Origin of the sequence: Streptomyces sp. NPDC005898, from assembly GCF_040629635.1 — a bacterium.
In the GTDB taxonomy this organism is placed as follows: Bacteria; Actinomycetota; Actinomycetes; order Streptomycetales; family Streptomycetaceae; genus Streptomyces.
This window is the reverse complement of record NZ_JBEXWC010000006.1, coordinates 173015-229785: the sequence shown is the minus strand read 5'-3', so window position 1 is coordinate 229785 and position 56771 is coordinate 173015. Positions and strand designations below refer to the sequence as shown.

At 73.9% G+C, this 56771-nt stretch carries 48 protein-coding genes and 1 pseudogene (2 of these 49 running past the window's edge); 31 read left to right on the top strand and 18 right to left on the bottom strand.

The window, feature by feature from the left end; translation table 11 throughout:
- Positions 1-77, bottom strand: the 5' portion of a protein-coding gene (locus ABZ385_RS11405; protein ID WP_358911049.1) for a PDZ domain-containing protein. It extends 412 nt beyond the left edge of the window; only the first 77 of its 489 coding nucleotides appear in the window; the start codon lies at positions 75-77; its stop codon lies off the left edge, out of view.
- A gap of 280 nt (positions 78-357) precedes the next feature.
- Entirely contained in the window at positions 358-2523 is a 2166-nt protein-coding gene (gene cyc2 / locus ABZ385_RS11400; RefSeq protein WP_358911048.1) for a germacradienol/geosmin synthase Cyc2, read from the bottom strand.
- 370 nt (positions 2524-2893) lie between these two features.
- Here cyc2 and ABZ385_RS11395 point away from each other — a divergent pair.
- The 9 genes and pseudogenes from ABZ385_RS11395 to ABZ385_RS11355 all read left to right on the top strand — a co-directional run.
- A pseudogene (locus ABZ385_RS11395) lies at positions 2894-3658 on the top strand (alpha/beta hydrolase); the annotation flags it as partial.
- A 389-nt stretch (positions 3659-4047) separates the two neighbouring features.
- The gene (locus ABZ385_RS11390; RefSeq protein ID WP_358911047.1) at positions 4048-5319 is read left to right on the top strand and encodes a cytochrome P450; all 1272 of its coding nucleotides are present in this window, start codon (positions 4048-4050) and stop codon (positions 5317-5319) included.
- Positions 5320-5397: 78 nt separating this feature from the next.
- Positions 5398-6690 carry a DUF1266 domain-containing protein gene (locus ABZ385_RS11385; protein WP_358911045.1) on the top strand — a complete coding sequence of 431 codons (1293 nt, stop codon included), beginning with the start codon at positions 5398-5400 and terminating at the stop codon, positions 6688-6690.
- A gap of 196 nt (positions 6691-6886) precedes the next feature.
- A complete protein-coding gene (locus ABZ385_RS11380) occupies positions 6887-7927 on the top strand; it encodes a LacI family DNA-binding transcriptional regulator (RefSeq protein WP_358587195.1) in 1041 nt (346 codons plus the stop codon).
- Positions 7924-9507, top strand: a complete 1584-nt coding sequence (locus ABZ385_RS11375) for a sugar ABC transporter ATP-binding protein (RefSeq protein WP_358911043.1) — start codon at positions 7924-7926, stop codon at positions 9505-9507. Before ABZ385_RS11380 ends, ABZ385_RS11375 begins: the two co-directional genes overlap by 4 nt.
- Positions 9497-11443, top strand: coding sequence for a substrate-binding domain-containing protein (locus ABZ385_RS11370; protein WP_358911041.1), 1947 nt, complete (start codon positions 9497-9499; stop codon positions 11441-11443). Before ABZ385_RS11375 ends, ABZ385_RS11370 begins: the two co-directional genes overlap by 11 nt.
- A 53-nt stretch (positions 11444-11496) precedes the next feature.
- Positions 11497-12456: a ribokinase gene (locus ABZ385_RS11365; RefSeq protein ID WP_358587203.1), complete on the top strand. Its 960-nt coding sequence runs from the start codon at positions 11497-11499 to the stop codon at positions 12454-12456.
- Positions 12453-12842 carry a D-ribose pyranase gene (rbsD, locus tag ABZ385_RS11360; RefSeq protein ID WP_358587205.1) on the top strand — a complete coding sequence of 130 codons (390 nt, stop codon included), beginning with the start codon at positions 12453-12455 and terminating at the stop codon, positions 12840-12842. Before ABZ385_RS11365 ends, rbsD begins: the two co-directional genes overlap by 4 nt.
- Before the next feature lie 210 nt (positions 12843-13052).
- Positions 13053-14357 (top strand): M28 family metallopeptidase, encoded by a 1305-nt coding sequence (locus ABZ385_RS11355; RefSeq protein ID WP_358587207.1) that lies wholly within the window; start codon positions 13053-13055, stop codon positions 14355-14357.
- 55 nt (positions 14358-14412) lie between these two features.
- On the opposite strand, the gene msrB is transcribed toward ABZ385_RS11355, so the two are convergent.
- The 4 genes from msrB to ABZ385_RS11335 all read right to left on the bottom strand — a co-directional run bounded on the left by msrB (position 14413) and on the right by ABZ385_RS11335 (position 17813).
- Positions 14413-14820 (bottom strand): peptide-methionine (R)-S-oxide reductase MsrB, encoded by a 408-nt coding sequence (gene msrB / locus ABZ385_RS11350; RefSeq protein ID WP_358587209.1) that lies wholly within the window; start codon positions 14818-14820, stop codon positions 14413-14415.
- A 21-nt stretch (positions 14821-14841) separates the two neighbouring features.
- A complete protein-coding gene (gene murC / locus ABZ385_RS11345) occupies positions 14842-16245 on the bottom strand; it encodes a UDP-N-acetylmuramate--L-alanine ligase (RefSeq protein WP_358699698.1) in 1404 nt (467 codons plus the stop codon).
- Positions 16246-16397: 152 nt separating this feature from the next.
- Complete coding sequence (locus ABZ385_RS11340; RefSeq protein ID WP_358699697.1) at positions 16398-16871, bottom strand: indole-3-glycerol phosphate synthase; 474 nt, start codon at positions 16869-16871, stop codon at positions 16398-16400.
- A gap of 132 nt (positions 16872-17003) precedes the next feature.
- Entirely contained in the window at positions 17004-17813 is an 810-nt protein-coding gene (locus tag ABZ385_RS11335; protein ID WP_358911040.1) for a pyrimidine reductase family protein, read from the bottom strand.
- Positions 17814-17849: 36 nt separating this feature from the next.
- Here ABZ385_RS11335 and zapE point away from each other — a divergent pair, with 36 nt between their 5' ends.
- Both zapE and ABZ385_RS11325 read left to right on the top strand, forming a co-directional pair.
- Positions 17850-18938 carry a cell division protein ZapE gene (gene zapE, locus ABZ385_RS11330; protein WP_358587217.1) on the top strand — a complete coding sequence of 363 codons (1089 nt, stop codon included), beginning with the start codon at positions 17850-17852 and terminating at the stop codon, positions 18936-18938.
- 61 nt (positions 18939-18999) lie between these two features.
- On the top strand, positions 19000-20361 hold the full coding sequence (locus ABZ385_RS11325; protein ID WP_358911038.1) for an alkaline phosphatase PhoX: 1362 nt from the start codon (positions 19000-19002) through the stop codon (positions 20359-20361).
- An 18-nt stretch (positions 20362-20379) separates the two neighbouring features.
- Here the strand turns inward: ABZ385_RS11325 and sph are convergent, their stop codons facing one another.
- On the bottom strand, positions 20380-21366 hold the full coding sequence (gene sph / locus ABZ385_RS11320; RefSeq protein ID WP_358698921.1) for a sphingomyelin phosphodiesterase: 987 nt from the start codon (positions 21364-21366) through the stop codon (positions 20380-20382).
- 355 nt (positions 21367-21721) lie between these two features.
- On the opposite strand from sph, the gene ABZ385_RS11315 reads away from it, so the two are divergent.
- Positions 21722-22486, top strand: coding sequence for a class I SAM-dependent methyltransferase (locus ABZ385_RS11315; RefSeq protein ID WP_358911036.1), 765 nt, complete (start codon positions 21722-21724; stop codon positions 22484-22486).
- On the opposite strand, the gene ABZ385_RS11310 is transcribed toward ABZ385_RS11315, so the two are convergent.
- From ABZ385_RS11310 to ABZ385_RS11285, 6 genes are all read right to left on the bottom strand, one after another.
- Positions 22483-23532 (bottom strand): cytochrome P450, encoded by a 1050-nt coding sequence (locus ABZ385_RS11310; protein WP_358911035.1) that lies wholly within the window; start codon positions 23530-23532, stop codon positions 22483-22485. The two genes, ABZ385_RS11315 and ABZ385_RS11310, sit on opposite strands and share 4 nt — an antisense overlap.
- Before the next feature lie 86 nt (positions 23533-23618).
- Entirely contained in the window at positions 23619-23693 is a 75-nt protein-coding gene (locus ABZ385_RS11305) for a tryptorubin family RiPP precursor (protein ID WP_358911156.1), read from the bottom strand.
- Positions 23694-23831: 138 nt separating this feature from the next.
- Positions 23832-25334 (bottom strand): ATP-binding cassette domain-containing protein, encoded by a 1503-nt coding sequence (locus tag ABZ385_RS11300; protein WP_358911154.1) that lies wholly within the window; start codon positions 25332-25334, stop codon positions 23832-23834.
- Positions 25335-25425: 91 nt separating this feature from the next.
- A complete protein-coding gene (locus ABZ385_RS11295) occupies positions 25426-26277 on the bottom strand; it encodes an ABC transporter permease subunit (RefSeq protein ID WP_358586665.1) in 852 nt (283 codons plus the stop codon).
- A complete protein-coding gene (locus ABZ385_RS11290; RefSeq protein ID WP_358586667.1) occupies positions 26274-27284 on the bottom strand; it encodes an ABC transporter permease in 1011 nt (336 codons plus the stop codon). Before ABZ385_RS11290 ends, ABZ385_RS11295 begins: the two co-directional genes overlap by 4 nt.
- On the bottom strand, positions 27269-28816 hold the full coding sequence (locus ABZ385_RS11285) for an ABC transporter substrate-binding protein (protein ID WP_358586669.1): 1548 nt from the start codon (positions 28814-28816) through the stop codon (positions 27269-27271). Before ABZ385_RS11285 ends, ABZ385_RS11290 begins: the two co-directional genes overlap by 16 nt.
- A gap of 319 nt (positions 28817-29135) precedes the next feature.
- Between ABZ385_RS11285 and ABZ385_RS11280 the strand changes: the two genes are divergently transcribed.
- Genes ABZ385_RS11280 through ABZ385_RS11260 form a run of 5 tightly spaced genes read left to right on the top strand, consistent with a single transcriptional unit; the run spans position 29136 to position 35257 of the window.
- Positions 29136-30164, top strand: coding sequence for a TauD/TfdA family dioxygenase (locus ABZ385_RS11280; protein ID WP_358911033.1), 1029 nt, complete (start codon positions 29136-29138; stop codon positions 30162-30164).
- A 34-nt stretch (positions 30165-30198) separates the two neighbouring features.
- A complete protein-coding gene (locus tag ABZ385_RS11275; protein WP_358911031.1) occupies positions 30199-31254 on the top strand; it encodes an ornithine cyclodeaminase family protein in 1056 nt (351 codons plus the stop codon).
- Positions 31245-32708, top strand: coding sequence for a Y4yA family PLP-dependent enzyme (locus ABZ385_RS11270; protein WP_358911029.1), 1464 nt, complete (start codon positions 31245-31247; stop codon positions 32706-32708). The genes ABZ385_RS11275 and ABZ385_RS11270 overlap by 10 nt, the downstream gene beginning before the upstream one ends.
- A gap of 42 nt (positions 32709-32750) precedes the next feature.
- Positions 32751-33782: a cysteine synthase family protein gene (locus ABZ385_RS11265; RefSeq protein ID WP_358911027.1), complete on the top strand. Its 1032-nt coding sequence runs from the start codon at positions 32751-32753 to the stop codon at positions 33780-33782.
- Between the two features lie 5 nt (positions 33783-33787).
- Positions 33788-35257 carry an MATE family efflux transporter gene (locus tag ABZ385_RS11260; protein WP_358911152.1) on the top strand — a complete coding sequence of 490 codons (1470 nt, stop codon included), beginning with the start codon at positions 33788-33790 and terminating at the stop codon, positions 35255-35257.
- A 123-nt stretch (positions 35258-35380) separates the two neighbouring features.
- Here ABZ385_RS11260 and ABZ385_RS11255 read toward each other — a convergent pair whose 3' ends face one another.
- Positions 35381-36094, bottom strand: coding sequence for a helix-turn-helix domain-containing protein (locus ABZ385_RS11255; RefSeq protein WP_358911025.1), 714 nt, complete (start codon positions 36092-36094; stop codon positions 35381-35383).
- A 250-nt stretch (positions 36095-36344) separates the two neighbouring features.
- Here ABZ385_RS11255 and ABZ385_RS11250 point away from each other — a divergent pair, with 250 nt between their 5' ends.
- The 4 genes from ABZ385_RS11250 to ABZ385_RS11235 all read left to right on the top strand — a co-directional run bounded on the left by ABZ385_RS11250 (position 36345) and on the right by ABZ385_RS11235 (position 42362).
- Entirely contained in the window at positions 36345-37808 is a 1464-nt protein-coding gene (locus ABZ385_RS11250; protein ID WP_358586680.1) for an MFS transporter, read from the top strand.
- Positions 37805-39592, top strand: a complete 1788-nt coding sequence (locus ABZ385_RS11245; RefSeq protein ID WP_358911024.1) for an ABC transporter ATP-binding protein — start codon at positions 37805-37807, stop codon at positions 39590-39592. The genes ABZ385_RS11250 and ABZ385_RS11245 overlap by 4 nt, the downstream gene beginning before the upstream one ends.
- Positions 39589-41322 carry an ABC transporter ATP-binding protein gene (locus ABZ385_RS11240; protein WP_358911022.1) on the top strand — a complete coding sequence of 578 codons (1734 nt, stop codon included), beginning with the start codon at positions 39589-39591 and terminating at the stop codon, positions 41320-41322. Before ABZ385_RS11245 ends, ABZ385_RS11240 begins: the two co-directional genes overlap by 4 nt.
- Before the next feature lie 140 nt (positions 41323-41462).
- Positions 41463-42362 (top strand): polysaccharide deacetylase family protein, encoded by a 900-nt coding sequence (locus ABZ385_RS11235; RefSeq protein WP_358586686.1) that lies wholly within the window; start codon positions 41463-41465, stop codon positions 42360-42362.
- A 16-nt stretch (positions 42363-42378) separates the two neighbouring features.
- Here ABZ385_RS11235 and ABZ385_RS11230 read toward each other — a convergent pair whose 3' ends face one another.
- Positions 42379-43047, bottom strand: a complete 669-nt coding sequence (locus ABZ385_RS11230) for an ABC transporter (RefSeq protein ID WP_358586688.1) — start codon at positions 43045-43047, stop codon at positions 42379-42381.
- Positions 43044-44108 (bottom strand): ATP-binding cassette domain-containing protein, encoded by a 1065-nt coding sequence (locus tag ABZ385_RS11225; RefSeq protein WP_358911020.1) that lies wholly within the window; start codon positions 44106-44108, stop codon positions 43044-43046. Before ABZ385_RS11225 ends, ABZ385_RS11230 begins: the two co-directional genes overlap by 4 nt.
- 100 nt (positions 44109-44208) lie before the next feature.
- Between ABZ385_RS11225 and ABZ385_RS11220 the strand changes: the two genes are divergently transcribed.
- The 6 genes from ABZ385_RS11220 to ABZ385_RS11195 all read left to right on the top strand — a co-directional run bounded on the left by ABZ385_RS11220 (position 44209) and on the right by ABZ385_RS11195 (position 50973).
- Positions 44209-44991 carry an aminoacyl-tRNA hydrolase gene (locus tag ABZ385_RS11220; protein ID WP_358911018.1) on the top strand — a complete coding sequence of 261 codons (783 nt, stop codon included), beginning with the start codon at positions 44209-44211 and terminating at the stop codon, positions 44989-44991.
- Positions 44992-45091: 100 nt separating this feature from the next.
- Positions 45092-45859: a DUF4142 domain-containing protein gene (locus ABZ385_RS11215; RefSeq protein WP_358586693.1), complete on the top strand. Its 768-nt coding sequence runs from the start codon at positions 45092-45094 to the stop codon at positions 45857-45859.
- 92 nt (positions 45860-45951) lie between these two features.
- Complete coding sequence (locus ABZ385_RS11210) at positions 45952-47247, top strand: DUF692 domain-containing protein (RefSeq protein ID WP_358911016.1); 1296 nt, start codon at positions 45952-45954, stop codon at positions 47245-47247.
- A gap of 5 nt (positions 47248-47252) precedes the next feature.
- The gene (locus tag ABZ385_RS11205) at positions 47253-48341 is read left to right on the top strand and encodes a TIGR04222 domain-containing membrane protein (RefSeq protein WP_358911015.1); all 1089 of its coding nucleotides are present in this window, start codon (positions 47253-47255) and stop codon (positions 48339-48341) included.
- A 146-nt stretch (positions 48342-48487) separates the two neighbouring features.
- Positions 48488-49261, top strand: a complete 774-nt coding sequence (locus ABZ385_RS11200) for a TIGR04222 domain-containing membrane protein (RefSeq protein ID WP_358911013.1) — start codon at positions 48488-48490, stop codon at positions 49259-49261.
- A gap of 110 nt (positions 49262-49371) precedes the next feature.
- Complete coding sequence (locus ABZ385_RS11195) at positions 49372-50973, top strand: alpha/beta hydrolase (RefSeq protein WP_358911012.1); 1602 nt, start codon at positions 49372-49374, stop codon at positions 50971-50973.
- 23 nt (positions 50974-50996) lie between these two features.
- On the opposite strand, the gene hemQ is transcribed toward ABZ385_RS11195, so the two are convergent.
- Both hemQ and hemG read right to left on the bottom strand, forming a co-directional pair.
- Complete coding sequence (gene hemQ / locus ABZ385_RS11190; protein WP_358911010.1) at positions 50997-51716, bottom strand: hydrogen peroxide-dependent heme synthase; 720 nt, start codon at positions 51714-51716, stop codon at positions 50997-50999.
- Positions 51717-51720: 4 nt separating this feature from the next.
- Positions 51721-53184 (bottom strand): protoporphyrinogen oxidase, encoded by a 1464-nt coding sequence (hemG, locus tag ABZ385_RS11185; RefSeq protein WP_358583696.1) that lies wholly within the window; start codon positions 53182-53184, stop codon positions 51721-51723.
- 123 nt (positions 53185-53307) lie between these two features.
- Between hemG and ABZ385_RS11180 the strand changes: the two genes are divergently transcribed.
- From ABZ385_RS11180 to ABZ385_RS11165, 4 genes are all read left to right on the top strand, one after another.
- Positions 53308-54240: a DUF4349 domain-containing protein gene (locus ABZ385_RS11180; RefSeq protein ID WP_358911008.1), complete on the top strand. Its 933-nt coding sequence runs from the start codon at positions 53308-53310 to the stop codon at positions 54238-54240.
- A 52-nt stretch (positions 54241-54292) separates the two neighbouring features.
- On the top strand, positions 54293-55678 hold the full coding sequence (locus ABZ385_RS11175; RefSeq protein ID WP_358583694.1) for an FAD-dependent oxidoreductase: 1386 nt from the start codon (positions 54293-54295) through the stop codon (positions 55676-55678).
- Between the two features lie 570 nt (positions 55679-56248).
- Positions 56249-56377, top strand: coding sequence for a hypothetical protein (locus ABZ385_RS11170; protein WP_358583692.1), 129 nt, complete (start codon positions 56249-56251; stop codon positions 56375-56377).
- A gap of 4 nt (positions 56378-56381) precedes the next feature.
- Positions 56382-56771 carry the 5' end (the start) of an NAD(P)-dependent oxidoreductase gene (locus ABZ385_RS11165; RefSeq protein ID WP_358911006.1) on the top strand. 537 nt of this gene lie beyond the right edge of the window, so only the first 390 of its 927 coding nucleotides appear in the window; the start codon lies at positions 56382-56384; the stop codon falls past the right edge of the window.

The following is a 56771-nucleotide window of genomic DNA, read 5'->3' as shown; positions in this document are numbered from 1 at the left end:
CCGGCACCGACCGCGCCGATGCCGATCCCCGCGAGCACCAGGAGCACCGCGAGGAGCAGGCCGGACAGCACGGCCACCGGCCGCCTCCCGCGGCGAACGACGGCATGCGGCCGGTGACCCGGCCCGACGTGCTCGGCGGGGTCGGGCCACGGGCTGTGGCCGGGGTGGTCGCCGGGGGTCCGGCGGGGGTGGTCACCGCTGCTCGGGCCGGAACCTCGGCCCGGCATCGGCTTGGGACGCAACGCGGTCTGGTCCATGGCTCGCCTCCGGCTCCTGCCTACCCGGCGCGACCCGTCGGCGATGCCTCACGAACGGGTGACGTCACCCCCGCTCACGCCGGGCCGACCGGCCGGGCCGTCAGCGCGACCCGGCGATCGAGGGGACCCGGGGCGCGCGATCGGGCAGGAAGCCGTGCGCCCTGCGGGCCAGGTCCTGCGCGCCGTAGCGACGGCAGCCGGCGTGCCAGTTGAGGATGCCCGCCAGCCAGTTCTGCAGCTCCGTGACATAGCCGTCCATGACGGCGCGCCCTTCCGCCGTGAGCCCGAAGTCCTCGTACAGGACGGGGAACTCGTGCGCGGCGACGTGCTGGAACTGGCGCATGCGCTGCCTCATCAGGTCGTGGATGACCTTCAGCCCGGTCGGGTAGTCGCAGCCGAAGAAGTTCTGCACGACCAGGATTCCGTTGTGCACCTCGCCCTCGTACTCGATCTCCTTCTGGTACGAGAAGACGTCGTTGAGGAGCATCGCGTAGTCCATCGCCGCGTTCTCCAACGACCGCACGGGGCCGCTGCGGTAGACCTCTGGCGGCACGGCGGGGCCGTGGCCCATCCGGCACAGGCTCATGGTCAGCTCGGAGCCGAAGGTGGCGCGGCGCATCTCCAGGTAGTCGACCGGGTCGGGGATGCGGTTCTGCAGCTGGTTGGCCAGTTCCCACAGCCAGCTCTCCGTCATGACCACCACGGTCTGGCGCGTGGTGCGCCGCTGCTCCGGGCTCATGTCCTTGGTGGTGCGGGCCCACAGGTCGGCGAGGCCGCGCTCCATGGCGTTGACGGGGACGGTGGTCGGCCCGCCCTCCACCGGCATGCACCCGGCGAGGCGCTCCGTGCAGATCCTGGCCGCGGCGAGGTCGCGGCGGTGGCCGAAGACCAGGGGGTAGTAGTCGTCGCCGTAGGTGCCCCAGGCCAGCCACTGCGAGCTGAGGTCGAGGGCCTCCGCGCTGCCGTCCGGACCGATTCCGGCCGCGCAGAGCGGGAGGTCGTACGCGTCGAGCTTGTCCTCGTCCCAGACGCCCTCCGCCAGGATGCCCATCGCGTGCGACCAGGCGGTGAGCCGGGGGCGCGCGCCGGCCAGGTGCGGGTTGAGCCGCAGCGGGAAGGGCATGTCGAAGTCGGGCAGGATCGAGGGGCCCACCTTCTGGAACGGGATGTGGGTGTAGGAGCGCAGCCGCTGCGCCCCGGCGGCCGCGAGCAGTGCGCCCATGTCGGCGGCGGAGGTGCCGAGGCCGGTGGGCCCGGCGAGCGGCGAGGTGCTCAGCGCGCCCTCGTTCATGTACCGGCTGGAGCGCAGGTGCCATTCGTGGCCGCCCGACTGCCAGTCCTGGAGCCCCCGGGTGTAGGCGGCGACCGCCGCGACCTCGGCGGGGGTGAGCCCCTTCTCCAGGGCGAGGGCGGGCACTTCGGTGAGCGCCGTGTGCTCGAACTGGTGCAGGCGCGAGGTCAGGACGTCGTTGACGATGTCGGCGGCCCGCTGGGTCGTGCAGTCGAAGAAGGTCTCCAGGACGAGCACGCCGTTGCTCAGCTCGCCCTCGTCCTGGACCTCGCGCTGGTACGAGAACAGGTCGTTGCGCAGGTGGACGGCGTCCGAGAAGGTCTCCATGAGCACGCGCAGCGGCCTGGAGCCGGCGACGGCGGCGGGGACCTCGGCCGTCGCGTACTCGACGAGGCCCGCCGACCAGGGAGCGCCGCCGACCTTGCGGCGCATCTCGATGTACTCGACGGGGTTGGCGATCCGCCCCTCGTTGATGTTGGACAGCTCCCACAGGGACTCGTTCAGAAGGTGTTCGGTGGACTCGGCGAAACGGCGGCGCCAGTCCGCCGACATCGCGGGCACGGTGCGCGCCCACAGGTCGGCGAGGCCCGCCTCGACCGGGTTCCGCGGCTCGGGCAGGGGTGTCGCGAGGTCCATCGGCATGAAGAGGGGGAGCCGGTCCAGGTGAGCCTTTCCGGCGGCGCGGTCCTGGCTGCGTTTGTACATGTCCAGGAAGTGGTCGTCGAAGAAGAAGACCCACACGTACCAGTCGGTGATCAGCGACAGCGCGGGGCCGTCGCAGTCGGGGTGGGTGTACGCGCACAACAGGCCGTAGTCGTGCGCGTCGAGGTCGCTCTGCTCCCAGATGCCGGAGCCCTCCAACATGCCCATGTCGCGCGCCCACTTCGCGGAGTGCGCGCGCGCCTCCTCCAGGTGGGGATTGAGCCGTGCGGGATACGGCATGTAGAAGTGCGGCAGTTCGAACGGCTGCGTCATGGCCCGGCCCTACCCCTGGTCCGGCTCCGCCATCCGGGTGGGGGCACATGATCGCACCATCGCGTGAATCGGGGGCGCGCCGGAGCGCGCAGGGGGCGCACGGGGCTGGAAGGCCCCGTGGAGGCGTACGAGGGGTACGAGGGGTACGAGGCGTAACGCCGCGGGGGCCGCGGGGGACGCGGACGCGCCGGTCACCCGCCCCGGTGTCGGACCTCGTGGCGCCAGGCTGTGCGCACCGGGTCACGTGGCTCCGGGCCCGGAGCGCGCGCGGTCGCGTGGCGCCCTTGCGTGGGCGGGGGGTTGGGGTCACCGTGGTCGCGGGCCGACGCCGTCCGGCGCCGGCCGGCGCGTGCCGGCGATCGGAGTCGATGTGGCCTCCTTCCTGCTCCCCCACACCCTGCTCGGCGACGGGCCGCACAAGGTGATCGCGGTCCACGGCTGGTTCGCGGACCGGTCCGCGTACGACCCGGTGCTCGCGGATCTCGACGGCGGGGCGTTCCAGTACGCGCTGGTGGATCTGCGCGGGTACGGCGAGGCCCGGAGCGCGGTCGGCTCGTACACCACGGGTGAGGCCGCCGACGACGTGCTCGAACTGGCCGACCGGCTCGGGTGGGAGCGGTTCTCGCTGGTCGGCCACTCGATGGGCGGCAGCGTCGCCCAGCGGGTCCTGGCCGCCGCCGGGCACCGGGTACGGCGCCTCGTCGGCGTGTCTCCCGTACCCGCGTCGGGCCTGCGGATGCCGCCGGAGCAGTGGGAGTTGTTCGCCTCCGCGGCGCACACGCCGCAGAGCCGGCGCGCCATCATGGACTTCACCACGGGCGGCGTACGCCCCGGCGCCTGGCTGGACCGCATGGTGGACCGCTCCCTCGCGGTCAGCGACGCCAAGGCGTTCCGGGCGTGGCTGGACTCCTGGGCGGGCGACGACTTCCACGCCGAGGTGGCGGGCTCGCCCGTGCCCGCGCTCGCCGTGACCGGCGCGCTCGACCCGGCGCTCTCGGCGGACCTCATGCGGGACACGTGGCTGCGGGCGTACCCCCAGGGGGAAGTGACCGAACTGCCGGGAGCCGGACACTACGCGATGGACGAGGTACCCCTGGAACTGATCCGCACGGTGGAGGACTTCCTACGGGCGGACGCGGACGCGGACACTGGCGCGGGCGCCGAGGGAGGTACGGACGTGGACGCGAGCGCCGGTGGAAGTACGGACGCGGGCGCAAGCGGAGGCACGGGCGCGGACACCGGCGCCGATGGAGGCGCGGGCGCAGGCGGGGGCACGGGCGCGGACACGGACGCAGGCGGGGGCATGGACGCGGGCGCGGGCGCGGGCGGAGGCACGGACGCGGGCGCCGGTGGAAGTACGGACGCCGGCGCCGATGGGAGTACGGACGCGAGCGCAGGCGGAGGCACGTACGCGGATGCCGGCACCCTGGGGGGTGCGGACCCGGGCGCCGGTAAGAGTACGGACGCCGGCGCCGATGGAGGTACGGTCGCGGACCCGCGCCCGGAGCGCGGGGCTTCCGGCGTATGAGTGGTCGCAGCGCCCCCGCCCCGCCCGTCCCCGACGTCTTCGACCCCCGGCTGTACGCGGACGGGGTCCCCCACGACCGCTACCGCGTGCTGCGCGACCACCACCCCGTGGCCTGGCAGGAGGAGCCCGGGGTGCTGGGCTGGCCCGCGGGGCCCGGCTTCTGGGCGGTCACCCGGCACGCCGACGTCGTCCGCGTCCTGAAGGACCCGGCCACCTTCTCCTCGCACCTGGGCGCGACCCAGATCCGCGACCCCGCGCCCGACGACCTGCCTTTCATCCGCCGCATGATGCTCAATCAGGACCCGCCGGACCACGGCAGGCTGCGCCGGCTGGTCAGCCGGGCGTTCACGCCGAAGCGGGTGGCGCGCTTCGAGGCGGGGGCGCGCGAGCGGGCCCGTACGTCGCTCGCGGCCGCCCTGGACCGGGCCCGCGCGGGCGACGGCACCTTCGACGTCGTCACCGAGGTCACCGACGACTACGCCCTGCTCAACCTCGCCGACCTGCTGGGCGTCCCGCCCGAGGACCGCGGCCTCCTGCTGCACTGGACGCGGCGCGTCATCGGCTACCAGGATCCGGACGAGGCCGCCCCGACGGCGACCGGACCCGACGGCGCGCCAGTCGACCCGCGTTCGCCCGCGATGCTGGGCGACATGTTCGACTACGCGCGCACCCTCGCCGCGTACAAGCGCGAGCACCCCGGCGACGACGTCCTCACCACCCTCGCCACCGACCCCGAACTCGACGGTCCCGAACTGGAGATGTTCTTCTTCCTGCTCACCGTCGCGGGCAACGACACCGTGCGCAGCGCAGCGCCGGGCGGGCTGCTCGCGCTGGCCGGCAGCCCCGGTGAGTACGCGCGGCTGCGCGAGGGCACGGCCCCGATCGCCGCGGCCGTGGACGAACTGCTGCGCAGCCAACCGCCGGTGCTCAGCTTCCGACGCACCGCCACCCGCGACACGGTGCTCGCGGGGACGCCGCTCGCGGCCGGGGACAAAGTCGTCGTCTTCCACGCCTCCGCGCACCACGACGAGCGCGTCTTCACCGATCCGCACCGCCTGGACCTGTCCCGCGCGCCCAACCCCCATGTGGCGTTCGGCGAGGGACCGCACGTCTGCCTCGGCGCGCACTTCGCCCGCCTGCAACTGCGCGTGTTCCACGAGGAGGTGGCCCGCACCCTGCCCCAACTGCGCCTCGCCGCGCCGCCGCGGCGGCTCGTCTCGCACTTCATCAACGGCCTGAAGTCGCTGCGCCTGGAGCTGCCCGCGTAAGGTGCAAGATCCATTCGCGTGTCCCACGACGGACCCGGGACGCGCACCCCCGACAGACCCGGAAGCGGAGAGCCAAGGATGCACGCGGCGGCCGAGGCCGAGGACGAGTTCCACGACGAGATCTTCCCCTTCGTGCCCGCGCCGGAGGACGGCAGCCGCTGGCAGGCCCCCGCCGACCTGGAAGAGCAGCTGTACGAGCTGTGCGAGGCCGACGACGCGTACGCCTACCTGCGGGCCGTCGCGGTGGCGGGCCTGTACCGGCCGGTGGCGCTGCACGGGAAGGACGCCGGGGCGGACGCGAGCCCGCTGCTCACCGTCGACCTGCCGGACGGCCGCAAGGCGGCGCAGGTGTACACCTCGGGGCTGCTGCCGCGCCCGCACCCCGCGGTGGTCTACGAGTTCGTGACGCTCGGCGCGCTCGCCGAGGGCTGCCCCGACGACGTGGACATCCTGGTGGTCAACGCGGCGACGCCGTGCGAGCAGTACTACCTGACCACCGACGAGGAGCGGCAGGTCTGGGCCGACCTGCACGAGCGCCACCACCGGGACGGCGGCCTCGGCGACCGCGTCGAGACCCGCCGCACCGGGGCGCCCCCGCCCGGCCCGCTGCTGCACGGCCTCGCCTGCGGCGCGCACCTGTGCTTCGCCAACGGCGACCCCTGGAACACCCTCGACTGGCACGGCGCGGGCCACCACAACGAGGTGGGGCGCCTCGCGGAGTCCTGGGGCGTGCACGGCCGCGAGCAGTGGCTGGCCACCCAGGAGCGGTTGCTCACCCGCGAAGTCAGCCCCTGGTACTGGGACTTCGTCCTCGGCGCCCGTCTCGCGGTGCTGGCCGAGGTGGGGCCGCGGCTCGACCCCGAGCGGTGGCGGGAGTGCGTCGAGGTGACGCTGCGCAACCGCGTCGTGGAGACCGGCGGCCCCGACACCCCGCACCGGCCGGGCGACGACCCGGAGCTGGACGACTTCGTCACCGCCATGCGCGGCCTGGTCGGCAAGATCCTGCGCTACGAGGCCCGCTTCCGCGCCGACGGACTGCTGGCCCCCGACGGTTTCGTGCGCTCCGTGGCGGCCTGGGACCTCGGCCGCGCCTCCAAGATGGCCCGCTGGGGGCGGGGCGCCCGCTACGCGACCGGGGCGGAGCTGCGCGCCGCCGTCGAGCGGACCTCGCACGCCGCGCGGGCCGCGTACTCCTCGTGGGAGGAGTTCTCGGCGGGGTACGTCCTGGGCCGCTGCCTCCACTTCGACGAGGAGTCGTTCGGCTCCTGGTACACGGATGTGCTGCACGCCCACCGCGCCCTGACGACGGACCCGGACAGCCCGTGGCTGACGGTGCCGTTCGAGCCGGCCGAGGGGTCGAGCCGGAAGTGAACCCGCCCTCGGCCCGCCCTGGCGACGGGCCGAGCACGCGGTTCTCCTGACGCGCGCCGGGCACCGGGACGGCCCCCGAGCCCGCCTCGCGCCCTTGGTCACGATCAGGTCTCACTGCCCTGCGCCTCTTGCCACACCCCCGTGTAATCGATTCCAATCCTCCATGTAATCGATTCCACAAGGAGGTGGACCGACGATGGCTTCCAGCTCGGTGAGCATCAAGGACGTCGCGGCCGAGGCCGGGGTGTCCGTCGCCACCGTGTCGCGGGTGCTCAACAGCCACCCCTCGGTCAGCCCCGGGTCCCGCGCCCGCGTGGTCGCCGCCGTGGAGGCGCTCGGCTACCGGCCCAACGCCGTCGCCCGGTCGCTGCGCACCGACCAGACCCGCACCCTCGGCCTGGTCATCAGCGACGTGCTCAACCCGTACTTCACCGAGCTGGCCCGCTCCGTGGAGGAGGCGGCCCGCGCGCTCGGCTACAGCGTGATCATCGGCAACGCCGACGAGCGGCCCGAGCTCCAGGACCACCACGTGCGGACCCTGGTGGACCGGCGGATCGACGGGCTCCTGGTCTCCCCCACCGACGGTGGCTCCCCGCTGATGCTGGACGCGGTGCGCGCCGGCACCCCGATGGTGTTCGTGGACCGCTGGATCCCCGGCGTGGACGTCCCCGTCGTCCGCTCCGACGGGCGGCAGGCCGTCCGGGACCTGGTCGCCCATCTGCACGGCCTCGGTCACCGCAGGCTCGCCATCATCGCGGGCCCGGCCGCCACCACCACCGGCAGCGAGCGCGTGGAGGCCTTCCGCGAGGCGCTGCGCGAGCACGGCATCGCCCTGCCCGAGACCTACATCGGCCAGGGCGACTTCCAGGCCGACAGCGGGCGCCGGGCCACCGAGCGCTTCCTGGCGCTGCCCGAGCCACCCGAGGTCGTCTTCGCCGCCGACAACCTGATGGCGCTCGGCGCCCTCGACGCGATCCGCGCGCACGGCCTGCGCGTCCCGCACGACATCGGGCTCGCGGCCTTCGACGACATCCCCTGGTTCGTGCACACCGACCCGCCGGTCACCGCCATCGCCCAGCCGACCGCCGAGCTGGGCCGGGCCGCCGTGCACGCGCTGATCGACCGGATCGAGGGCAGGACCCCGAGGTCCGTGACCCTGCCCGCCCGCCTCGTCGTGCGCCGCTCCTGCGGTGCGGGCGCCGCCGAGGACACCTCCGTACGAAGGAGCAACCCGTGAGCGACCAGGACGAGTTGCTGCGCATCGAAGGCATCCGCAAGACGTTCCCCGGCGTCGTCGCGCTCGACCGCGTCGACTTCGATCTGCGGCGCGCGGAGGTGCACGTCCTGCTCGGCGAGAACGGCGCGGGCAAGAGCACCCTCATCAAGATGCTCTCCGGCGCCTACCGCCCCGACAGCGGCCGCATCGTCGTGGACGGCGAGGAGGTACGCATCCACGGCGCGCAGGACGCCGAACGGCTCGGCATCGCCACCATCCACCAGGAGTTCAACCTGGTCCCGGATCTCACCGTCGCCGAGAACATCTTCCTGGGCCGCCAGCCGCGCCGCTTCGGCATGATCGACCGCAAGAGGATGGAGGCCGACGCCGAGGAGCTGCTGCGGCGGGTCGGCGTGCGGGTCTCGCCCCGCGCCAAGGTGCGCGAACTGGGCATCGCCCGGCTCCAGATGGTCGAGATCGCCAAGGCGCTGAGCCTGGACGCGCGCGTGCTCATCATGGACGAGCCGACCGCCGTGCTCACCTCCGAGGAGGTCGACAAGCTCTTCTCCATCGTGCGCGCCCTGCGCGCGGACGGCGTCGGCATCGTCTTCATCACCCACCACCTGGAGGAGATCGCCGCGCTCGGCGACCGCGTCACCGTCCTGCGGGACGGCCGCAGCGTCGAGCAGGTGCCCGCCTCCACCCCGCAGGAGGAACTCGTCCGGCTCATGGTCGGGCGCAGCATCGAGCAGCAGTACCCGCGGCAACGGCCCGACGTCGGACCGCCGTTGCTGTCGGTGGCCGGGCTCACCCGGGACGGCGTCTTCCACGACGTCGGCTTCGAGGTGCGGGCCGGTGAGGTCGTCGGACTCGCGGGGCTCGTGGGCGCGGGGCGCACCGAGGTGGCGCGCGCGGTCTTCGGCGCCGACCCGTACGACGCGGGGCGCGTCGAGGTGGGGGGCGAGCGGCTGCCCCGCCATGACGTGAACGCCGCGATGGGCGCGGGCATCGGGCTCGTACCGGAGGACCGCAAGGGTCAGGGCCTGGTCCTGGACGCCTCCGTGCGGGAGAACCTCGGCCTGGTCACGCTGCGGTCGGCGACCCGGGCCGGGCTGGTGGACCTCAAGGGCCAGGCGCGGGACGCCGCCCGGATCGCCGAGCAGCTGAAGGTGCGCATGGCCGGGCTCGGCCAGCACGTGCGGACGCTGTCCGGCGGCAACCAGCAGAAGGTCGTCATCGGCAAGTGGCTGCTGGCGGACGTCAAGGTGCTGATCCTCGACGAGCCGACGCGCGGCATCGACGTCGGCGCGAAGGTGGAGATCTACCAGCTGATCAACGAGCTGACGGCCTCCGGGCACGCGGTCCTGATGATCTCCAGTGACCTGCCCGAGGTGCTCGGCATGAGCGACCGGGTCCTGGTCATGGCGCAGGGCCGGATCGCCGGCGAGCTGAGCGCCGCCGAGGCGACCCAGGACGCGGTGATGGCCCTCGCCGTCACCGCCGCGTCCCCCATGGACGTACAGAAGGAACCCGTGGACGTACGGAACGAATCCGTGGACGTACGGAACGAAGAAGAAGCGGAGGGCTCCCGTGGCCACTGAAACCCTGAAGCGCGACGCGGGTGGCGCACCGGCGCTCCGCCGCGTCCTGCTCGACAACGGCGCGCTGAGCGCCCTGATCGTGCTGGTCGTGGCGATGTCGCTGCTCTCCGGCGACTTCCTCACCACCCAGAACCTGCTCAATGTCGGTGTCCAGGCCGCCGTGACGGCCATCCTCGCGTTCGGCGTCACGTTCGTGATCGTCTCGGCGGGTATCGACCTGTCGGTCGGCTCGGTCGCCGCGCTGTCGGCCACCGTCCTCGCCTGGACGGCCTCGTCGCAGGGGCTGCCGGTCTGGCTCGCGGTCGTCCTCGCCGTCGCCACGGGCGTCGCGTGCGGCTTCGTCAACGGCGCGCTCGTCTCGTACGGGAAGCTGCCGCCGTTCATCGCGACGCTCGCGATGCTGTCGGTGGCCCGCGGCCTGTCCCTGGTGATCTCGCAGGGCAGCCCGATCCCGTTCCCCGAGTCGGTCTCGCACCTGGGTGACACGGTGGGCGGCCGGCTGCCGGTCCCCGTCGTCGTGATGGTCGTGATGGGCCTGCTGACGGCCCTGGTCCTCGGACGCACGTTCATCGGCCGCTCCATGTACGCGATCGGCGGCAACGAGGAGGCGGCGCGCCTGTCCGGGCTGCGCGTCAAGCGCCAGAAGCTCGTCATCTACGCCCTCTCCGGTCTCTTCGCGGCCGTCGCCGGCATCGTGCTCGCCTCCCGCCTCGTCTCCGCGCAGCCGCAGGCCGCGCAGGGCTACGAACTCGACGCCATCGCGGCGGTCGTCATCGGCGGTGCGAGCCTCGCGGGCGGTGTCGGCAAGGCGTCCGGCACGCTCATCGGCGCGCTGATCCTCGCGGTGCTGCGCAACGGCCTCAACCTCCTGTCGGTGTCGGCCTTCTGGCAGCAGGTCGTGATCGGCGTCGTCATCGCGCTGGCGGTCCTGCTCGACACGCTGCGCAGGCGGGCCGGGGCGACTCCGGGTGCCTCATCGGGCGCGAGCGGAGGGATACGGGGCAAGGGGCCGCAGGCGGCCAAGTACGCGGTGGCCGCCGTGGTCGTGGCGGCCGTGGTCGGCGCGGTGTCCTTCTTCGACTCCGGCTCCTCGGGCACGTCGACGAAGCTCGGCATGTCGCTGTCCACCCTCAACAACCCCTTCTTCGTGCAGATGAAGGAGGGCGCGCAGGCCGAGGCCGAGAAGGCGGGCGTCGACCTGACCGTCACCGACGCGCAGAACGACGCCTCCCAGCAGAGCAACCAGCTGCAGAACTTCACCGGCGAGGGCGTGCAGGCCGTCATCGTCAACCCGGTGGACTCCGACGCGGCGGGCCCCGCCGTGCGCGCCGCCAACAAGCAGGACATCCCGGTGGTCGCCGCCGACCGCGGCGTCAACAAGGCGACGACGGCCACGCTCGTGGCCTCCGACAACGTGGCGGGCGGCAGGCTCGCCGCGAAGACCCTCGCCGCGAAGCTCGGCGGCAAGGGCAAGGTCGTCGTCCTCCAGGGCACGCCGGGCACCTCCGCGAGCCGCGAGCGCGGCCAGGGCTTCGCCGAGGGCATCAAGGCCTACCCCGGCATCGACGTCGTCGCCAGGCAGCCCGCGGACTTCGACCGCACCAAGGGCCTGGACGTCATGACGAACCTCCTCCAGTCCCACAAGGGCGTGACCGGCGTCTTCGCCGAGAACGACGAGATGGCGCTCGGCGCGGTCAAGGCGCTCGGCGACAAGGCGGGCCGGACGGTACCGGTGGTCGGCTTCGACGGCACCCCCGACGGCCTGAAGGCGGTCGAGGCGGGCACGCTGTACGCGTCGGTCGCGCAGCAGCCCAGGGAGCTGGGCAGGATCGCCGTGGAGAACGCCGTCCGGGCGGCGCGCGGCAAGAAGGTCCGGGAGACGGTGAAGGTGCCGGTGAAGGTCGTCACGTCGAAGAACGTGCAGGATTTCTCCTGAGCGCTCCGCAACAGCGCCGCGCAGCATCACCGTACGAAAGCAGGAAGCAGCACATGAACGACGACAACGCCGGCCGCACGGGCGGCGCGGACCACGAACTGCTGGTCGTGGGCTCCGCCAACGCCGACCTGGTGGTCGGTGTGGAGCGCCGTCCGGCGCCCGGCGAGACGGTCCTCGGCTCGGACCTCGCCGTCCACCCGGGCGGCAAGGGCGGCAACCAGGCGGTGGCCGCCGCCCGGCTCGGCGCCCGTACGGCCCTGCTCGCCCGGGTCGGTGACGACGCCCACGGCAGGCTCCTGCTGGACGCGCAGCGCGCGGCCGGGGTGGACACCGCCGGGGTGCTGGTGGGCGGCGCGCCCACCGGTGTCGCGCTGATCACGGTCGACCCCTCGGGCGACAACAGCATCGTGGTCTCGCCCGGCGCCAACGCGCGTCTGACGCCCGAGGACATCCGCGCGGCGGGCGGCCTGCTCGCGGCGGCCCGGGTGGTCTCCACCCAGCTGGAGATCCCCCTGGAGACGGTCGCCGAGGTCGTCCGCACGCTGCGGCCCGGCGCCCGGTTCGTCCTGAACCCCTCGCCGCCGGCCCCGCTGCCCGCCGAAGTCCTCGCCGCCTGCGACCCGTTGGTGGTCAACGAGCACGAGGCGCGGGTGATCCTCGGCGAGGACGCCGGACAGACCCCGGAGGACTGGGCGCGCGGGCTGCTCGCGCTCGGACCCCGGTCGGTCGTGATCACGCTGGGTTCGGCGGGCGCGCTCACCGCGGACGGCTCGGACGTCGTACGCGTGCCGAGCCCGAAGGTCGACGCGGTGGACACCACGGGGGCCGGTGACGCCTTCACCGCCGCGCTCGGCTGGCGTCTCGGCCTCGGCGAGGACCTGGCGACGGCGGCCGGTTACGCGGTGCGGGTGGGCTCCGCGGCGGTCACCCGCAAGGGCGCGCAGGACTCCTACCCGACGGCCGCGGAGCTGGCGGAACGGGCGCCGGACACCTCGGAGGGCTCGTCGCGGTGAAGAAGTCCGGCATCCTCAACCGCGCCCTCTGCGGCGCCCTGGCCGAGCTGGGCCACGGCCACACGGTCCTGGTCTGCGACGCGGGCATGCCGATCCCGCGCGGGCCGCGCGTGGTGGACCTGGCCTTCCGCGCCGGGGTGCCCGCCTTCGCGCAGGTCCTCGACGGCCTGCTCGCCGAGCTGGTGGTGGCGGGCGGGACGGCCGCGCGGGAGGTCCAGGAGGCGAATCCGGAGACGGCGCGGCTGCTGCGGGAGCGCGTCCCGGCGCTCGGTCTGGTGCCGCACGAGGAGCTGAAACGGCTGTCGGCCGAGGCCCACTTGGTGGTCCGCACCGGGGAGGCCCGGCCGTACGCGAATGTGCTGCTGCGCTGCGGGGTCTTCTTCTGAGGCCCTGACCTCCTTGCCCCCCTCGGCGGCCACTTGTCCGTTATCTGAACGTCGCTTCCCGATTTCTGACCGGTTTCCCCCCTTGACGGAAAGTCGACCCACCCGGAACATCAGGCAACGCACAGCTCCAAAGGCGCCCCGCGGCACCCGCGTCGCAGGGCGCCTCGTACGTTCCGTCCCCACTTCTGTTCGGAATCCGGAGCCCCACCCATGACATTCCTCAGACGGGCGGCCGCCTGCGCCGCCACCCTGGCCGTCGGCGGCCTGCTCGCCACCGCCGCGCCCACGGCCCTCGCGGCCCCCGCCCCGACGCTCGCGGCGCCCGACATACCGCTCGCCAACGTCAAGGCGCACCTCGCCCAGTTCCAGTCCATAGCCACGGCCAACGGCGGCAACCGCGCCCACGGCCGCCCCGGCTACAAGGCCTCCATCGACTACGTGAAGGGCAAGCTGGACGCGGCCGGATTCACCACCACCGTCCAGCAGTTCACGTCCAGCGGCGCCACCGGGTACAACCTCGTCGCGGACTGGCCGGGCGGCGACCCCGACAAGGTCCTGATGGCGGGCGCGCACCTCGACAGCGTCTCCGCGGGCCCCGGCGTCAACGACAACGGCTCGGGCTCGGCCGGCATACTGGAGACGGCGCTCGCCGTCTCCCGCGCGCAGCTGAAGCCGACGAAACACCTGCGGTTCGCCTGGTGGGGCGCCGAGGAGCTGGGCATGGTCGGCTCCCGCTACTACGTGAACAACCTCCCGACGGCGGAGCGTTCCAAGGTCAGCGGCTATCTGAACTTCGACATGATCGCCTCGCCGAACCCCGGCTACTTCGTCTACGACGACGACCCGACCATCGAGAAGACCTTCAAGGACTACTACGCGGGTCTGAACATCTCCACCGAGATCGAGACCGAGGGCGACGGCCGCTCCGACCACGCCCCGTTCAAGAACGTCGGCATCCCGGTCGGCGGCCTGTTCAGCGGGGCCGAGCGCGCCAAGTCCAGCGCCCAGGCCCAGAAATGGGGCGGCACGGCCGGCCAGGCCTTCGACCGCTGCTACCACTCGTCCTGCGACACGACGGCGAACATCAACGACACGGCCCTGGACCGCAACAGCGACGCCATCGCCCACGCCGTCTGGCAGCTCGGCACGGACACCCCCGTCCCGCCCGGTGACAGCTACGAGAACACCGCGGACGTCGCCATCCCGGACAACGGCGCGGCGGTGACCTCGACGGTGAACGTGGCCGGCCGCACCGGCAACGCCCCGGCCACCCTCAAGGTCGACGTCGACATCCGCCACACCTGGCGCGGCGACGTGGTCGTCGACCTGCTGGCCCCCGACGGCACGGCGTACCGCCTGAAGAACTCCAGCAGCAGCGACTCGGCGGACAACGTCATCGCGACGTACACGGTCGACGCGTCCAGCGAGAGCGCCAACGGCGCCTGGAAGCTGCGGGTGCAGGACGTGGCGGCGCAGGACACGGGTTACATCAACAGCTGGAAGCTGACCTTCTGAGGTCGGTGCCCCGCGGGACGCGCCTCGCCCGCGGGGCCGCCCCCACCCCCGCCGATCAGCCCTCGTCCGGCGTGAGCCGCAGCGAGATGCTGTTGATGCAGTACCGCTGGTCGGTGGGCGTGGGATAGCCCTCGCCCTCGAAGACGTGCCCGAGGTGCGAGCCGCAGCGCGCGCACCGCACCTCGGTCCGCACCATGCCGTGCGAGGTGTCCTGGATCAGCTCGACCGCGTCGGTGTCCTTCGGGTCGAAGAAGCTCGGCCACCCGCAGTGCGACTCGAACTTCTCCGCCGAGGTGAACAGCTCCGCGCCGCACGCGCGGCAGGAGTAGACGCCCTTGGTCCTGGTGTCCGTGTACTCGCCGACGAAGGCGGGTTCCGTGCCGGCCTGGCGCAGCACCGCGTACTCCGAAGGGGTCAGCTCCGCGCGCCACTGCTCGTCCGGCTTCTCGACGTCGTACGACATGGGTGAGGTCCCCTTCGCTTCTTACTTGGACAGCTCGGCCAGGATGTGCGGGCCGAGGTCGGTGACATCGCCCGCGCCCATGGTGAGAACGAGATCGCCGGGCCTCGCCATTCCCGCGACCGCCGCGACCGCCGCCGCCTTGTCCGGGGCGGCCGTGACCTCGGCGCCCGCCGCGCGGGCCGCATCGATGATCAGGGCGCTGGTGACGCCGGGGATCGGGTCCTCGCGGGCCGGGTAGATGTCCAGGACCACGGAGGAGTCGGCGAGGGCGAGGGCCTGGCCCATCTCGGTGCCCAGCTCCTGGGTGCGCGAGAAGAGATGCGGCTGGAAGAGCACGAGGATGCGGGAGTCGCCGGCGGCGGAGCGCATGGCCTCCAGGTCGGCCGTCATCTCGGTGGGGTGGTGCGCGTAGGAGTCGATGACCTGGACGCCCGCGGCCTCGCCCTTGAGCTGGAGGCGGCGCTTGACGCCGGTGTAGGAGCCGAGCGCGGAGGCGAGGTTGTGCGCCGGGATGCCGAGGGCGATGCCCGCGGCGAGGGCGGCGACGGCGTTGTTCGCGTAGTGGCGGCCGGGCACGGACACCTGGAAGGTCAGGAACTTGCCGTTCAGGACGACCGTGACCTCGCTGGCGAGCCCGCGCGCGGTGATCTTGTGGATGCGCAGGTCGGCGGTCTCGGACTCGCCGTACGTGACGATCTTCGGCCCGCCGAGGTCCCGCACGCGCTTCGTCAGCTCGACGGCGCCGTGCTGGTCCGCGGAGATGACGAGGGTGCCGCCGGGCACGACCTTGCCCGCGAAGATCTCGAACGACTCGTAGATCTCGTCCATCGAGGCGTAATTGGCGTGGTGGTCCAGCTCCACGTTGAGGACGATGGCGACCTCGGGCGCGTACTTGTGGAAGCTGCGGTCGCTCTCGTCGGCCTCGGCGACGAAGATGTCGCCCTCGCCGTGCAGCGCGTTCGACCCCGGCACGTCCAGGTCGCCGCCGATCGCGTACGACGGGTCGAGGCCGAGGGTGGCGAGCGTGACGGCGAGCATCGACGTCGTCGTGGTCTTGCCGTGCGTGCCCGCCACCGCGATCGGGCGCAGGCCGTTCATCAGGGAGGCGAGGGCGTCCGAGCGGTGCACGACGGGGATGCCCAGCTCGGCGGCGCGGGCCAGCTCGGGGTTGTCGGCGCGGATCGCGGAGGAGACGACGACGCAGCTCGCGTCGTCCGCGAGGTGCGCGGCGGCGTGCCCGATGTGGACCGTGGCGCCCAGCGCGCGCAGCGCCTCGGCCGTGGCGGACTCCCGGGCGTCACTGCCCGCGACCTTGGCGCCGCGCTGCGCGAGGATCTTGGCGATGCCCGACATGCCGGCGCCGCCGATGCCGATGAAGTGCGGTCGGTCCATGTCGGCCATGGACTGGGGCAGGCCGGGTGCCATGCGTGTGTCTCCCCTGGTGGTGCGACGAGAGTCGCGTTCGTACGACGGTGAACGGCCCCCAGCCTATTGCCTGCGTGGGCGGCCGCATCGCGCGCCGCCGGGGGCGGACCGATGACCCGCGGACCGGACGACCCGCCCGCCCGGCGGAGCGCTCAGGCCTCGCTGTGCGAGAACAGCTTCAGCACCGGCACGCCCACCTTGTGGCGCGCCCGCGAGGCCCAGTCCCGGTGGAAGAACTCCTCCACGTAGTGGGGGTCGGTCAGCACGATCACCTCGTCGGCCGCCACCTCGTCCACGAGGGCCTTCAGCGCGTCCAGCGGGTGATCCTCGATCAGCCGCCCCCGCGCCTCGCAGCCCGCGGCCCGCAGCGCCGTCAGGGAGACGTTCAATGCCTGCTCGCCGGGGCCGGCCGCGTCCGCGCCCTCGGGGGTCTCGCCCTCGCGCGCCGCCTCGTCGAGCTCGCCGAGGGCGACGTCGTCGATGGCCCGCAGCAGGCGGTCCGCCTGGTCGCCGCGGGGCTGGAGCAGCACATGGAAGGTGACCGGCTCGTCCCCGTGCAAGGTGGTGACGAACTCCACGTCGGCGGACGTCAGGGCCTTCTCGATCATCAATACGCTTGTGAACACGACAGGCGCCCTTCTCCTCCGTTGGCCGTCCTGAGGCCCGTGCGGAAACCATCCTGCCCCGTGGCCGCACGGGATCTGCGAGATCCAGTGTGCCCGGCGCGAGCCAAACGGAACGGCTGATTCCGCTGATTGTCAGCTACGACGGTATCGGGTGAAGAGGAACCCGTCCTCCTCCAGTACGGACGCCAGTACGAATTGATCGGGTTCGGCCAGTACGGGCCCGCCCGCGATCCGCTGCGCGTCCCCCGCCGTGAGCATCGGCGAGATGGTCAGGCACAGCTCGTCCAGCACCTCGGCCGCCACGAACTGCCCGAGCAGCCGCGGGCCGCCCTCGGTGAGCAACCGGGTGAGTCCCCGCTCGGCCAGGGCGGGCGCCACGCGCGCGGGGTCCACCGTCGCCCCCTCCCCCGCGACCAGCACGACGGCGCCCGCCCGCTCGGCGGCGGCGACCTTGTCGGCGGGCGCGGCCGCCCCCGTCAGCACGAGGGTCGGCGTCAGCGGCTCCGTGAAGAGCGGGAGCGAGAAATCCAGGTCGAGGCCGGCGCTGACGACCGCGACGGCGGGCGCGGCGGTCTGTCCGGCGGCGGCCCGGCGGGCGGCGAAGGCCTCCCGCGCGCGGGCCGGGCGGTACCCCTCCAGGCGAACCGTTTCCGCACCGACGATCACGGCGTCGGCGAGAGCGCGCAGGGTGCCGAAGATCCGCATGTCGGTGGGGTTGGAGATCGGCCGGGAGCGGCCCTCGTGCTGGGCGGCGCCGTCGAGCGTGGAGACCATGTTGGCGCGCAGCCAGGTGGCCGCCCCGGTGGAGGCCCCGGCGGGGTAGGCGTAGGCGTCGGCCAGCTCGTCCAGGCTCCACTCCCGCGGGTCCGTGGTGTCCGGATCCGCCGACTGGTCGGCCGGGCGGTCGGCTGTCTGGTCGGTCACAGGGAACAGGCGTCGCATGTCCGCAGTCTCGCATGCCCCTTAAGCTGGGGAACCGTGCCCTCCTCCACCGCCGCCCACGGGCCCGATCCCCTGGCCGAAGTGACTCCGCTGTCCCTGTGCGCCCGCCGGCCCCACGTCCCCGCCGACCGGCTGGTCGCCGAGATGGTGCCGCCGCCGCGCTTCGACGCGGTCCGCTTCGACACCTACATCCCGGACCCGAACCAGCCCAGCCAGAGCGAGGCGGTCCGCGTCCTGAGCGGCTTCGCGGCCGGCCTCGGCGGCGCGCACGCCTCCGGCGCCGGCAAGAAGCGGTGGTTCCAGCGGAAGGCCGCGGCCCCCACCGGGCCCCGCGGCGTCTACCTCGACGGGGGCTACGGCGTCGGCAAGACCCACCTCCTGGCCTCCCTGTGGCACGCCACGCCCGCCGCGCCCGAGCAGAAGGCGTTCGGCACGTTCGTGGAGCTGACGAACCTGGTCGGCGCGCTCGGCTTCCAGCAGACGGTGCGCACCCTCAGCGAGCACCGGCTGCTCTGCATCGACGAGTTCGAGCTGGACGACCCGGGGGACACGGTGCTGGTGTCCTCGCTGCTCGCCAAGCTCGTCGAGCAGGGCGTGGCGCTGGCCGCGACGTCGAACACGCTGCCGGGCAAGCTCGGCGAGGGCCGGTTCGCCGCCACCGACTTCATGCGCGAGATCCAGGGCCTGTCCGCGCACTTCAAGGCGCTGCGCATCGACGGCGAGGACTACCGCCACCGGGGTCTGCCGCAGGCTCCCGCCCCGTACTCGCAGGAGCAGGTCACCAAGGCGGCGTACGCCACCGAGGGCGCCTCGCTCGACGACTTCCCGCACCTGCTCGCCCACCTGGCCGAGGTCCACCCGAGCCGGTACGGCGCGCTGACCGACCAGGTCAGCGCCGTGTGCCTGACGGACGTCACGCCGGTGCCCGACCAGTCGACCGCGCTGCGGCTCGTGGTGCTGGCCGACCGGCTGTACGACCGGGAGGTGCCGGTGCTCGCCTCCGGTGTGCCCTTCGACCGGCTCTTCAGCGAGGAGATGCTGAACGGCGGCTACCGGAAGAAGTACTTCCGGGCGATCTCGCGGCTCACGGCACTCGCCCGCGACGCCAAGGGTCTCGTGCACTAGTCGGAGCGCGTGGTAGACACATCCGGTCACATTCCTGTCCGCCAGCAGGAGGTTGCCCGTCATGTCTGCCACTCGACGTCAGGTTCTCGCCCGTTCCGGGGCGGTGGGCGCCACCATCGCCTTCACCGGCGCTCTCTCGGAACTCTTCGCGGGCACCGCCGCCGCGCACGGGAAGGCCGGTTACGGCCCCCTCGTCCCCGACCCCAAGGGTCTGCTCGATCTGCCGAAAGGTTTCCGCTACCGGGTGCTCTCCCGCGAGGGCGACCGGCTCCGCTCCGGTGAGGGCACGGTGCCCGGCAACCACGACGGCATGGCCGCCTTCCGGGGCGAGCGCGGGGGCGTCCGCCTCGTGCGCAACCACGAGAACCGCGTCACCGCCAAGACCACCGTGCCCACGGTCGAGGGGCTCACCTACGACCCGGCGGCCAAGGGCGGCTGTACGACGCTCTCCCTCGACGCCAGGAACGGCGTCCTGGACGAACGGGTGGGGATCGCCGGGACCGCCGTCAACTGCGCGGGCGGCCCGACCCCGTGGGGCACCTGGCTGACCTGCGAGGAGACCGAGGACAGGGCCGGCACGAACGGCTACACCAAGGACCACGGCTTCATCTTCGAGGTCGACCCGGTGGACCCGCGCCGCACCGGCGCGGTGCCACTCACCGCGATGGGCCGCTTCCAGCACGAGGCGATCGCCGTGGACCCCGGGCGCGGCATCGTCTACGAGACCGAGGACGCCTTCCTCAAGCCCTTCGGCCTCTTCTACCGCTTCCTGCCGGACAGGCCCAAGGGCGGCCGGGGCTCGCTGCGCGCGGGCGGCAGGCTCCAGGCGATGCGCGTGCCGGGCGCGCCGGACCTGTCCTCGATCCAGGAGGCGGGCGCGAGCTTCGACGGCGTGGAGTGGGTGGACGTCCCCGACCCGCTGGCCGCGCAGACGCCCATCCGCCTCCAGGACTTCGGCCCGAAGGGCATCACGCACGCCCAGAAGCTGGAGGGCTGCTACTGGGGCGGCTCCTGCGTCTACTTCGTCTCGTCCTTCGCGCGCAGGACGGACGGCTCGGCGGGCGACCACTTCGGGCAGATCTGGCGCTACGACCCCGCCCGGCGCCGCCTCACCCTGGTGATCGTCTTCGGCCCGGGCACGGACGTCCAGCTGCCCGGCGACTCCCCCGACAACATCTGCCTCGCGCCGACCGGCGGCCTGATGGTGTGCGAGGACGGCGACGGCGCCCAGCACGTCTACGGCGTCACCCGGCGCGGCGAGGTCTACGCGATGGCCCGCAACCGCCAGACGATCGGCGCCCCGGACAAGCCCGAGTGGGGGGAGTTCGCGGGCGTCACGTTCTCCCCCGACCACGACACGATGTACGTCAACTGCTACACGCCCGGCACGACGTTCGCCGTGACGGGCCCGTGGCACGGGTGAGATGACAACACGTCAGGTCTAGTACGCCGTCACGGGGTAGTGGTCCGACAGGTTCGTGTACGTGTACTGCTTGCCCCAGCTGGAGACCGTCCAGGGCGCGCTCTGCTCCTTGATCACATTGTTGTGCCAGGTGGCGGGGCGCGCGTGGCCCTTGCGGTGCAGGACGAAGTCGAGGTCCTCGCGGGGGTCGTCCGGGTAGCGCTCGGCGGCGATCGAGTTGTCCCGGGTGTCGAAGGAGTACGGGTGGCCGGTGCGGCCGTCGGCGGGGGCGAGGCCCGCGTCGGCGAGCATGGAGGCGTACTCGGGGCTGTGCGAGTCGACGTTGAAGTCGCCCGCGACGAGCACCTGTTCGCCGGCCGGGATGTGCTTGGCGTCGAGGAAGGCGTCCATCTCCTTGAACTGCTCGGCGCGGGTGGCGGCGGCCTCGCCGCTGCCGCAGCCCGGGTCGGTGGACTGGGTGTGGGTGCCGACCACGTGCGCCCGGGTGCCGTTCACGTCCAGCACGGCGTAGACGAAGCCCTTGTTGGAGTAGGAGTCGGAGCCGCAGGCGTCCTTGTAGACGTACTGCTCCTTGCGCAGGATCGGCCACTTGCTCAGGACCGTCACGCCGCCGTCCTCGGGCGCCACCGAGGAGTACGCGCCGCCGGTGGCGTCCCAGCCGCTCCTGCCTCGGCCCATCACCGGCGTCTGGTGCGGGTAGCGGCCCTTGGCGTTCGCCATCAGCGCGTCGGAGGCGGAGTTGTCGAACGCCTCCTGGAGCACGACGACGTCCTGCCCGCCGAAGAAGCCGGCCGCCGGTATGGCCTTGGCCCGGTGGTCCTGGCCCCAGTTCGGGTAGAGCGTCTTGCTGAACAGGAACGTGTTGTACGTGAGCACCTTGAGCGAGGGCGTGGCGGCGGACGCGTCGGCGGCGCTCGCGCCGGGGGCGACGGCGGCGAGCGTGGCGGCGGCGAGCGCGGCGGTGATCGCCGCCGCGTGGGACCTGCGCAGCGCGGAGTGCGGCACTGAATCTCCTGTAGGCGGGGGGCTGTTGCTGCTGTTCCGGCCGGGCCGGAAGCGGCCGTGGGCACGGCGCCCGCACATCCAACCAGCTGGGATTACTTCTGGGGATACTTCGCGTGAACACACTGTTCGACTCCCTCGCGAAAGTCGCCCCGGCGGCGCCGCGCACGGCCCCGTGCGGCCACCTGACGGCGGTCCGGACGCCTCTTCGGCGCGGGGTCGGGGCATCGTGCCCGGCGGGTCGCCAAAGGCCCCTCGGGCGCCCGCCGACGGCCTCCGAAGGCTCCGGCGAACAGGGCCTGACCTGGGCTTTCATCGGCCGCGCGGCCTACCATCACCCCCTCGGGAAGGGGACTTGATGGACCGCGACATCCGCACGATCGACGACGTGATGAACCTGTTGGACGGCCTGTTCGCGCCGGCGGCCGACCGCTGGACGAGCGGTGGGAGCGGCTGGTGGGACGACTTCTACGCCGACCGCGCCAGGCCCGTGCCGTTCTTCGCGGCCAAGCCGGACGAGAGCCTCGCCTCGTACGTGGAACGGGGTCTGATCACACCGGGCCGCGCGCTCGACCTCGGCTGCGGACCGGGCCGCAACGCCCTGTATCTGGCCGCGCTGGGCTTCGAGGTGGACGCCGTCGACCTCTCCCCCGCCGCCCTCGCCTGGGCCAAGGACCGCGCCCGCGAGGCGGGGGCCGAGGTCTGCTTCCACCAGGGCGACGCGTTCGCCCTGACGCGGGCCGAGTTGACCGGACCGTACGACCTGGTGCACGACTCGGGCTGCTTCCACCATCTGCCGCCGCACCGCCGCGTCGGCTACCTCGACCTCCTGGACCGCGTCCTGGCCCCCGGCGGCCACTTCTCCCTCACCTGCTTCGCCGCCGGCGACGACGGCATGGGGTCGCGACTGCCCGACGCGGACTTCTACCGGCAGGGCGCCCTGCACGGCGGCCTGGCCTACGAGGACGGCTCCCTGCGGCGGATCTTCGGCCATCTGACGGAGGTCGAGCTGCGCCGCATGCGCGACGAGCCCGAGAGCTCCGCGCACTTCGGCGAGCCGTTCCTCTGGACGGCCCTCTTCCGCCGGGACACCCCGGCTCGGGCGGCCGTCCCGGCTCGCTAGGCCGGTCGTACCAGTCGCACCTTGTCGACGCCGAGCAGCCCCGCGAGCGGGACCTTGGCGGTGGTCTGCCGCGGATCGACCGTCAGGCCCTCGGAGCGCAGCATGTCCAGCAGCATCCCGGCGAGCGGCATCACCATGTGCCGGCCCCAGCAGCGCTCGGAGGCGTGGCCGAAGGGCAGGTAGCCGGGGTGGTCGTCGGGGTCGAGGCCGGCCCAGCGCTCGGGGCGGAACGCGTCGGGGTCGTCCCACAGGGCCGGGTCGCGGTGGCTGAGCAGCGGCAGCACCAGGACGTCGTCGCCGGCGCCGATGCGGGCGTCGAGGGCGGGGTACTCCGGGGACGCGTTGCGCAGGACGTTCCAGGAAGGGGGCAGCAGGCGCATGGCCTCGTACAGGATGTGCTCGTTCGGGACGTCGTCCGCGAAGGGCGCGCCGAGCCAGTAGGCACTGGCGACGAGCGTGGAGACGGTGAAGCAGACGGGCGCCGCCGCCCGCCGGTACATGCCCATGGCGTACCGCCGGTCGCTGTAGCTTCCGGCGTCGGCGGTCAGGCCCGCGATCTCGGTCACGGGCGCGCCCGGCCGCGGCCCGCCGGGCAGCGCGGCGCCGACGGCGATGACCGTCCACGTCAGCTTGGGCGTCAGCTCCAGGGTGCGGTCCATGAGGATGCGCAGCCGGTAGGGGTCGGCGCCGAGGATCAGGTCGCGCAGGTACACGTGGCCGACGTGCGGCCACTCGCCGGTGAGGTCGGCGCCGCCCGGCACGGGCGCCCGCAGGGCCGCGCGGACGTCGCGGCCGATGGCCCGCATCACGTGGGAGGCCTCGGTGCGGTGGATGGAGCGGCCGTGCAGGGGCTTGAACGTGGGGCGCTCGTGCTCGGTGGCCGGCCGGGCGGCGAGGATCCGGTCGGTCAGCTCGGGCCCGGCGACGCCCATGGTGTCGGCGTCCAGGCGGAACACGTCCGCACCGCGGTGGTCGCGCAGCAGGGCCTGCAGGCGCGGCGCGAAGACGGTGGTCCGGGTGGACCGGTCGGTACCGGAGAGGGGCATCGGTGGTCTCCAAGGGCGGGAGGCCCGTGCCCGGCGGCCGCTCGGGCGCGCCGGGCACGGGGCACTCACGGGGACGATTCGCCGGTCTAGTACCAGTGGTACCAGGCGTACGCCTTCAGGCTCTTCTCGCCGGTGATCCTCTTCTTGAGCGAACGGACCATCTTCATGGACGTGCCTCCGGTCGTTTCCGTTGGTGCGTGACGGACTGGACGAGCGGAGCGTGCAGGGAGGCGATCAACAGGCGATCAACAGCGCGGGGGCCGCGTGAGCGGTACGTGAGCGCGCCGCGGGCCCGGGGGTCACCGGGGCAGCGGTGTCCCCGGCGCCCCCAGGATCTTCTCGGTGGCGCCGGACTCCACGGCGCGGCCCTCCGCGAGGACGAGCAGCGCGTCCGTGCGGCTCGCCACCAGCCGCAGGTCGTGGCTGATGAGCACCAGGGCCAGGCCGCGGCTCTCCCGCAGCTCTTCGAGGAGGTCCATCACCGCGCCCGCGGTCCTGTCGTCCAGGGCCGAGGTGACCTCGTCGCAGACCAGGACCTCGGGGTCGGCCGCCAACGCCCTTGCTATGGACGCGCGTTGCCGCTGGCCGCCCGACAGCTCGTGGGGGTAGCGGTCGGCGAAGTGCGCGGGCAGGCCGACGCTCTCCAGGAGTTCCAGGACGCGCCCGGGGGCCTCGGCGCGCGTGGCCCGCTCGTGCAGGCGCAGCGGGCGGCCGAGGGTGTCGCCCACGGTGCGGCTCGGGTTGAGGGTGCCGAGCGGGTCCTGCGGCACGAGCTGGAGCGCGCGGCGCTGGGCGCGGGTGCGGCCGTGGGCGGCGGGGTGCAGGCGTACGCCGTCGAGGGCGACCGTGCCCTCGGTGGGCCGGTGCAGCCCGACCACGGCACGCACCAGCGTGGTCTTGCCGGACCCGGACGCGCCGACGATGCCCGTGCTGGAGCCGGCGGTGACGCTCAGGTCGACGCCGTGCAGCACGGGCACGCAACGGCCCCGCCGGGTGAACGAGGCGCGCAGTCCGGCGACGGCGAGCTTGGGGGCGCCGTCCGGCGCGGGCCGGGTCTCGCGCGTACGGGGGCGGGGCGCGGGCAGCGGGACCGGCGGGGCCCCTTCGGCGGACAGGTCGACCACGTCGTCCGCCAGCCGCGAGACGAGGTCCGCGTCGTGGCAGGAGAGGGCGACGGCGAGGCGGTGATGGGCCGCCAGGTGCCGCAGCAGCTCGGCGATCTCGTCCCGCACGCGTGGGTCGAGGCCGGCGGTGGGCTCGTCCAGGAGGAGGACGGCGGGGCGGCGGGCCAGCGCCCTGGCGAGGGCCACGCGGCGCTGCTGGCCGCCGGACAGCTCGCCCGTGCGGCGGTTCTCCAGGCCCTCGCCGAGGGGCAGGCGCACCTCTTCCAGTTGGGCGCGCAGCGCTTCGGGCCCCCGGTCGACGGCGACCTCGGCGATGAGGCGGCGCACCTTCATGCGGGGGTTGAGTCCGGAGCCCGGGTCCTGGCCGAGGTAGGCGAGGCGGTGGCGGCGCAGGGCGCGCAGGTCGGCCGGGCCGAGCGCCAGGGGGTCCTGGCCGAGCACCTCGACGGTGCCGGTGGTGCGCCGGGCGCCGGGCGGCAGGACCCCGGCGACGGCCCGCAGGAGGGTGGTCTTGCCGGACCCCGAGGGGCCGACGAGCGCCGTGACGCGGCCGGGCCGCACCTCCATCCCGCCGCCCGCCAGGAGGAGACGGCCGTCGTCGGCGGCGACGGTCAGCCCCTGGACGCGTACGGCCACGCCGGAGGCGGGTACGTGGCCCCCGGGGTACCAGTCGGGCATGTGGTTCACGAGGCGACCCCCCGGGTCATCGCGGTCTCTTGCGTCACCGGCGCGCTGTTCCGTCCCATGGCGTGCACGGCGCGCTTCCGTCTCACAGCGCGGTCACCGCTTCGCGCCCGGCGCGCGGCACGAGCGCCGACGCCGCGAGGTTGACGCTCATGGCGAGCAGGCCGATGGCGAGGGAGGGCGCGAGCACCGCCCACGGGTTCAGGACGATGCCGCCGGAGTTCTCGCGGATCATGAGCGCCCAGTCGGCGGCGGGCGGCTGCGGGCCCACCTGGAGGAAGCCGGCGGTCGCCACGACGTAGACGGCGGCGACGAAGCGCAGCCCGAAGAGGGCGAGCAGGGTGGCGCGCAGGTTGGGCAGGACCTCGCGCACGACGAGGTGCCACAGGCGTTCGCCGCCGACCGCCGCGGCCTCGACGTACCCGGAGGCGGCGACCGGCGCGGCGGCGCCCGCGACCAGGCGTACGGCGTAGGGCACGCCCATCACCACGGCGGCGGCGATGACGGCGAACCGTCCGCCGCCCGGCCAGGACAGGGCGATGAGCAGGATGCCGAGGACGGCGGGCAGCAGCATGAGCACGTCGGCGCAGCGTTCGACGATCCGTCCGACGGTGGGGCGCAGCGCGCCGAGCGCGCCGAGGAGTGCGGCGGCGCCGGTCACCAGGAAGGCCACCAGCAGGGAGGTGGCGATGAGTTCGCGACCGCCGGCGAGCAGCCGGCTCAGGACGTCGCGGCCGAGCTGGTCGCCGCCGAGCGCCGCCTTGCCGCCCGGTTCGGCGTAGGGGGCGGTGACGGGGCTGTCGATGGCGTACGGCGCGAGCCAGGGCCCGGCGAGGGCGAGGGCGACGAGCAGCAGGGCGGGCAGGACGCGCAGGACCGTCCCACGGCGCGGGAGGCGGCGTACGGCACGCTTCGGCAGGGGGTGGGGCGCGGTCATGCACGGCCTCCCGAGGCCCAGGAACGCACGAGGTCGGCGAGGAGCAGTACGCCGGTGATGACGACGCCGGTGACGGCGACGACGCCGGCGACGAGCGGGCCGTCGCGGTCGGTGACGGCTCCGGCGAGGACCGAGCCGATGCCCGGGTAGTTGAAGATGGTCTCCACCACGACGGCGCCGCCGAGCAGCATGCCGGTGGAGGTGGCGATGCCCGCCGCGACGGTGGGCAGGGCGCCGGGCAGCAGGTGGTGGGTGAAGACGCGGTGGCGCGGCAGTCCGTCGATGACGGCGCTCTGGACGTGCGGGGCCTTGGCCTCGTCGGCGAGGGCGGCGCGCACGATGCGGACGTTCCAGCCGATCTGCGGGATGGCCAGGGCGAGGACGGGCAGGATCAGCATCCGCCAGGAGGCGGGCGAGCCGTCGGCGTCGGTGAGGGTGACGGCGGGCAGCAGGTCGGTCCAGAGCGCGAAGACGAGGACGAGCGCGACGGCCACCACGAACTCGGGCAGCGCGAGGATGCCGGTGGCGCTCGCGGAGATGGCCCGGTCGGTGGCGCCGCCCGGCTTGAGCGCCGCCCAGCAGCCGAGGGCGAGCGAGACGACGAGGGTGACCAGGAGCGCGAGGCCGCCCAGGAGCAGCGTGTTGGGCAGCGGCTTGGCGAGGATGTCGGCGATCGGCTCGCCGCGCGCGGAGGTGCCGAAGTCACCGGTGGGCAGCCCGGTCATCCACTCCCAGAAGCGGGTGAGGACGGGCCGGTCGAGGCCGAGGAGTGCGCGGCGGCGGGCGAGGTCGGCGGCGCTCTCGCCGCGCTCGGAGGTGGCGTTGGCGGCGTCGCCCGGCAGGAGTTCGACGGCGACGAAGACGGTGGCGAGCAGGACGGCGAGCAGCAGCGCCCGGCGTGCGAGCAGTCCGGCGAGGCGCAGGGTCCCGGCGAGCACGGGGCCGGCGGGCCGGGGGCGAAGGCCCGCGACCCGCTCGCTCACCGTGCCGCTCAGCGGGCCAGCCATGCCCGCTCGAGCTGGACGCGTCCGTAGCCGGGCAGCTTGGGCAGGCCGTGCACGGGGGCGGCGGCCAGGTCGATGCCCTCGGCGACGCCCCACAGCAGGTAGCCGGAGTCCTCGTGCTGGATGCGCTGGAGCTTTTCGAGGGCCTTGGCGCGCGTGCCCGCGTCCTTGGCGCCGATGGACTCGCGGTAGGCGGCGTCGAATGCCGCGTTCTTCCACGCGGCCTCGTTCTGGCCCGACTTGGACTCCATGGTCTTGCTGGCGAAGAAGATCACCGAGTCGTTGGTGCCCCAGTAGGTGGTGTAGAGGTCGGCCTTGAGCCACGTCTTGTCGTAGAAGGTGGCGGACTCCTGCTTGACCACCTGGATCTTGACGCCCGCCTCGCGCACCTGGCTCGCGAAGAGCGTCGCGGACTCGGCGAGGCCGGCGATGTCCTCGGTCGTCACCAGCTTGTACGTCTTGGAGGTGTCGAAGTCCGCTTCCTTCAGCAGGGACTTGGCCTTGGCGAGGTCGCGTCCGCGCTGCGGGATGCCCGAGTCGTACGCGGGGTCGCCGGTGCCCATGATGTCGTTGCCGACGGTGCCGTAGCCGGACAGCACCTGCTTGACCATGGCCTTGCGGTCGACGGCCAGGCGCAGCGCCTCGCGGACCTTGGGGTCGGCGAAGGGGCCGTCTGCCGTGCGCATGACGATCGGCATCGCCATGTCGTCGGGGCGGCGCACGACCTGGACGTCGCCGCGCTTCTCGGCGGTGCGGGCGGCGACGGCGCCGACGTTGGAGGCGAGGTCGATCTGGCCGGCGAGGAGCGCGTTGGACATGGCCTGGGGGGACTCGAAGATCTTGACCTCGATGGCGTCGAGCAGGACGTCGCCGCCGTGCCAGTGCTCGTTGCGCACGAGGCGCGCGTTGCCCGAGCGGAACCAGTCGAGCTTGAAGGGGCCGGTGCCGGGGGCCTTGCCCAGGTCCTTCTTCTCGGTGCCCTTCTTCAGGACGAAGGTGGTCAGGCGGGTGAGCGAGGGCAGTTCGGCGTTGGCGTAGTCGGAGACGAGGACGACGGTGTCCTTGCCCTCGGCCTTGATGTTCTCGGCCTTGATGCCGGGCAGCCGGGAGGCGCCGGAGGGGGTGGCGCGCAGCCGCTTGAGCGACCAGACGACGTCGTCGGCGGTGACGGGGGAGCCGTCGTGGAACGTGGCCCCCTCCGCGATCTTGAAGCGCCAGGTCTTCAGGTCGGCGGAGGGCTTCCAACTGGCGGCCAGGCGCGGCGCGGTGTTGTCCTTGGCGCCGGGTGCGGTGAGGGTGTCGTACACCAGGGCGATGATGAGGTAGTCGCTCTCGTTGGCCTGGGTGCCGTGCGGGTCCCGGGTGATGGCCGAGGCCCGGCCGAGGGCGCCGACGCGCAGCGTGCCGCCCTTGCGGGGCTTGCCGTCGCCGCCCGCCTCGGACGAGGTGTCACCGTCCCCGGAGCACGCGGTGAGCAGCGTCGCCGTACCCAATGCTCCGCCGGCCCACAGCACTTGGCGCCTGGTGATGTCCACGTACGTCCTCGTTCCAGTTCAGAGCGGTATGTCGATGCGCAGGGCGGGACACCGGCCGAATCAAAGGTCGATTCGCAGGTCGAAGCCGATACGATCGGATAATCTTAGGGTTGCCTATCCTAATGGCACCCGCGTGCGCAACCCGGCGCACGCTGCCAAGTGCACCCCCGGACTCGTCACTTGCCGGACGGAAGGCGACCGTTCCACTTCCCAGTCTAAGGTTTGCCTTACCTAAGTTTACTGCTAGCGTTCGGCCCGTCACCGGTGATCGCCCGCCCGGATTCCTCCACCAACTCGACGGAAACGGACTTATCTCGCGATGAGCACGGCAGCAGACGCACCAGTCCGCCAGCTGGACCCCCACTCCGTGGACGAGCTCCGCACCGCGGCCCGGAAGATTCTCGACGAATTCGGCACATCCGCGACATCTCCCCGCCTCCTGGAGCGAGTTGAGCAGTCCGTGGCCGGATTCGGCGACACTCTGCGTCACCACTGCCGGCCCGTCGACACCGATGACGGCCTCTTCGTCCTGCGCGGCCTCGACGTCGACGACGCCGAGATCGGCCCGACCCCGCCCGGCTGGGCCCACGCCGGTGACCGCGGCGCACTCCACGACATCGTGCTGCTGCTGCTCGCCGGCGTGATGGGCGACCCCATCGCCTGGCAGGGCCAGCAGGACGGCCGGTTCGTGCACAACATCGTGCCCTCGCCCGGCCACGAGTCCGAACAGACCGGCGCCAGCAGCACCGTGCTCCTCAGCCCGCACACCGAGGACGCCTTCCACCCCGGCCGCGCCCACCTGCTGATGCTGGGCTGCATGCGCAACCACGACCGCATCGCGACCACCGCGGCCGGCATTCGCAAGGTCCGGCTCAGCGAGAAGGACGTGGAGCTGCTCTCCCGGCCCGTCCTGCCGATCCTGCCCGACGACGCCTACGCCGAGGCCCAGGGCTACGCCGACGCCGCTCCCCCGCCGGTGCCCACCCTGTTCGCCGCCGAGGACGGGCTCACACTCCGCTTCGACCCCGCGTACACGCCGATGGACGACGCCGACGAGGAGTACCGGGCCGCGTACCGGCGCCTGGCGGACGAACTGGCCCGGGTCTCCGTGGCGGTGAGCCTGGAGCCGGGCGAGGTCCTCGTCGTCGACAACGACCTGGTCGTGCACGGCAGGGTGCCCTTCAAGGCCCGCTACGACGGCACCGACCGCTGGCTCAAGCGGGCCTCGGTGCGGGTGCCCGGACGGCGCCGGCGCCCCTCGGCCGAGGCCGACGAGCACGGTTACGGTCAGGCGGCGTTGGAGGCGTTCGGCCGCGGCCCGGTCGCGCTCGCAGCGCACGCCGGCTGAACGCGCCCCCCACGCACCGGAAGGAAAAGACACCATGACCGGCACCACCTCCCCCGGCCCCGGCGCCTCGGCCGGCCCCGAAAGCCCCGCCGGAAGCCGAATATCCGGCGACGACCAGCACCTGCGCATCCTGTCGACCAGCGACCTCGCCGGCCTCGACATCTCCCTGGCCGACGTGATCTCCACCGTCGAGGGCGCCTACCGCACCCTGCACGCCGGGGAGTCGGACAACCCGCGCAAGCTGACCGTCAAGCCCAAGGACGGGCACTCCGTCTCCTACGCGATGCTCGGCCGTGACGGCTCCCGCGACGTCGTCGCCATCAAGACCTCGTACAAGCACGGCCTCGACAAGGGCCGCGAGGAGCAGCACTACTACACCTCGCTCACGATCTACGACGACGTGACCGGGCTGCCGGTGGCGATGATGGACTGCGCCCGCATCGGCTCGCTGCGCACCCCGGCCGTCTCCGCGCTGCTCGCCCGCGAACTGGCCGCGCCCGGCGCCCGCAGCGCGCTCGTCGTCGGAACGGGCACGCAGGGGCGGCTCGCGCTGCCGTTCCTGCTGACCGCCCTGCCGGGTCTGGAGCGGCTGATGCTCTCCGGCACGCACCCCGAGGGCATCCGGGCGGTACGCGACGAGCTGCGCCGGCACTTCCCCGACCGCGAGGTGGAACTGGTCGAGGACCTGCGCACCGCCGCCGGGGACGCCGACGTCGTCGTCGCCACCGCGGGCGGCCACACCCCCGCGGCGATCGAGGCCGACTGGCTGAAGCCGGGCGCCCTGTCCGTCCTGGTCGGCCACGGCCTCGCGCCCTCGACCCTGCACCGGGCCGACCGCGTCATCGCCACCAGCGAGGCGCAGATGAACGTCACCGGCACGGACATGGCCGACGCCGAGGGCAAACTGCCCCCGGTGGACGCGGAGTTCCCCCCGGTGATCGCGGGCGCGGCGGCGGGCCGGACGGGCGCCGCGGAGCGGATCTTCGCGTACAACAGCGGCCTCGTCGTCACGGACATCGCCCTGGGCCACCGCTTCGCCCAGCTCGCGCTGGAGCAGGGTCTGGGCCACGAGGTGGCGCTGTGGCGCTGAGCGGGACCGACGGGGCGAACGCGGCGGCCTGCTCCGCGCGCCTGCCCGCGCTGCCCGACCCCGGCACCGACGCCGTGCTGGCCAGTGGCCTAGCGCGGGAACTCTCCTACGCCTTCGGGGGCCCCTTCCACTTCCTGCTCCCCGACGCCTTCGACGCCAACCTCCGCACCATGCGGGAGGCGTTGGCGGAGGCGGGGGTCGCCGGGTTCGTGTACTACGCGAAGAAGGCCAACAAGGCCGCCGTGTGGGTCGAGCGGTGCGCGGCCCTCGGCGCGGGCGTCGACGTCGCCTCCCTCGGCGAGCTGCGCGAGGCGCTCGGCCACGGCGTGCCCGGGGAGCACCTGATGGTGACGGGTCCCGCCAAGGGGCACGACCTGCTGCGCCTCGCGGTGCGCCAGGGCGCGCTGATCGCCGTGGACGCCCTGGACGAACTCGACGCGGTGCTGGGCCTGGTGAGCGGCGGCGGCGCCGAGCGGGTGGCGCGCCCCGCGCGGGTGCTGCTGCGCGCCCTGCCCCCCGGCCAGCCGCACAGCCGCTTCGGTCTCGACGAGGCCGAGCTGGCGACCGCCATGGAGCGCTGCGCGCGGGCCGGCGAGGCCGCCCTGCGCATGGAGGGCTTCAGCTTCCACCTCTCCGGATACGACATCGCGGCCCGCGCCGAGCTGGCCGCCTCGCTCGCGGAACTCTGCCTGAAGGCACGGGCGTCGGGCCTGCGGGCCGATCGCGTCAGTGTGGGCGGCGGGCTGCCGATCAGCTACGTCGGCGCCGATGACTGGCAGGCCTTCCTCGCCGCCCGGCACGACGGGCACTTCCACGCGGGCAAGTCCTTCGCGGACGGCGACTTCTACCCGTACCACTCGCCCCTCGCGGGCGCGGACGCGCTGCGGGCGCTACTGGCCCATCGGACGGACGAGCGCCGACTCGCGGACGTACTGCGCGACTTGGACGTACGACTGCTGCTCGAACCGGGTCGGGCGCTGCTCGACCGGGCGGGCGGGACGGTGTTTTGCGTGCAGGGCGTCAAGGAGCGGCCGGGCTACCGGCTGCTGACCGTGGACGGGACCAGCCTGAGCCTGTCGGAGCAGTGGTTCGCCAGCGAGTACCTGCCGGACCCGGTGCTGGTACCGGGCCTCGGCGACGGGCTCGCGGGGCCGGCGTGCGCCGCGGGGGCGGAAGTCGGCGTGGCGGAGGTGGCTACCGGCGGCGCGGACGAGACGTACCCCGCCAGCGTCGGCGCCGCGACCTGCCTGGAGTCGGACATGCTCACCTGGCGCAAGGTCCCCTTCCCGCGGCGGCCCCGCGTCGGCGACCTGCTGGTCTACCCCAACACGGCGGGCTACCAGATGGACTCCAACGAATCCCCCTTCCACGACCTGCCGCTGCCGCCCAAGGTCGTGGTCGACCGCACCGAACTGCCGCGCCCGCGCTGGCGGTTGGACCGCCACTTCACCTGACACCGCCCCCGCCCCCGCCCCCCTCTCTACAGGAGCACATCGATGCCCGGAGCCCTGCAGCGCCCCGCCGTGGTCTCCCACGTGTCCGACCTCATCGGCCGCACGCCCCTTCTGGAGCTCGCCGGCACCGAGACCGGCAGCAGGCTGCTGCTGAAGCTGGAGATGTTCAACCCCACCGGCACCGCGAAGATCCGCATGGCCCGGCAGATGATCCTCGACGCCGAGGAGCGCGGCGAACTGCGCCCCGGCGGACGGATCATCGAGTCCACGTCCGGCAACACCGGCCTCGGCCTCGCGGTGGTGGCCGCCGAGCGCGGCTACACCTTCACGGCCGTCGTGGACCACCACGCCTGCACGGACAAGCTGCGCGCGATGAAGGCCCTCGGCACCGAGCTGGTCTACGTCGACGAGGGCGGCGACAGCGAGGAGCTGGCGACGGCCGCGCGCGAGGAGCTGGCGGAGGAGATGGCGCGCGGCAAGGACAACACCATCTTCACCGAGCAGCACAACAACCCGAGCAACGGCGTCGGCTACTTCCCCGTGGCCCACGAACTGCACGAGGCGCTCGACGGCCGGATCGACGTGCTGATCGGGGCGGTCGGCACGGGCGGCGCCCTGTGCGGCACGACGCGTGAACTGCGCAAGCTCATACCGGGGTTCGCCACCGTCGGCGTCGAACCCAAGGGGTCGATCGCGTTCGGCGGGCCCGCCCACGACTACTACCAGTCGGGCACGGGCACGCCCGAGGGAGCCGAGATCGGGGCGCTCGTCGACTTCGACCTGATCGACGAGGGTGTCAAGGTCGGTGACGTCGAGGCGTTCGCGACCTGCCGCGCCGTGGCCCGCACCGGGCTGCTGATCGGCGGCTCGGCGGGCGGCGTGGTGCACGAGGCGCTGACCCGCCTCGCCACCCTTCCCCCGGGCAGCACTATGGTCGCCCTGATCAACGACGGCGGCGAGAAGTACCTGGACACCGTCTTCGACGACGCCTGGATGACCGCCCGCAACCTCCTCGATCCCGACGCGGAACGCGAGATCGACGAGCTCCTCACCAAGCTCCGCAGGAACCGATGACCTCGATGCCCCCCAAGCCCGACTCCCCCGCCGCCGAGGCGCCCGGACGGGACGCGCCGCCCTCGGCGCTCGCCACGCTGCTCGGCGACGGCCGGGCGCTCGCCACGCTCGCCGTTCCGCTCATCCTCACCCAGCTCGCGCAGGTCGCCCTGACCACCACCGACACGGTGATGATGGGCCTGCTGGGCACGCAGGAGCTGGCCGCGGGCGGTCTCGCCATCGTCATCTTCAACCAGCTGCGCACGATGGGCGTCGGCCTGGTCACCTCGGTCGGCAACCAGATCGCGGCAGCGGCCGCCCGCGCCGAGAAAGCCCACGGCGACGAGCAGGGCGCCGAGAAGGCGGACGCCGGCCGGGCGGGCGGTCACGAGGAGGTGCGCGGCATCGTCCGCGCGAGCATGGCCGTCGCCACGCTCGCCGGTGTCGTCGGCGCCGTCCTCATGGTCCTCATCGGCCAGTGCCTGACCTGGCTCGGCCAGGACGCCGCCGTCGTCGACCGCACCCAGACCATGCTGCTGGCGCTCGCGCCCGGCCTGCTGCCGTGCCTGTGGTTCCAGGCGATCCGCCAGTTCACCGTCGGCATGCGCCGCCCGCAGGCGCTGCTGCGCATCACGGTCGCCTCGATCGCCGTCAACGCGGCGCTCAACTGGGTGCTCATCCACGGCACATGGGGTCTGCCGAAGCTCGGTCTGACCGGCATCGGCGTGGCCACCTCCACCGTCTACCTGCTCTCCTTCCTCGCGCTGTACGCCTCCGCGAAGCGGGACGCCACCCTCGCGCCGCTGCTCACGCTGAACGCCGCCAAGGCCGATCCCGCCGCCGTGAAGCGGCTCATCGGGCTCGGGGTGCCGATCGCGGCGACGTACGGCTCGGAGGCGGGCTTCTTCTCCGTCACGGCGCTGATGGCCGGCGCCTTCGGGCCCGCGGCGCTGGCCGCGCACACGGCCGTGAACCAGCTCGTCTACATCGTCTTCCAGGTCGCCGTCGGCCTCTCGCACGCCGCCTCCATCAACGTCAGCAGGGAGTTGGCGCTCGGCCGCACCGACGACGCGCGGCGCATCAAGAACACGGCGCTCGCGTGCGCGGCGGCGGTGATGGCGGTCGTCGGCACCGCCTACCTCACCGTGCCGCGCCTGGTCCTGGCCCCCTTCATGGACTCCGGCTCGGACCGGGCGCTGACCATCGCCACGCACCTGCTGATCGTCACGGCGTTCCTGCAGTTCTTCGACTGCGCGCAGAACATCGGCGTCGGCCTGCTGCGCGGCCTGGACGACACCAAGAGCGGTTTTCGCATCACGGTCATCGGCTACTGGGCCGTCGGCCTGCCCGCGGCCTGGCTCCTCTCACACCCCCTGGGCCTGGAAACGGTCGGCATCTGGCTGGGCCTCCTCACGGGCCTCGCCACGACGGCGGTCCTGCTGCTGCGCCGCTACGGGGCATCACTGGCGGCACGGGAGAAGGCCGCGTCCATCTGACCCACGCCCCGTGAGAGGGCGGCGCCCCGGGTCTGCCTCGGCACCCCCGGACGCGGGCGGCTGGCCGCGGTTACGCCCGTGGGGTCGCTCGGGGCGCCTCGATGACCGGCCCCGCCGCCCGCCTCACCCGGCATGCCCGTCCCCGGCAGCCCCTCCCTCGCCAAGCCCTCTCCCGGTGAACCGGGCCAACAGGCCGTCCACGAAGTCGCGTACGCCCTCGGGGTAGATGTCCCGCGCCGCCAGCTCGCCCCACCGGTCGCCCACGGCCGCCAGGTGGGGGACCTGCGTGGCGTCGAAGGACTCGCGGAAGGTGAGGGGTCCGGCGTCGGGGCGGCGGCGGGCGGTGTTGGCGCGGACCAGGACCTCGCCGACGGTGTAGTACCAGACGTCCCGGAAGACGTCGACGGACTGGGCGGGCGTGCAGCCGCAGTCGACGGCCCCCGAGAGGATCGCCTCGACCATCCACAGCGCCGATTCGTCCAGGAGCCCGACGAACCCGTCGGCCGTGAGGATCTCCGCCGCCCACGGCCACGCCGCGAGGGCGTCGCGCATCGCCGTGGCGGACGCGATGACGCGCTCGCGCGGATCGTCCGGCAGCCGCACGCGCCCGAGCTGCGCCAGGTGCTGATCGAGCATCAGGACCAGCAACTCGTCCTTGTTCCTGATGTGGTGGTAGAGGGTCGTCGCCCCCACACCCAGCTCGGCGGCCAGGCGACGGATCGTCAGCTTCTCCCAGCCGTCCACGTCGATGAGCCGCCGGGCGGCCTCCAGGATCTGCGGGCGGGAGGTCACGGGCGGCCGGCCGGTCCGGCCGTGCGGTGCGGGCGTTCGGGACATCGTCCCATCATGCCGCGCCCCCTCCCCCACCGCGCGACCGGGCGCCAGTGGCGCGCGACGAGCGCGGGCAAGCAGCGGGAGGAGCGCCGGCGAGCAGCGGAGGGCCGGCGGCCAACCCCCGTACGAACAAAACCGTTTCGAGATTTCGCGTGCGCTCCCGCCACCCCCGATGCTACTTTCGGAACATGTTCGGAAAGTTGCTCGGCGCTTCGGCGTCCGCTCACCCCACCCCTCAGGAACGGAGTCCGCGATGACGGAGAGAACCGACGCGCGGCCAGGGCTCACGCTCGCCGCGGTGGCCGTGGTCCAGTTCATGGTGTCGCTGGACCTCGCGGTCGTGAACGTGGCCCTGCCCCGCGTCGCCGACGGCCTCGGCTTCGACGCGGCGGGCCTGACCTGGGTGATCCACGCCTACGCCCTCACCTTCGGCGGCCTGCTCCTGCTGGGCGGCAAGGCCGCCGACCGCTACGGCCGCAAGCGGGTCCTGCTGGCCGGCCTCGCCCTGTTCGGCGCCGCCTCGCTCCTCGGCGGCCTCGCCCAGGAGCCCGGCCACCTCGTCGCCGCGCGGGCCGCGCAGGGCATCGGGGCGGCCGCGCTGGCCCCGGCCGCGCTGGCGCTGCTGGCCGAGACGTTCCCCGCCGGCCGGGCCCGCGTCCGCGCCTTCGGCGTGTGGAGCGCGACCAACGCCGCGGGCGGCGCCTTCGGGGTCCTGATCGGCGGCATCCTCACCGAGTACGCCGGCTGGCGCTGGGTGATGTTCGTGAACGTACCGATGGTCGCGGTCGTCCTGCTCCTGGCCCGGCGCGGCATCGCCTCCGGGCGCCCGGCCGCTCCCGCCGGCCGCCCGGACGTGCTCGGCGGCGTCCTCGCGACGGCGGGCATGACCCTGCTGGTCTTCGGCGTCGTGCGCACCGACCGGCACGCCTGGACCTCGGCGGCCACCCTGTCCACCCTGGCGGCGGCCGTCGCGCTGCTCGCCGCGTTCCTGTACGTGGAGCGGACCACCACCCGCGAACCCCTGGTGCGGCTCGGCCTGTTCGCCAACCGCTTCGTCGCCGGCGCGAACGCCTTCAACCTGCTGGCCGGGGCGGCCATGACGGCGGCCTTCTACTTCATGTCCCTCTACGTCCAGCACGCCCTCGGCAAGGGACCGGCCGCGGCCGGCCTGATGTTCCTGCCGCTGTCCCTCGCGGTGGTCGCCGGCTCCGTGTTCGCGGTGAAGCTGGGGTACCGGCTCACGCCGCTCACCCTCCTGATCGGCGGCGGGCTGCTGACGGCGGCCGGGCTCGCCTGGTTCGGGCAGATCGACGCGGGCGGCTCGTTCACCGGTGACGTGCTCGGACCGTCGCTCGTCATCGGGGTCGGCTTCGGGCTCTGCCTCGGCCCGATCGTCGCCACCGCCACCACCGGCGTCGCCCCCCACGAGACGGGCACCGCCTCCGGCCTGCTCAACAGCTCACGCCAGATCGGCGCCTCGCTCGGGCTCGCCGCCCTCGGCACCGCCGCGAACCACCGCACCGGCCGGAGCACCACCCCCGAGGCCCTCACCGACGGCTACGCGCTCGGCCTGACCCTCGGCGCCGGGCTCGTGGTGAGCGCCGTCCTCATCGCCGTGGCCGTGCTGCCCCGCGGCGGCGCGCCGGCCCGGACGGAACACGACGACCACCACGAGGACAGCTCCTCCACCACCCCCCTGACGGCGGGTGGCCGATGACCGGGCTGCTGCGCCCCTACGCCTGGGGTTTCGCCGCGGTGGTGCTCCTCCAGGTCATCGGCGCGCTCGCCGGCCTCGCACCGCTGCTGGCCGTCGTCGAACTCGGGCGCACGCTGCTGGACTCCGGCCCGGCGGACCGCGACCACGTGTGGCGCGTCGTCCTCACGGGCGCGGCCGGTCTCTTCGTACGCCTGCTGCTCACCGCCGCCTCGACCGGCCTCGGCCATGTCCTGGACGGGCGCGTCCAACTGACGCTCCGTCGGCAACTGGCCGCCCAGCTCGGGCGGGTGCCGATCGGCTGGTTCTCCCGGCGCCGGACCGGCGAGCTGGCGAAGGTGGTCGGGGAGGACGTGAGCGCCGTGCACCCGTTCATCGCCCACGCCCCCGGCGAGCTGGTCTCCGCGTTCGTGGTGCCGGCGGCGTCCCTGGTCTACCTGTTCGCGGTCGACTGGCGGCTCACGCTGATCACGCTGGCGCCGGTGGTGCTGGCGATGGCGCTGGTGCCGCTGATGATGACGCCCGCCCGGCTGCGCGAGCAGGAGGAGTTCGACGCGGGCATGGGACGGATCTCCTCCTCCGTCGTCGAGTTCGTGCAGGGCATCGCGGTCGTCAAGACCTTCGGCGGGTCCGGGCGCGCCCACCGCGCCTTCCTGACCGCCGCGGACGACTTCGTGGCCACCTTCCGGCGGTGGGTGCACGGCATCTCCCCCATCGCCGCGGGCATGCAGCTCGCGCTGTCACCGCCGTTCGTCCTGCTCGTCGTGCTGACCGGCGGCACGGCGCTGATCACCGGCGGCGGTCTGGACCCCGCCGACCTGCTGCCCTTCGTCCTGCTCGGCCTCGGGCTGACCGCCCCCGTGGCGGCCCTCGGGCACGGCTTCGACGACCTCCAGGCGGCCCGGCGGGCGGTCGGCCGCATCCGGGACGTCCTCGACGTCCCGCCGCTGCCCGAACCCGCGCGCCCGCGCACGCCCCAGGGGCACCGCGTCGAACTGCGCGACGTCCGGTTCGGGTACGAGCCCGGCCACGAGGTGCTGCGCGGCATCGACCTGGTGCTGGAGCCGGGCACGGTCACCGCGGTCGTGGGGCCCTCGGGGAGCGGCAAGTCCACGCTGGTCCAGCTGTTGCCGCGGTTCTTCGACCCGTCCCACGGCTCGGTCGTCCTCGGCGGCGTCGACCTGCGTGAGCTGAGCGGCGGGGAGCTGTACCGGAGGGTGTCCTTCGTCTTCCAGGACGTACGGCTGCTGCGCACGTCGATCGCGGACAACATCGCCCTCGCGGTGCCGCACGCCGGCCGTGACGAGGTGGAGCGCGCCGCCCGCTCGGCGCACATCCATGAGCGGATCCGCCGACTGCCGCGCGGCTACGACTCGGTGGTGGGCGAGGACGCGGGCCTGTCGGGAGGAGAGGCCCAGCGGATCGCGCTCGCCCGCGCGCTGCTCGCCGACACGCCCGTCCTGGTGCTCGACGAGGCGACCGCCTTCGCCGACCCGCAGACCGAACAGGCGGTGCGCCGCGCCCTCGCGAAGCCGGCCGGCGGGCGGACCGTCCTGGTCATCGCCCACCGCCTGGAGACCATCGCCGACGCGAACCGCGTCGTCGTCCTGGAGAACGGAACGATCGCCGAGCAGGGTCGGCCCGACGAACTCCTCGCGCAGGACGGGCCGTTCGCCGCGTTCTGGCGGGCCCACCGGGCGGCGGCGGCCGATGAGGGCGAGGCCTCCGGCCGCACTCCGCACGACGCCGCCTTCGCCCGGACACCCCAAGGAGACGAGCCCCGATGATTTCCCTGCTGCTGCGTGTGCTCGGCCGCGCGTACGCGCGGCCGTTGCGCCGCACGGTCGCCCTGATGACCGCCACCGCCGTGGCCGAAGGGCTGTCCTACACCCTGCTCGTCCCCGTGCTGCGGGCCCTGTTCGGCCACTCCCCCGCCGACGCCTGGCCGTGGCTGGCGGCGTTCGGCGCGGCGGTCGCGCTCTACGCGGTGCTGCGCTACCTCAGCGATCTGTCGGGCTTCAGGGTGGGCAGCGCCCTGCTGAGCGGCATGTACCACCGGCTCGGCGGCCAGCTGGCCCGGCTGCCCGTCGGCTGGTACACGGGCGGGCGGCTCGGTGAGCTGTCCGTCCTGGCCGGCCGGGGCGTCCTGCAGGCGATGAGCGTGATCGCGCATCTGCTGGCGCCGTTCGTCTCCGCCACGGTGACCCCCGTGACGATCGTCGCCGTGATGCTCGTACAGGACTGGCGGCTGGGACTGGCCGCGCTGGCCGCCGTGCCGGTCGTGGCGGCGGTACAGATCCGCACGGGACGCTCGATGTCCGCGGGTGACGCCGAGCGCGCCCGGCGGGACGACGAGGCCACCGGGCGGGTCATCGAGTACCTCCAGGTCCAGCCGGTGCTGCGGGCCGGTGGCCGGACGGCCGAACGCTTCGAGCTGCTCGACGACTGCCTGCGCGGCGTGGAGCGCGCCTCGCGCCGCTCCACGCTCTCCGCGCTGCCCGGCGCCGTGGGCCTGACGCTCACCGTGCAGGTGACGTTCACCGTGCTGCTGGCCCTCGGCGCCCATCTCGCGCTGGACGGGAGCATCGGTGTCGCGGAGTTGTTGACGGTCCTGGTGCTGGCCGCCCGGTGCGCGGACCCGCTTCTGTCGCTCGCGGACATCGGCGGCAAGCTCCGCGGGGCGCGTACGGTGCTGGCCGGGCTCGACGAGGTGCTGCGCGCCGAGCCCCTGCCGGAACCCGCCGACCCGGTCCGGCCGGCGGGGCAGGACGTGGAGTTCGACGCGGTCACCTTCCGGCGCGGGGGCAGCGCCGTGGTCACCGACCTGTCGCTGTCGGTGCCGCAGGGACAGCGGCTCGCCGTCGTCGGCCCGTCCGGGGCGGGCAAGAGCACCCTGCTCCAGCTGCTCGCCCGCTTCCACGACGTGGACGCGGGTGCCGTACGGATGGGCGGGGTCGACGTCCGCGCGATCGGCACCGAGGCGCTGATGGACCGGATCGCCGTCGTCTTCCAGGACGTGTACCTCTTCGACGGCACGATCGAGGACAACGTACGGCTCGGCCGTCCGGACGCCGACGCGGCCGAGGTGCGGGCGGCGGCGGCCGCGGCCCGCCTGGACGAGGTGGTCGAGCGGCTGCCCGGCGGCTGGGCGACGCGGGTCGGCGAGGGCGGCGCGCTGCTGTCGGGCGGTGAGCGCCAGCGGGTCTCGATCGCGCGGGCGCTGCTGAAGGACACGCCGGTGGTGCTGCTCGACGAGGTGACCTCCGCGCTGGACCCGGTGAACGAGGCCGCCGTCCACGAGGGCATCGACCGCCTGATGGCGGGCCGCACGGTGGTGATGGTCGCCCACCGCATGCGCACGGTACGGCGCGCCGACCGCATCGTCTTCCTGGACGGCGGCCGCGTCGTGGAGCAGGGAACCCACGAGGAGCTGCTGGCACTCGGCGGCCGCTACGCGCGGTTCTGGGACGCGGAGTCCCGCTCCCCGGGGAGGGAGGTCCGGGAGGTGGATGCCTGAGCGGCGCCGGGGCGCCGGGCCGGGGGGCGCTTCCCCGGGAGCCGGCCCGCGCACCCCGGCCACGGCGCGGACGGGTGGGCTCGCGGGAGCCAGGTGGACAGATAACCTATTTATCGCATTCGCACACATATGGTCACCGCGTGATCACTCTCGCACGGAGACGCGCCGCGCTCTGCGCCCTCGGCGCCCTGACCACCGTCCTCGCCGGCTGCTCGTCCGGCGACACCACGACGCACGGCCGGCCGGGCCACCCGGCTCGGTCGGCCACGGCCCTCGCCCCCTCGCCGCCCGCCCCGCCCACTCTGGCTGCCGGTCCGTCGGGCCTCACCCCCGTCTTCACCAACGGTTCCCGCACGCACGGCCGTACCGTCGCGCTGACCTTCGACGCGGACATGACCGCGAACCAGGGGGCGCGCGCGGCGGCCGGCGAGCGCTTCGACCACCCCGAGCTGGTCGCCACCCTGCGCCGGCTGAAGGTGCCCGCGACCTTCTTCATGACGGGGCGGTGGGCGGAGGAGTATCCCGACCAGGCCAAGGACATCGGCCGGGACCCGCTCTTCGAGGTCGCCAACCACTCCTACAGCCACCACGCCTTCACCGGTGACTGCTACGGCCTGCCGAGCGTGCCTCGGGAGCGGATGCGCGCCGACATGGAGCGCGCCTTCGCCGCCCTCCGCGCGGCGGGGGTCGAGCGCCCCGTGCCGTACTTCCGTTTCCCCGGCGGCTGCTACGACCAGCGGGCGCTGCGCGCGCTCGCGCCCGGCGGCGTCACCGCCGTGCAGTGGGACGTCGTGAGCGGCGACGCCTTCGCCACGGACGCCGGCGCGGTCGCCCGGCAGGTGATCGACGGGGTCCGGCCGGGATCCGTCGTCGTCATGCACTGCACCCGCAGCGCGGCCCCGACGACGGAACGCGCCCTGCGCACCATCGTGCCGAAACTGCGGGAGCGCGGCTTCCGTTTCGTCCGGGTCTCGGAGCAGATCGCCTCGACGCGGACACCGGCACCGGCGAAGCAGGACCCGGCGGGGGCACGGAGCTGATCCCGGGCGCGCAGCGTCAGCCCCGGCGCGAGCTGAGGGCGCAGGCCGCCCAGGACGCCGCCACCGCCGCCGCCAGCGCCACCGCCGGTGCTCCCAGGGGCCAGGGAACGGTCCCCTCGCGCGAGCCCGTGGTCAGGTCGGTCAGCACCGACCGGGCCGGGGAGCCCGCGGTGACCAGCAGGAGCAGCGCGCCGAGCAGCATCGCGGGCACGGCCTTCGCCGGGGAGCGCAGCAGCGGCCAGTTGGTGAGCGCGCCGACGGCGGTGCCGAGCAGCACGCTGACCAGCATCGCGATCAGCCCGGCGGCCGCCGCCGGTACGCGGGCCACCGGCAGCCGTCCGTCGGTGCTCTGCCCCTCGCTGATGGCGCTCACTACGAGCACGGCCAGCACGCCGAGCGCCGACGCGGCGAGGAGCGCGGCCAGCAGAGAGGCGAGATGGGCCCGCCCCGGTCCGACCGCGGCGGCCGAGCAACCGCGCGCCGCCGGCGGCTCGTTGCCGGCGCAGACGCGGACCAGCCAGGCGGTGACGGGCAGCAGCGCGGCGGCGGCGTAGGCGAGCGAGTCCAGGACGGGCTGCCCGCCCTGGACGCCGACGGCGAGGAACACCGCGTACAGGATCACCGGGGCGAGCCACCGCTGCGACCGTGCCAGCAGGGCGAGGTGATATCGCAGGAGAGCGCTCATCGCGGTGAGTGTCTTTCATGAGAAGCACGGGCATGGGGGGCGCGGGCCTGAGGGGCAGGGGCATGAGGGGCCTGGGGCGGGGCGGGCGACACGGCCGGGGTCGAGGGCGGGCCGGTGTCCGGCGGGTGCCCGGCGGTTTCCACGCTCACCACGTGCCACGCCGGCCGCGCCGTCAGCAGCTCCCGCAGGACGAGGTCCGAGTGGCTCTCCGGGACCGTGAGCCGCGTGGCGTCCTCAGGGGCCTCGGGCCGGGTCACACCGGCCGTCGCGACGACCGGCGCCGGGAGTTCGGCGCCGGGCGGCCCGGACGTGAGGACCACGACCGTCGCCCCGCCCCACGGGAGCGCGGCCTCCTCCCCGGCGGCCGTCGCCGGGCCCCCGTCCCCCGAAGTCCCTTGCGGAGTAAGCCGTTCCAGGGCCGTCCCCACCACCTCGTAGGTCTCGGCCGCCGCCCCCGCGAGCCGGCGCGGGTCGTGGTCGACGAAGACGACGGCGCCGCCCGCCGCCGTGCGCTCGGCCACCGCGCGGTCGAGTTCGGCGCGGGCGGACGTGTCGAGGCCGGTCCACGCCTCGTCCAGGACCAGCAGGTCGGGGGCGGCGAGGAGCGCCTGGGCCACGGCGACCTTCTGGCTGCTGCCCTTGGACAGCTCCGAGAGCGGCGTACGGGCGTACGCCCCCGCGCCGAACCGTTCCAGCCACCGCTCGGCGCTCCGCTCGGCCGCCCGGCCGGCGAGGCCGTGCACGCGGGCCATGTGCGTGAGGTAGCCGACCGCGGTGAACGGCATCGCGGCGGGGAAGCGCTCGGGCACGAACGCCGTGCGGGGCCGCCCCTCGATCCGCCCCTCGCCGGGCGCGTCGATCCCGGCGAGCAGCCGCAACAGAGTCGATTTACCGGTGCCGTTGGCGCCCCGCACCCGCACCAGCGCCCCCGCCCGCACGTCGAGGTCGACGCCGCGCAGCACCCAGGGGCCGCGCATGCCGTAGCGGCGGCCCACCCCCACCAGGCGCCTCACGAGGTCACGCTCCCCCCGGACCATCCGGCTCGGACCATCCTGTTCCATGGGGGCCATCCTCGCGCACGCCCGCGCGGCCCCTCGTGGCGGTCCCCGGCGCCCGGGCGGGCGGCGTCCCGGAGATCTTCCGCCTGGCAGACTGGGGCGGGTGAGCGACGAGACCACCACCCCCGACACGCCCGACGGCGCACACCCCCGGCACGCCCCGGACGCCCCGGCGCCCGCAGTCGGCCAGGACAGTCCCTTCCGCCGGGAGAGCGCCTCGCGGGACGACGCACCGCAGTTCGTGCTGCCCCTCGTCGCCCGCATCGAACGCGCCGCTCCCCCGGCCCGCACCGACGCCCTGGAGACCGCCGCCCGCGCCGTACTGGTGATGCTGAGCGACGCGCGCTCCCTCGGCGACGGCGTGTGGGCGCAGGCCGTGCGGGACTGGCAGGACGCCCGCATCCGCAAGGTGGTCCGCAGGGCGCGCGGCGCCGAGTGGCGCCGGGCCGAGGCGCTGCCCGGCATCACCGTCACCGGCAAGGCGGCCGAGGTCCGGGTCTTCCCGCCCGTACCGCTGGACGGCTGGCCCAAGGACCTGGCGCGCCTCCAGGTGTCGGGCACCGACCTGGACGACCCGGAGCCGCCGGCCGGCGCCGACCCCGCGCACCCCGTCCTGTGGATGAACCCCGAGGTCGCCATGTCGGCGGGCAAGGCGATGGCGCAGGCGGGCCACGGCGCCCAACTGGCCTGGTGGGAACTGTCGGACGAGGACCGCGCCGCGTGGCGCGACGCCGGTTTCCCGCTGTCCGTGCGCACCCCCGACGCCGCCCACTGGCGCGAACTCACCGCCCTGGGGCTGCCGGTGGTGCGCGACGCGGGCTTCACCGAGATCCGGCCCGGCACCGCGACGGTCGTCGCGGACCACCCGGGCCTGCGCGGGCGCTGACCGCCCGTTCCGTTCGTGTGCTCGCGGGATTGAACGCCCCACCCGTATCTTCCGTACTCCCCGGTATCACCGGCGGCACCGGAGCACCACGGGAGGCACCTTGCGGCGCGTCAACGGCACGGCTCTGATCATCGCGGCACTCGTCGCCACACTGGGCGCGATCGCGTTCCCCGTGTGGTCGTACGCCGACCGCTCGGGCACCGGGCCCGCCAATCTGGCCGCCGGGTCGGTGCCCACCCAGTGGGGGCCGCTCTCGGCGGCCGACCGGGATCTGCTGGTGAAGGTGCGGCTGGCGGGGCTCTGGGAGATACCGGCCGGCCAGCAGGCCGTCGAACGCGCGCCGACCGAGGCCGTCAAGGAGGCGGGCGACCATCTCATCGTCGGCCACACCGATCTCGACCAGCGCGTCCGCATCGCCGCCGGGAAGCTGGGCGTGGAGCTGCCCAACCAGCCCAACGAGCAGCAACAGGGCTGGCTCAGGGAGCTGACGGAGGCGAGCGGCGAGACGTACCAGCGCAAGTTCGCGAACCTGCTGCGCGTCTCGCACGGCAAGGTGTTCGCCGTGATCGCCCAGGTGCGCGACACCACCCGCAACTCCCTGGTCCGCCAGCTCGCGACGGACGCCAACCAGACCGTCCTCGACCACATCACGATGCTGGAGGCCACCGGGCTCGTCGACTTCGACGACATCGCGAACGGCGCCGCGTCGAACGCCACCGCGAGCCCCTCCGGGCCTCCCCCGCCCTCCGGGAGCACCCCCCGCGAGCCCGTGCCCGCCGGGCCCAGCGGTGAGATCTCCACCACCTCCCGCCCCTCACCCGCCCCACCGGGCCAGGTCAACACGGGGCGGCCGGAACCTCAAATGTAGCTCTGAACGTCTCTCTCGCGGGGTTCGGCCGCTCACGCCGGGTGTAAGACGTGAGCACGGGGGACCGGGGGACGAGAAAAAGGGGGAGCGGCATGCGCCGTCTGGGGACCGGAATAGGGTGGCGGCCGGAGATCGCGGACGCCGTCGAGGCCATGCCCGGCATCGACTGGGTGGAGGCCGTCGCGGAGAACGTGTGTCCCGGGCATCTGCCCGACTCCCTGCTGCGGCTGCGCGAGCGCGGCGTCACCGTCGTGCCGCACGGCGTCTCCCTCGGGCTCGGCGGCGCGGACCGCCCCGACGAGGGGCGGCTGACCGCGCTCGCCGAGCGGGCCCTGGCGCTCGGGGCGCCGCTGGTCACCGAGCACATCGCGTTCGTGCGTGCCGGCGGCGACCTCACCGCCACCGCGCCCCTGGAGGCCGGGCACCTGCTGCCGGTGCCCCGCACGCGCGACGCGCTCGACGTGCTCTGCGAGAACGTCCGCGTCGCGCAGGACGCGCTGCCCGTGCCGCTCGCCGTCGAGAACATCGCGGCGCTGGTCTCCTGGCCCGGCGAGGAGATGACGGAGGGGCAGTTCCTGTACGAGCTGGTGGAGCGGACGGGCGTACGGCTGCTGATCGACGTCGCCAACCTCCACACGAACCACGTCAACCGCGGCGAGGACCCGGCGCGGGCCCTGGACGAACTGCCGGTCGAGGCCATCGCGTACGTCCATGTGGCGGGCGGCTTCGAGCGGGACGGCGTCTGGCACGACAGCCACGCGCACCCGGTGCCGGAGGCGGTCCTCGCGATCCTGGCCGACCTCGCCTCCCGGGTGAGTCCGCCGGGCGTCCTCCTGGAGCGGGACGAGAACTTCCCCGCACCCGCCGAGCTGGAGCGGGAGCTGGACGCGATCCGGGCCACGGTCAAGGCCTCGGGCGAGCTGCCCGCCGCCGACCTGCCCGGCAGGCGCGAGGAGGTCCCGCCCGCGCCCGGGGCCGCCCGGCAGCGCACCGCCCTCGCCCAGGCGGCCCTGCTCTCCGCCCTGGTCGCGGGCACCCCGGCACCGGAGGGCTTCGACCACGCGCGGCTGAAGGTGCAGAGCCGCGCGCTGGCCGCCAAGCGGGCCGAGGTCGTCGCGAAGGTGGCGCCCGAGCTGCCCGCCATCCTCGGCGCGGGGTACCGCCCCGCCTTCCTCGCCTACGCCCGCTCCCGCCCCATGACGGGCGGCTACCGCCAGGACGCGCTGGGCTTCGCCGAGCACCTGCTGCTCGCCGGACGGCCCGAGGACGCCGACGCCAGGAGGCGGTTGAGCCACTGGTGGCTGGAGCGCTCGGGGCCCGCGCCGCTGGCCCGGCGGCCCGCCGCCCGGCTGCTGCACGCCACCCGCCGCGTCCTGCTGGGGCGGTGACGGACATGGGCATAGCGGGTGTGCTCTACACGATCGCCGTCGCGCTCTCCTGCGCCGCGCTGATCAGGGGCGTGGCCGCGGCCGGGCGGGGCAGCGGCCACGGCGACGACGACCACGGGGACTTCGTGCGCGGCACGTTGGAGGCCGCGTTCCTCTCCGGCGGGCCGGCCCGGGTCGCCGACGCGCTGATCGCGGGCCTGCACGAGGACGGCCGCCTGGTCGTGGCCGGGCCGGGTGTCGTCGGCATCCCCCGGCCGACGGCGAGGAACACCGCGGAGCAGGCCGTCGTCGACGCCCACCGCGCGGCACCCAGCGGCGCGCTGCACTGGCTGCGGACGGCCGTCGCGCACAGCGGGCCGGTGCGGGAGACCGGCGACGCGCTCGCGGCGCGCGGTCTGCTCATGCTGCCGGGGCCGCGGCGCACATACCGGCAATGGGCCGGGGTCCAGCTCCTCCTGAGCATCTTCGGCTTCGTGGTGGCCGCCGTACTGACCCTCATGGAGTACACGGGCGGCCCCCCGGAGCCGGGCAGCGGCGACGAGGTGCTGGACGCCATCGTGCGCATGCTGCCCGCGGGCGTCGCCGGTGTCGCGACCGCCCTGATCTGCCTGTGGATCACCGACAAGCAGCTCACGTCCGCCGGGCGCCGCGCACTCGACGAGTACGTCGCCTCCTCGCGGCACCTCACGGGCGCCGGGCACCTCGTGGCGACCCGGGGTCTCGCGGCGGCCCACCCCGACCTGCGCGCCCAACTGGTCACCGCCGCCCTGCTGCGGGGGCGGGCGGCGCCGGTCCGCGGCCCGTACACCCCTTCGCCCCAGAACCCGAACCTGTGGGTCACGGTCGGCGGGTTCGCGTGCTCGGGTGCAACGAGCGGTTCGACCTGCTCCGGATGGGGCGGTTCGGCCTGCTCCGGTGGCGGATCGGCCTGTTCGGGAGGCGGCGGCTCCGCGTGCTCGGGCGGCGGGGGCGGCTCCTCGTGCTCCAGCGGCTCCTCCTGCTCCAGCGGCTCCTCCTGCTCCAGCAGCGGAGGTGGCTCCTCGTGCTCCAGCGGCGGGGGCGGGTCGAGTTGCGGCAGCTCGTCCTCCTCCTAATGAGGCCTGCTGACTCCTGCTGACTCCTGCCGACTCCTGCCGACTCCTGCCGACTCCTGCCAACGGAACGTGGTCCACCGGTCACCCGGTGTCCACATGGTGAAAATCCCTGGCCACGAGCGGGGGGCCTCGCATAGAACACCGCCATGTTCTGGGTCCCCCTCTTCCTTCTCGCCTGGGCCGTGACCGCCCTGGCCTGCGGCCGGCTCTGCCTGGCCGCGAGCCGCGCCGCCGACCAGGAGCGGGCCGCGCCGCGCGGGCGCGAACTCACCCTCTACGAGACGGCGTTCCTCTCCGGTGGCCCCGACCGCGTCGCCGAGGTGACGCTGGTGGCGATGGCGGGGGCCCGGCGACTGCTGATCGCGCACACCGGCTGGGCGACGGTGGTCGACCCGGTGGGCCGCGACGAGATGGAGCGTTCGGTGCTCGGCGCGATCGGCCCGGCGGGCCAGTCGCGCATCGCGCCGATACGCCGGGGTGCGGCCACCGCCGACGCCGTGCGGGCGCTCGCGGACCGGCTCGTCGCCGCGGGTCTGGCCGTCCCGGACGGAGCCGCTTCGGGCGTCGCGGCCGCCGTGCGCCAGGTGCGGGCGGCGGCGGTCGCGGTGCTCGCGCTCGGCGCCACCGCGGCCCTGCTGCCCGGGCAGGGACCCGAGAGCGCGGGGCAGGTGCCCATAGCGGTCTGGTTCGGGCTGCCGCTGCTTCTGTGCGTGGGCTGCCTGGTGATCGCCCGGGTCGAGGCGCACCCGTATCCGCGGTGGGCCTCCCCCGCCGGGCAGCGGCTGCTCGGCACGCTGTCCACGCGTGGCGACCACCTCACCGCCGTGGCCGTGCACGGGGTCCGCGCGGTCCCCGACCCGGGGCTGCGGCAGGCGTTCAGCGGACGGGGGCGGCGGGAGGCCGCGCACGGGGGGCTTTGAACCCGACACCGACGACCGGTGCTTTACTTATCCGAATATCACACGAATCATCCCTTTTGTTCGAAGATCGCCTGGAACACATGGCAGAACAGAAGAGGTGGACACGCGCGATGAGAGCAGCAGCCGCCCGCTACGGAACCGCCGGATCCCTGGTCCTGACCGCCCTCGTCGCCGCCCCGGCGCACGGCGTGGGCGACGCCCCGCCCTCCCCCGAGGACCGCGGCACCGCCGTCGCCGCGCAGCGCGCCGAGGCCACCGGCATCCGCTGGGGCGCCTGCGCCAAGGCCGAGGGCCTGCCGCCCTTCGTCCGGTGCGGCACGGTGTCCGTACCGCTGGACTACGCCCGGCCCGACGGCGAGCAGATCAGACTGACCGTCAGCAGGGGCAAGGCACCGGGCAAGGACGGGGGCCGGGCGGTCACCCGGCAAGGAGCACTCGTCTACAACCCCGGCGGGCCCGGCGGTTCCGGCATGTACTTCCCGATCCTCGGCGCCATGCCGGAGTGGAAGCGGATCGCGGCGGCGTACGACCTCATCGGCTACGCGCCGCGCGGCGTCGGCCGCTCGGCGCCGCTGTCCTGCCAGGACCCGAAGGAGTTCACCAAGGCGCCCACCTCGGCGGCGGTCCACCCCGACGCGGCGGAGAAGCGCGAGCGCGTCGCACGGGCGAAGGCGTACGCGCTCGGGTGCGCCGCCCGCAACCCCGGCCTGCGGCACTACACGACGCTGAACAACGCACGCGACCTGGACGTGCTGCGGGCCGCGCTCGGCGAGCGGAAGCTGACGTTCATGGGGGCCTCGTACGGCACCTACTTCGGGGCCGTGTACGCCACGCTCTACCCCTCGCACGTGCGCCGCATGGTCTTCGACTCGGCGGTCGACCCGGCGCCGGAGCAGATCTGGTACCGCAACAACCTCGACCAGTCGCTGGCCTTCGAGCGGCGCTGGGCGGACTTCCGGGCCTGGGTGGCCAAGCACGACGAGACCTACCGGCTGGGCGCGACGCCCCAGCGGGTCCAGGACAGCTACCGGGCGGTGCGCGCCGCGCTGGCCCGAAAGCCGGCGGGCGGCAAGGTGGGCCCCGGTCAGCTGCACGCCGCCTACCTCAAGGCCGGGTACTACGACGACTACTGGCCGGCGCGTGCCGCCGCGCTCTCCGCGTACCTGAAGGGCGATCCGAAGCCGCTGATCGAGCAGGCCGCGCCGGAGCCGCGCGGCGCGGCCGAGGAGGAGAACGGCAACGCCGTCTACACCGCCGTCGAGTGCAACGACGCCGCGTGGCCGACGGACTTCGCCACCTGGGACCGCGACAACACCTCGCTGGCGCGCGTGGCGCCCTTCGAGGCCTGGGACAACGCGTGGATGAACCTGCCGTGCGCCTTCTGGCCCGCGCCCCGGAAGCAGCCGGTCGACGTGGCGACGGCGCCCGGCGAGCTGCCGCCGACGCTGATCCTGGCCGCCGAGCGCGACGCGGCGACGCCGTACACGGGGGCGCTGGAGCTGGAGCGCAGGCTGGCGGGCTCGGTCCTGGTCACCGAACGGGACGCGGGCACCCATGGCATCGCGGGCGGCCCCAACGCCTGCGTGAACGGGCACCTGGAGGCGTACCTGCTGGAGGGCCGGCTCCCGGCGCGGGGCGCGGGGTGCGCACCGCACGGGGAGCCGAAGCCGCGGTCCGGCGAGCGGGTGGCGGAGCGTCCCAGGGCCCTCTGAGGTCAGGGGCCCTTGAAGGGGGGTTACGCCAGGCCGGCCACGAGGTCCGCCACGGACTTGCGGCGGCCGGTGTAGAACGGCACCTCTTCGCGTACGTGCATCCGGGCCTCGGAGGCGCGCAGGTGACGCATGAGGTCGACGATGCGGTACAGCTCGTCGGCCTCGAAGGCGAGCAGCCACTCGTAGTCGCCGAGGGAGAAGGAGGCGACGGTGTTGGCGCGCACATCGGGGTAGCCGCGGGCCATCTTGCCGTGGTCGGCGAGCATGCGGCGGCGGTCCTCGTCGGGCAGCAGGTACCAGTCGTAGGAGCGCACGAAGGGGTACACCGAGACGTAGTTGCGGGGCGTCTCGTCGGCGAGGAACGCCGGGATGTGCGACTTGTTGAACTCGGCGGGGCGGTGCAGCGCCATGTTCGACCAGACCGGCTCCAGGGCGCGGCCCAGCTTGGTGCGGCGGAAGAGGTTGTAGGCCTCCTGCAGCTCGTCGGCGGTCTCGGCGTGCCACCAGATCATGACGTCGGCGTCGGCGCGCAGGCCGGAGACGTCGTAGGTGCCGCGGACCGTGATGTCCTTGGCGCCGAGCTGGTCGAACAGCTCCTGGACCTCGTCGGCGTAGCCGCTCCGGTCTTCGGGGAGCACATCTCGCAGCTTGAAGACCGACCACAGCGTGTAGCGGATGACCTCGTTGAGGTCCTTGGCCTTCTTGCCGGCGTTGGGGGTCTTGGCGGGGGCGTCGTCACTCATGGGGCTATTCTCCTCCGCCGCCGTGCAGGCTCTGCACCGGGTCGCGGGTGAGCCGCTCCACACCGGTGAGGTCGCCCGCGAGCTGGTCGACGGCCGCGTTGGCACTCGCGACGCAGGCGGGGATGCCCACACCGTCGTAGGCCGCCCCGCACACCGCGAGGCCGGGCAGCGCGGCGACGTGCGCGCGGATGCGGGCCACGCGCGCGTGGTGGCCGACGGGGTACTGCGGCAGGCCGTCGTCCCAGCGGGAGACGCGGGAGGCGACGGGCTCGGCGGTCAGTCCGGTGGCCGCGCGCAGGTCGCGGCGGGAGACGTCGACCAGGTCGGCGTCGTCGCGGGCGAGGTCCGCCACGTCGCCGTGGCGCCCGACGGAGGTGCGCAGGACCAGCAGCCCGGGGTCCTGCCGGTCGATCCACCCCCACTTGCGGCTCGCGAAGGTGGACGCCTTGATGGTGTGCCCGTCGGCGGGCGGCACGAGGAAACCGCTGCCTTGGGGAAGGTCGGTCTCGGCACGCTTGTACGCGAGGGTGATCAGCGCCATCGAGGCGTACTCGACGGTGCGCAGCTCGGCGGCCGCGGCCGGGGACTCGGCGGCCAGGAGCTTCGCGGCGGCGGGCGCGGGCAGGGCGAGGACGACGGCGTCGGCCTCGTGGACGCCGTCGGGGGTGACCACGCGCCAGCCGTCGCCGGTCCGGCGCAGCTCCGTGACCGGCGTGTCCGTGCAGATCCGGGCGCCACGCGCGCGGACCGACTCGGCGACGGCGAGCGGCAGTTGCCCGATGCCGCCGTCGATGCCCATGAAGACGGGGCCGCTCTGCTGCTTGTGCGCGGCGCGGGCCTGGATGTCGCGGACGCCGTCCGTGAGGAAGGCGTGGGTGCGGGCGGCCTCGAAGAGCTGGGGGACGGCGGAGCGCATGGAGATGCGGTACGCGTCCCCGGCGTAGACCCCGCCGAGCAGCGGTTCCACGAGGCGGTCGACCACCTCGCGGCCCAGGCGGGCGGCGACGTACTCCCCGACCGCGACGTCGTCGCCGATCTCGGTGGGCGCCAGCTCGCGCTCGCGCCCGACGCGGCGCACTCCCTCCGGCGAGAGGACCCCGGCGAGGGCGGCGGCGTCCCCGGGCACGCCCATGACGTGGCCCTTGGGCATGGGGCGCAGGGCGCCCCGGGTCCAGATCGCGGCGGTCGCGGTGGCGGGCGGCTGGAGGCGGTCGGCGAGGCCCACCTCGCGGGCGAGGGCGACGGCCTCGGGGCGGCGGGCGAGCATCGACTCGGCGCCGAGGTCGACGCGCACCCCGGCGATCTCGCCCGCGTGCAGCTTGCCGCCGAGCCGGGCGGAGGCCTCCAGGAGGGTCACGCGGGTCGTCGGGTCGCCGGCCAGGAGCCGGTGCGCGGCGGCCAGGCCGGCGATCCCGCCTCCGATGACGACGGCGTGGCGGTCGCCCGTGCGTGTGTCCGTTTCGCGCATGTCCCCACTCTCTCAGACCGCCGAGTCCCGACCGTGACCGCATCGGGACCTGCCGGCGGCCACCGTTTCGCCCTCTCCCGCGTCGTAGAAGCATCACCGGCCACACTTTTCGGGGGTACGTCGATGCACACGTCCAGCAGGTCACGGCACCGCACAGCGGAGCACCGCACAGCCCGGGCCCTCTCCGGGGTCCTGCTGGCGGCCGCGCTGGCGCTCACGGGATGCAGCGCGGGCGACAGCGACAGCAGCGGCTCGGGGGGCGACAAGGCGGCGGGACCGGCCGCCCGGCCGGATCGCCCGGAGGGCGCCGCGGGCGCGCAGGCGGGCACGTCCCGCGAGCAGAAGCCGCCGAAGCCCGCGGGCACGCACATCATCCGCACCGCGACGCTCGTCGTGCGGGTCAAGGACGTGCCGAAGGCGCTGGAGGTGGCGCGGGCGGCGGCCGAGGACGCGGGCGGTCTCGTGGGCGACGAGAACACCTCCCGCGACGACGAGGGCCGTGAGCGCTCCCGCGTCGTGCTGCGGGTCCCGCAGGACGCGTACGAGGAGGTCCTCACCGCCCTCGAAGGCACCGGCAAGCTGCTCGACCGCCGCGCGAAGGCGCAGGACGTCACCGATCAGGTCGTGGACGTCGAGAGCCGCGTCGCGTCGCAGCGGGCGAGCGTGGCGCGGGTGCGGAAGCTGATGGACAAGGCGACCGAGCTGAGCGACGTCGTCACCCTGGAGGGAGAGCTGAGCTCCCGTCAGGCCGATCTGGAGTCGCTGCTCGCCCAGCGGGCCTCGCTCAAGGACCGCACCACCATGGCGACGATCACCCTCTCCCTCACCGAGGGCGCGCCGCAGGTTGACGACGGGGACGAGGACGAGGACCCGACGCTCGGCGACGCGCTCGGGGGCGGCTGGGACGTGTTCGTCACGGCACTGCGCTGGATCGCGATCGCCCTGGCGGCCGTCCTGCCGTTCGCGGTGGTGGCCGCGGCGGCGTTCCTGCTGTGGCTGCGGGTCCTGCGCCCGCGCCTGGCGCGCCGCCCGGCGCCGCGGGGGCGGGACGACTGAGCGGCCCGCGCCCCGTGTCGGCCGCCGGACGGGCCCGCCGTAGCGTGTCCGTATGAGCAGCACACGAGAGCGACTGGTGGTCATCGGAGGGGACGCCGCCGGCATGTCGGCGGCGTCCCAGGCGCGCAGGCTCAAGGGCCCGGACGAGTTGGAGATCGTCGCGTTCGAGCGCGGCCGGTTCACCTCGTACTCCGCCTGCGGCATCCCGTACTGGGTGGGCGGCGACGTCGGGGAGCGGGACGAGCTGGTCGCGCGCACCCCCGAGGAGCACCGGGAGCGCGCGATCGACCTGCGGACGGGCACCGAGGTGCGCCGCGTCGACGTGGCGGGCCGGCGCGTGCTCGCCCGTGACCTCGAAGCGGACGAGGAGTACTGGACGGCGTACGACAAGCTCGTCATCGCCACCGGGGCCCGGCCGCTGCGGCCGCCGCTGCCCGGCGTCGACGCCCCCGGCGTGCACGGCGTGCAGTCCCTGGGCGACGGCCAGGCCCTGATCGACACCCTGGCCCGCACCGAGGGGCGCCGCGCGGTCGTCGTCGGCGCGGGCTACATCGGCGTCGAGATGGCGGAGGCGCTGATCAAACGCGGCTACGACGTGACGGTGGTCAACCGCGGCGAGGAGCCGATGTCGACGCTGGACGCGGACATGGGCCGCCTCGTGCACGAGGCGATGACGGGGCTCGGCATCACGATGGTCAACGGCGCCGAGGTCACCGAGATCCGCACCGGGGACGACGGGCGGGTCAGGGCGGTGGCCACGCGGGACGCCGAGTATCCGGCGGACGTGGTGGTCCTCGGTCTCGGGGTGCGCCCGGCGACCGAGCTGGCCCGCGAGGCGGGGCTGCCGCTGGGCGAGCACGGCGGTCTGCTGACCGACCTCGGGATGCGGGTGCGCGGCCACGAGGACATCTGGGCGGGCGGGGACTGCGTGGAGGTCCTCGACCTGATGTCGGGGCGCGAGCGGCACATCGCCCTGGGCACGCACGCGAACAAGCACGGACAGGTCATCGGCGCGAACGTGGGCGGGGGGTACGCGACGTTCCCCGGCGTGGTCGGCACGGCCGTCAGCAAGGTGTGCGACCTGGAGATCGCCCGTACGGGCCTGCGGGAAAAGGACGCGCGGGCGGTCGGGCTGCGGTACGTGGCGGTGACCGTCGAGTCGACCAACCGGGCCGGTTACTACCCGGGCGCGGCGCCGATGACGGTGAAGATGCTGGCCGAGCGGCGCACGGGCAGGCTGCTCGGGGTGCAGATCGTCGGGCGTGAGGGCGCCGGGAAGCGGGTGGACGTCGCGGCGGTCGCGCTGACGGCGGGCATGACGGTGGAACAGATGACGGCACTGGACCTCGGATACGCGCCGCCGTTCTCCCCGGTGTGGGACCCGGTCCTGGTGGCCGCGCGCAAGGCGGTGGCGGCGGTCCGGGCGGACACCGCCTGAAGACTCCCGCCGCCGCTTCCACCGCCACCGCCCCACCGCGCCCCGGGCGCGAGTACGAAGGAAGGACGACAGGCAAGGGCGACAGGCCCTCACCCACGAACGCGCCCTGTTCCGCTCCCCCTGCTCCGGCCAGGGATGCGCTTGCCATGCAGGTCAGCACGCGCTTACCGGCGAGGACCGCCGCATCCTCGCCGGTACGTGTTTGGCCGATTCCAGACGGTCGGAGGGCGGGTGCCGCACGCGCCGTGGGAGCCCGCCCACGGCCGGCGCGGGTACCGCGCAGCCATGTGCACCGCGCCGGTCGCCACCCCCTCTGAGCGGCCACGGCTCCCCGGAGGTCTTGGCTCCGGGCTCATGTCACCCGCCGCGCGTGCCCTCGCCCGCAGCGGAACCGGTGTCCTCCTTTTTCCGCCAGGTTTCACAGAATCAGCACAGGTCCCCCAGATGAGCACCACTATGTGACGCGTCAGAGCGGCACGGACACGCACCGCGACACGTGGCGTGCCGTTTGGGGGGCGGACCGTGGGGTGCAGACACCCCTTCGGTCCGCCGGGGAGGGGACCACACCGCATGAAACACATCACTCGGGCGACCGCTCCCGGCGCCGCCGCTTCGCTTCTCGCGCTCCCGCTGCCGGGCAAGGACTCCACCACCGCGGAGTCCGCCCCGCCCCGCTCGCCGTTCCCCGAAGGAGCGTGACCCCGTGCGCATACTCCTCCTCGGCTCCACCGGATACCTCGGCGGGCACGTCGCAGAGCGGCTGCGGGCCCTGCCGGGCGTACGGCTGCTGCGCGGCGGCCGCGCACCCGTCGACGACCACCGGATCGACCTCTCCACCGACTCCGTCGACGCGCTCGCCGAGCAGTTGGGCCGGGCCGCGCCCGACGCCGTGGTCAACTGCGCGGGCGCCGTCGGCGGCGCCCCGTCGGTCCTGGCCGAGGTCAACTCCCGCGGCCCCGCGGCCCTGTGCGAGGCCCTGCGGGCGGCGGCGCCCACCGCGCGCCTGGTGCACCTCGGCTCGGCGGCGGAGTACGGGCCGAGCGGCGTCGGCGAGCGGGCCACCGAGGACACCCCCGCCCGCCCCCTCACCCCC

Bases quoted from the DNA above. Each gene is read 5' to 3' on its own strand.
- ABZ385_RS11260 (WP_358911152.1), top strand. From the start codon at position 33,788: ATGCCCCCCAAGCCCGACTCCCCCGCCGCCGAGGCGCCCGGACGGGAC.
- ABZ385_RS11180 (WP_358911008.1), top strand. From the start codon at position 53,308: ATGCACACGTCCAGCAGGTCACGGCACCGCACAGCGGAGCACCGCACA.
- ABZ385_RS11315 (WP_358911036.1), top strand. From the start codon at position 21,722: ATGGACCGCGACATCCGCACGATCGACGACGTGATGAACCTGTTGGAC.
- ABZ385_RS11255 (WP_358911025.1), bottom strand. From the start codon at position 36,094: ATGTCCCGAACGCCCGCACCGCACGGCCGGACCGGCCGGCCGCCCGTG.
- ABZ385_RS11335 (WP_358911040.1), bottom strand. From the start codon at position 17,813: ATGCGACGCCTGTTCCCTGTGACCGACCAGACAGCCGACCGCCCGGCC.
- ABZ385_RS11250 (WP_358586680.1), top strand. From the start codon at position 36,345: ATGACGGAGAGAACCGACGCGCGGCCAGGGCTCACGCTCGCCGCGGTG.
- ABZ385_RS11365 (WP_358587203.1), top strand. From the start codon at position 11,497: ATGAACGACGACAACGCCGGCCGCACGGGCGGCGCGGACCACGAACTG.
- ABZ385_RS11355 (WP_358587207.1), top strand. From the start codon at position 13,053: ATGACATTCCTCAGACGGGCGGCCGCCTGCGCCGCCACCCTGGCCGTC.
- ABZ385_RS11280 (WP_358911033.1), top strand. From the start codon at position 29,136: ATGAGCACGGCAGCAGACGCACCAGTCCGCCAGCTGGACCCCCACTCC.
- ABZ385_RS11230 (WP_358586688.1), bottom strand. From the start codon at position 43,047: ATGAGCGCTCTCCTGCGATATCACCTCGCCCTGCTGGCACGGTCGCAG.
- ABZ385_RS11385 (WP_358911045.1), top strand. From the start codon at position 5,398: ATGCACGCGGCGGCCGAGGCCGAGGACGAGTTCCACGACGAGATCTTC.
- ABZ385_RS11380 (WP_358587195.1), top strand. From the start codon at position 6,887: ATGGCTTCCAGCTCGGTGAGCATCAAGGACGTCGCGGCCGAGGCCGGG.
- murC (WP_358699698.1), bottom strand. From the start codon at position 16,245: ATGGCACCCGGCCTGCCCCAGTCCATGGCCGACATGGACCGACCGCAC.
- ABZ385_RS11175 (WP_358583694.1), top strand. From the start codon at position 54,293: ATGAGCAGCACACGAGAGCGACTGGTGGTCATCGGAGGGGACGCCGCC.
- ABZ385_RS11245 (WP_358911024.1), top strand. From the start codon at position 37,805: ATGACCGGGCTGCTGCGCCCCTACGCCTGGGGTTTCGCCGCGGTGGTG.
- ABZ385_RS11265 (WP_358911027.1), top strand. From the start codon at position 32,751: ATGCCCGGAGCCCTGCAGCGCCCCGCCGTGGTCTCCCACGTGTCCGAC.
- ABZ385_RS11275 (WP_358911031.1), top strand. From the start codon at position 30,199: ATGACCGGCACCACCTCCCCCGGCCCCGGCGCCTCGGCCGGCCCCGAA.
- ABZ385_RS11300 (WP_358911154.1), bottom strand. From the start codon at position 25,334: ATGCCCGACTGGTACCCCGGGGGCCACGTACCCGCCTCCGGCGTGGCC.
- ABZ385_RS11210 (WP_358911016.1), top strand. From the start codon at position 45,952: ATGCGCCGTCTGGGGACCGGAATAGGGTGGCGGCCGGAGATCGCGGAC.
- ABZ385_RS11200 (WP_358911013.1), top strand. From the start codon at position 48,488: ATGTTCTGGGTCCCCCTCTTCCTTCTCGCCTGGGCCGTGACCGCCCTG.
- ABZ385_RS11205 (WP_358911015.1), top strand. From the start codon at position 47,253: ATGGGCATAGCGGGTGTGCTCTACACGATCGCCGTCGCGCTCTCCTGC.
- hemQ (WP_358911010.1), bottom strand. From the start codon at position 51,716: ATGAGTGACGACGCCCCCGCCAAGACCCCCAACGCCGGCAAGAAGGCC.
- ABZ385_RS11240 (WP_358911022.1), top strand. From the start codon at position 39,589: ATGATTTCCCTGCTGCTGCGTGTGCTCGGCCGCGCGTACGCGCGGCCG.
- hemG (WP_358583696.1), bottom strand. From the start codon at position 53,184: ATGCGCGAAACGGACACACGCACGGGCGACCGCCACGCCGTCGTCATC.
- cyc2 (WP_358911048.1), bottom strand. From the start codon at position 2,523: ATGACGCAGCCGTTCGAACTGCCGCACTTCTACATGCCGTATCCCGCA.
- ABZ385_RS11325 (WP_358911038.1), top strand. From the start codon at position 19,000: ATGTCTGCCACTCGACGTCAGGTTCTCGCCCGTTCCGGGGCGGTGGGC.
- ABZ385_RS11290 (WP_358586667.1), bottom strand. From the start codon at position 27,284: ATGGCTGGCCCGCTGAGCGGCACGGTGAGCGAGCGGGTCGCGGGCCTT.
- ABZ385_RS11310 (WP_358911035.1), bottom strand. From the start codon at position 23,532: ATGCCCCTCTCCGGTACCGACCGGTCCACCCGGACCACCGTCTTCGCG.
- ABZ385_RS11195 (WP_358911012.1), top strand. From the start codon at position 49,372: ATGAGAGCAGCAGCCGCCCGCTACGGAACCGCCGGATCCCTGGTCCTG.
- ABZ385_RS11390 (WP_358911047.1), top strand. From the start codon at position 4,048: ATGAGTGGTCGCAGCGCCCCCGCCCCGCCCGTCCCCGACGTCTTCGAC.
- msrB (WP_358587209.1), bottom strand. From the start codon at position 14,820: ATGTCGTACGACGTCGAGAAGCCGGACGAGCAGTGGCGCGCGGAGCTG.
- ABZ385_RS11170 (WP_358583692.1), top strand. From the start codon at position 56,249: ATGAAACACATCACTCGGGCGACCGCTCCCGGCGCCGCCGCTTCGCTT.
- ABZ385_RS11225 (WP_358911020.1), bottom strand. From the start codon at position 44,108: ATGGAACAGGATGGTCCGAGCCGGATGGTCCGGGGGGAGCGTGACCTC.
- ABZ385_RS11295 (WP_358586665.1), bottom strand. From the start codon at position 26,277: ATGACCGCGCCCCACCCCCTGCCGAAGCGTGCCGTACGCCGCCTCCCG.